Genomic DNA, 57385 nt, shown 5'->3' on the forward strand with positions numbered 1-57385 from the left:
GGCGCCGAAACCCTCGTCGCCCGGCCGCAGGCCCGCCTTCAACTGATCTTCCTGCGTATCGAGACCGTATTTCATATAGCTGCCGCGCGTGCCGTGGATGGTGAAGCGCGGCGCGACCAGTGCCGTCAACGCGCTGGCGTGCAGCACCACTTCGAACTCACCGTAGCCGAGCTGGATATGCACGTAGTCGGGTGCGCCGGCGTCGTCGCGATGCGTGCGCACGGTGGCCGACACGGTTTGCGGGGCGCCGAACAGGGCCAGCGTCTGGTCGATCAGATGTGGCCCGAGGTCCAGCAGCAAGCCGCCGCCGCGCGACGCTTCCTCGCGCCAACGCTGCCGCACCTCAGGCCGGAAACGGTCGAAATGCGATTCGTATTGCGTGATCCGTCCCAATTCGCCGCTCGCGAGCAGGTCGCGCACGGTCAGAAAATCGCCGTCCCAGCGACGGTTGTGAAACGGTATGAAGAGTTTGCTCCGGGCGAGCGCGATGTTGGCCAGCGTGTGGGCGTCGGCGGCGTTCAGCGTGACCGGTTTGTCGACCACCACGTGCTTGCCTGCTTCCAGCGTGCGGCGCGCCAGGTCGAAGTGCGTATCGTTCGGCGTGGCGATCACGATGCAGTCGATTTCTTCGAGCGCCAGCAGCGCGTCGAGGTCGGCCACCACCTTCGTGTGCGGATAGTCGGCGAGCGCGCGCTCGGGTTGGCTCGTGGCAATGGCCGCGACGCTCGCGCGGCCGCAGTGCTCGATCACCGGCGCATGGAAGGTCGCGCCGGCGAAACCGTAACCCATCAATCCAATCTTCAGCGATGCGGACATGCTTGTCTTCCTGCAAAATCGGCGCGCCGCTTTGCCACCGCGGCGACGGCGCGCAACACCGCAATTGTGGCATGTCCTGAAGGTGGACCGGCAGCGTCGTCGGCTCGGCGCATGTTGATTGGATATTGCTTTTATGAGGCGGGCATCTGGTGCATGCATCCGTGTTAACATCGCTCCTCTCGCGCGAACCGCAGCGGGCCGGAACACCCTCGCACCGCGCAGGGCGCCCGTTCCAGCCGCCGGGGCCGCGCAGCATGCCCCCGGGCCTTCGGCCGGCAGTCGCCACGCCGCTACGCCCTCAACCGCCGCTTTCAACCGCATCACCCATCCACAGACGATGTCCGCAGGCCTGAACCCCGCTCAAAATGAAGCGGTCCGTTATCTTGACGGTCCGTGTCTCGTGCTCGCCGGCGCAGGCAGCGGCAAGACGCGTGTGATCACGCAGAAGATCGCGCATCTGATCGAGGCCAAGGGCTTCGAGCCACGTCACATCGCCGCTGTCACGTTCACGAACAAGGCCGCATTGGAAATGCGCGAGCGCGTGGGCAAGCTGCTCGAAGGCAAGACGCTGACCACGCCCGGCAAGGAAGGCCGCAAAGTGCCCGTCAATCAGTTGACGGTCTGCACTTTCCACTCGCTCGGCGTGCAGATTCTGCGGCAGGAAGCGGAGCACGTCGGCCTGAAGCCGCAGTTCTCGATCATGGATTCGGACGACTGCTTCGGCATGATCCAGGAGCAGGTCGGCTCGACGGACAAGGGCTTTATCCGCAAGATCCAGTCGATCATCTCGCTGTGGAAGAACGGCATGATCATGCCCGAGCAGGCGATCGCGATCGCCGCGAACGAGGACGAACATCAGGCCGCGATCGTCTACCGCAATTACGTGGCGACGCTGCATGCGTATCAGGCGGTCGATTTCGACGACCTGATCCGTCTGCCCGCCGAACTCTTCGAAAAGAACGAGCAGGTGCGCGACCGCTGGCAGAACAAATTGCGCTATCTGCTGATCGACGAGTATCAGGACACCAATGCCTGCCAGTACGAACTGGTGAAACTGCTGGCCGGCAAGCGCGCGGCGTTCACGGCGGTTGGCGACGACGATCAGGCGATCTACGGCTGGCGCGGCGCGACGCTAGAGAATCTCGGCCAGCTCAGCAAGGATTTTCCGAAGCTGCATCTGATCAAGCTGGAGCAGAACTATCGCTCGACGGTGCGCATTCTGACCGCCGCGAACAACGTGATCGCAAACAATCCGAAGTTGTTCGAAAAGAAGCTGTGGTCCGAACACGGCATGGGCGACACGATCACCGTCACGCCGTGCAACGACGAAGAGCACGAGGCCGAGTCCGTGGTGTTTCGCCTGTCGGCACACAAGTTCGAGCGGCGCGCGAATTTCCGCGACTACGCGATCCTGTACCGCGGCAATTTCCAGGCGCGCATTTTCGAGCAGGTGTTGCGGCGCGAGCGGATTCCGTATGTGCTGTCCGGCGGGCAATCGTTCTTCGACAAAGCCGAGATCAAGGACATCTGCGCTTATCTGCGCTTGATCGCCAACGCGAACGACGACCCCGCGTTCATCCGCGCGATCACCACACCGCGGCGCGGCGTCGGCAATACGACGCTCGAGGCGCTCGGCTCGTTCGCGGGCCAGGCCAAGGTGTCGCTATTCGAGGCCGTGTACATGGGCGGCATCGAGGCGCGTCTGTCGCCACGGCAGATCGAACCCATGCGCGTGTTCTGCGACTTCATGCAGCGCCTCACCGATCGCGCCGAGAAGGATGCCGCCGGCACGCTACTCGACGAACTAATGGATGCGATCCACTACGAGGCCTATCTGTACGATGCGTTCGACGAACGCCAGGCGCAGGCCAAGTGGCAAAACGTGCTGGAGTTCATGGAGTGGCTCAAGCGCAAAGGCACCAAGGCTGAGCCCGCGGGCGCGGCGAATGACGAAGCCACCGGCTACGACACCGCCGACGGTCTCGGCGACACCGGCAAGAGTCTGCTCGGCCTGATCCAGACCGTGGCGCTGATGTCGATGCTCGAAGGCCGCGAGGAAGATCCCGACGCGGTGCGGCTCTCGACGGTGCATGCGTCGAAGGGTTTGGAGTATCCGCACGTGTTTCTGGTGGGCGTCGAGGAAGGCATCATGCCGCATCGCGGCGGTCCGGACGACGAGCCAATCGACGACGCGCGCATCGAAGAAGAACGCCGGCTGATGTACGTGGCGATCACGCGTGCGCAACGCAGCCTGCATCTGAACTGGTGCAAGAAGCGCAAGCGCGCGCGTGAAACGGTGGTGTGCGAGCCGTCGCGCTTCATCCCCGAAATGCTGCTCGACGATGCCCCGCCGCCGACGCCCGAAGAAGCGCCGATGTCGCCGAAAGACCGGCTCGCGAGTTTGAAGGCGCTGTTGCAGAAGCCTTGAGTGGGCGCTTCGAAACGTCGAGTGCGCAGCCGCTCGCGGACAGCGCCCAACCTGGCGCATAACGCGAATCTCGTAGGCCTGTCTGTTGGCCGAGATATAAAAAAATCCCTGCGCCGCGTCGCCACGGTGCAGGGATTTTTTGTCACGCGGCAAACGCCGCGAGCGGTGCGTCTTACTTCACCGCGCTGACCATGTAGTCGACGGCGGCCTTCACGTCCGCGTCGGAGGCAGTCGAGCCGCCCTTCGGAGGCATCGCGCCCTTGCCGTGCAGCGCGTAGTTATAGACCGTGTCCATTGGCTCTTTCAGACGCGGTGCCCAGGCGTCCTTGTCGCCGAACTTCGGTGCGTTCAGCACGCCAGCCGCGTGACAGGCCTGGCAAACCTGCTGATACAACGCCTTGCCGGCTTGCGACGCGTCCGCGCTTTGCGTGCCGCCCGCTGCCGGCGCGGCCGCTTGCGGCACGCTGGCCATGGCGGCCATCGCTGCGGCGGCCTGAGCCGCGCCCGCGTCGGAAGCGCCGGCCGGCGCCGCGGCCGCTGCACCGGACGCCGCAGCGGCGCCTGCTGCCGGCTGAGCCGGTTCAGGGAAGCTTCCGCCCGAATTGTTGGCCATATAGGCGACCGCGCGGGCGATCTCGAAATCGCTGTAGTCGTCCGGGCTGGTGCCGCCGCGCGGCGGCATCGCGCCTTTACCGGTGAGGGCAGTGTGCAGCAGCGTGTCGAAGCCTTGCGCGATGCGCGGCGCCCAGTCGGCGGCATTGGTAAATTTCGGCGCGCCTGCCGCACCCGACGCGTGACACGCGGAGCACACGGCCTTGTAGACTTCCTCGCCGCTCTTGTAGACGCGCGGCGCGTTGGCGTCGCGAATGTCGACCTGGGCGAACGGCTTGATGCGGGCGGTGACCTCGGCTTCGGAGAGAGAGTCGGTGCCGGCGCCGGTGCGCGTCGAATTGTCGACGTAGATCACTAGCAGAACGATGATGACGATCGGTACCGCAAAACTGGCAATGATCGCGGCGACGAGCTGTCCGGGGGTTTTGATCGGGGCTCCGTGTGGTGCTTCGCTCATGCTTGTCTCGTCTCCGTGGGTATGTGAGCGGTACAGCGTGACGGCAACTTCTTGTTCTTTAATCAGCCACGGACGATTATAGACGGAACATTTCGACGGCGGCGAGGGGCGCGGCGGGGTGTTCAGCAGGCGTTTACCCGCATCGCGAGGGTTGTCGGAAAGCCGCCGGACCCGGTGATTGGGGCCGTCCGGTGGACGGTGTGGCCGAAACCGGGTATCCTTTCGGTCTCGCTTTGGCGTCGCATCCGTTCTGGTTGCCGCGCTTTCGTGTTGAAGCGCCCGTAGCTCAATGGATAGAGTACTGCCCTCCGAAGGCAGGGGTTGCTGGTTCGATCCCAGCCGGGCGCACCATAGAGAGTCGATCTCGTTCAAGGGCTTACGCAGAATGCGCTAAGCCCTTTTGTTTTTTGCGGCCTCGTCGTGTCCCGACTTCCTTCATCCTTTGAAGGAGAGCGCGTCAACATACTTGGCCTGCGGGTCATGGCGCGTTCGACCGCGTCGGTTTGGCGAGACCATTGACGCACTGCCTCGTTCTGGTCGGACGGGCGGCGGTGCGTCATTGGTTTGTCATCTACGTCCGACCGCGGAGTTGCCCTGTGAAACATCGTCGTACCCTGCCAGTCTCCCCTTCCGCCCGTCCGCCGCGCCGCTGCTTCTGCGTGTATGCGGAGCGCCGCGCATGACCGGTCTCCTGTTCGAACTTGGCATCATGCTGGTCGTCATTCTGGTGGCGGCCGAGCTCTTCACCAATGCGCTCGAGCATCTGGGCGAACGCCTCAAGATTTCCGAAGGCGTAACGGGTTCGCTATTCGCCGCTGTCGGCACAGCGTTGCCCGAGACGCTAGTGCCGCTGCTCGCGATCGCCGGCGGCACGACGGATAGCGCGGTCAATCAGGAGATCGGCGTCGGCGCGATTCTCGGCGCGCCGCTGATGCTCTCCACCCTCTCCACCTTCCTCATGACGCTCGCGATTCTCGGTTCACGCGGCGCGCGCGGCTGGGTCGCGCCAGAGCGTACGGGTTTCACGCGCGACCTCAACTATTTCCTGTGCGCGTTCGTGCTGGCTGCCGCAGCGATGTACGTGCCGCACGAGCAGATGATGGTGCGCGCGTTCTTCAGCGTGGCGCTGGTCGGCGTGTACGTCACTTATGTGGTGATGACCTTCCGCGCATCGAATGATCTGGTCGATGCCGGTCACGGCACCGAAGCGCCGGGCAAGATGCTGATCGCGCGCCTTGGCGTGCCGACCAATCTCGCGACCATCGTGGTGCAACTGGCGCTGGCCGTCGCGCTGCTGGTGTGGGGCGCGGAAGGCTTCATCCATGGTGTGCGCGGCGTGTCGCAGGCGCTTGGGGTGTCGCCGCTGCTGCTCTCGCTGCTGATCATTCCGATCGCCACCGAGTTGCCCGAGAAGGTCAACAGCATTCTGTGGATTCGCCGCGGCAAGGACACGCTGGCGTTCGGCAACATCACCGGCGCGATGGTGTTCCAAGGCACCTTGCTGCCAGCGATCGGTATTCTGCTGACGCCGTGGGTGCCGCGCATCGAAGTGGTGACCGGCATCGTGATCACGCTCGCGTCGGCGGCGTGGCTGCGGCTCAACGTGCGCGAGCGCGGCGTGCCGGTGTGGGCGTTGCTGGTTTGCGGCGTGCTCTATGCCACATATCTGGCGATTACGCTGAGTCGCTAGACGCGGCGCTAAAGCCATACATTGCGCGACAACTCTAACAACCGCTGAAGGCCGCTTACGAGTGGCCTTCAGCGGTTCAGGCTCAGTTCGCCGGGGGCGTCGCCGGCGCCGCTGCCGTCGTCGCGCCTTCAGGCTTGAACACGGTCTTCCAATCATCTTTCATATCGACGACGAGCCAGCCTTTCGCGCCGGCCTCGTCCAGACCTTTGTCGAGCTTGCCGCTCTTCGCCGCGCGGTCGTACGCGTATTCGCGTTGCGCGTCTGTGTGATGCACGAGCGCCGCGAGGCGCGGGCCGTCGCCTGCCGAGGTCCATTCGAGCATCGGCGCGTCGCCGTCCGCGTTACCGAACGCGATCACCGGACGCCGGCCGATCACGCGATCGATGGCAAGCGGCTTGGCCGAGCCGTCGACCAGCGTGTCGACTTGCGCGAGGCGCGTCAGCGAGACCGCGCCGTTGCTCTGGCCGTAGCGATACTTCACGGTGCTGCCGATCACCTGCTCGGGCGGAATGCCGTACATGCGCTGAGCCACGTCGCGGACGAACTCGACGTCGCCGCCCGTCACCAGATAGGTCTTGAAGCCGTTCGCGCGCAGATAGGCGAGCAACTCGAGCATGGGCTGATACGCGAGATCGACGTAAGGCCGGTTGAAGCGCGGGTCGCTCGCGGCATCGAACCATTCGTGCACGAGTGCGGCGAACTGGTCGCCCGTCAGGCCGGCGTGGGCCGCCGCCAACACCCGCATCGAACCGGCGTCGCCGCTTGCCGCCACATTCTTGAGATTGCCTTTGAGGATCGAGCGGAACGGTTCCTGACGCTTCCATTCCGGATGCCGCGCGGCCACCGTCTTCACACGTTGCAGCGCGAACACCAGTTGCACCGAGGCCGGTTGCTCCGGCCACAGCGTGCCGTCGTTATCGAACACGGCAATCCGGTCGGCGCGCGGGATGAAGTCCTTGGACTCGGGCGTCGTCACCAGCGTGACGAAGTCGACGATAGAGCGTTTGGTCTTCGTGTCGTTCCATGACGCCAACCCGGCGGCCGTCGCTGCACCGGTCTGCGACATGGCGTCCTGGCGCGGCGTCACGGAGCAAGCGGAAAGCAGGACAACTGTGAAGGCAATGCAGTACCGGTGCAACGTGCGAATCATGAAAGCCTCATCGAAAGCGGTGGGTCGAATTCAAGCGAGCGCAAGTCTAATAGGCCAAAGCGGTTATTGCAGCCCTTGTGGGATTTTTTCGACATGACGGTTGAGCCTGTTCCGCCATAAAAAATGCCAATTGAATAAGCGGGGAAGTCGGACCCGATTGATCTGGCTTTCAGCCGTGTTACAAATTTATCTCTGTAATTTCCAGAATCGTTGCTAGTATTCCTAACCATGCCAGCGTGGTGAATCTTCTTCTTTCCGCATGCTTCGTTTGATGCGGCGTCTCTCGTTTCAAGGAGCGCTCATGCAAGCCGTGTATCCAGCTGCGCCGTCTTTCCAGATGTTCAAGCGACATAACGCGGGTTATTTGCGTGACATCGCGTCCGGCTGCGCATGGCTGCCCGGACGCGCGACCACGCGCGCGAGATGAATTCGATTTAAATCAGTCACCCGAACGCCATCCCTTTGAAATGATTTCGCGTCAGGCAAAGGCAGGTGCTCGCCTATAAGAAATGGCCAGAAAACGAGGCTCGATAATGGGTTACAGCTGCGTGTTTGGGGCGGGGGCATTATGCGCTGCCGCGTTCGTATCGTCGCCGGTCTTCGCTCAGGCATCCGCCGACGACGCCAATAAAAGCAATAACCCGCTCAATCTCGCCGCCTCATTCAACATCCAGAATTACTACACGCCGAGCGTATTCGGCGCGAGTGCGCACACCAACGACCTGCTGCTTCGCCCTACCGTGCCGGTCGGCACGAATAGCCTGATCGGCGTGCCGCAAATCTTCCGCGGCACGGTGCCGCTCAGTACGCGGCCCGATCCGAGCGTCGGCTACAACACCGGCCTCGGCGACCTCAATCTGTTCGACATCTTTCTGCTCTCGGAAGGCGACGTGCAGCTCGGCGTGGGCCCGCTCGTCACCATGCCGACCGCGACCGATCCGAGCCTCGGCACCGGCAAGTGGCAGGCGGGTCTTGCCGCTGTTGCCGTGAGCGCCACCCGGGCGCGGCTGATCGGCGGGCTCGTGCAGTGGCAGCACTCGTTCGCCGGACAAAGCAGCCGGCCCACCACGCAATCGCTGACCGCGCAGCCCTTTGGCATATTCAATCTGCCCGGCGGCTGGTACATCCGTTCGACCGGCATATGGACGTTCGATCTGCAGCACGGCAGCTACTACATCCCCGTCGGCCTCGGCGCGGGCAAGGCATGGAAGGGCGGTTCGACGATCTACAACGCGTTCATCGAACCGCAATACTCGATCGCGCATTCCGGTGCGGGCGTGCCGCAGTTCACGATTTTTGCTGGCCTGAACATGACGTTCGGCAAATAGACGAGAACTCGAGGGAGCTTAGCCATGACGTTTTTGAAGCGCCTGGGAGTCAGGGCATGCGTCGCCGGATTGGCATTCGCCGTGTTGCCGCAGGTGCCGGCGACGGCGCAAACGAGCGCCCCGGCCGCCGCGGTAACCGCTTCCCCGGACGAAGCGCGCGGCATCGCCCGCGATGCGTACCTGTACGCCTATCCGATGCTGTTCAACTATAAGACGCTCTATCAGCAGGCAGTCGATCCCACTTCGAAGTCGTACGTGGGCGGCTTCGGCAAATTCCGCAACTACTCGCGGCCGTACGGTCCCGAGAACAAGGAAATCGTCACGCCGAACAACGACACGCCGTACTCGTGGGCGTGGCTCGATCTGCGCCGCGAACCGTGGGTGCTGACGGTGCCGGCGGTGCCGAAAGAGCGCTACTACGTGTTCCAGTGGATCGACCTGTTTACCTATAACTTCGCGTACGTCGGTTCGCGCACCACGGGTAACGGCGCGGGCCACTATCTGTTCGCCGGACCCAACTGGCACGGCGACACGCCCAAGGGCATCGACAAGGTGTTCCGCTCGGAGACCGACCTGATTCTGACGCTCGGCCGCACGGCGCTCAACGGCGCGAGCGACGTCAAGAACGTGCAGGCGATCCAGAAGCAGTACAAGCTCACGCCGTTGTCCGCTTTCGAACACACGGCCGCACCACCGTCCGCCGCGAAACTGAGCTTTCCGAAATGGGACGAAGCGAAGGCGACCTCGGTCGACTTCATTGCCTACCTGAACTTCCTGTTGCAGTTCACGCAGCCGCCCGCGCCGTCGGAGCGCGAACTGATGGGACGCTTCGCGAAGATCGGCATTGCACCTGGCGCACCGTTCGATCCGGTCGCGTTGCCAGCCGACACACGCGCGGCGCTCGAAGCGGGCGTCGCCGACGGCAAAGCCGCATTGGCCGACGCGGAAAAGCGCACCACCAGTTCCTTCGACCTGTTCGGCAGCCGCGCCGATCTGAAAGACGATTACACGACGCGCGCCGTCGCCGCGGCGATGGGCATCTACGGCAACACGAAGGAGGAAGCGGTGTACGTCGGGACGCGCGTGAATGCCGAGCATCAGCAATTGATCGGTTCACAGCCCTACGTCCTGCACTTCGACAAAAAAGATCTGCCGCCGGCGAAGTTCTTCTGGTCGATGACGCTTTACGATTTGCCGGCGCGCCATCTGGTGGCGAATCCGATTCACCGTTACTCGGTCGGTGATCGTACTCAGGGACTGAAATACGGTGCGGACGGTTCGCTGGATATCTACGTGCAGAACACGCCGCCGGGCGCGAACGAAATGTCGAACTGGCTGCCCGCGCCCGTCGGTGCGTATGACCTCGTCATGCGAATCTACGGGCCGGACCAGACCGTGCTCGACGGCAGCTGGACGTTTCCGACGCTGCAGAAGCGCTGAGGCGCGCATGGACGACCCGGACATCGACACGCACAGGAAGGCGGCGACATGGGTGACGGCGGCCGTGCTGGCGTCGGTTGCCGCGCCGATCCTTGCGAAGACGCAGCAGCGTCCGTGGTCTGCCGCGACGGCCGGCGCGGCGGCCGTGCCCGGTCCGGTGGCGGGCGACACGATGTCGGAGGAGTACGCGCGGTTGGTGGCGCGCCAGACCTATTTCTGGGCGTGGCCGCTGGTGAATGTCTACCGCCGATTGCTGGCGATGGAGCAGGTGCCGCGGCCGGGGCTGAATGGTGGCGTCGCGCCGGTCGCTCCGCCCAACCGTCTTGCGATGCTGCGCGATTATGCTCAGCCGCAAACGCGGCACGTCGGCTGCCCAAATCGCGATCTGATCGACGGTTGCGCGATGCTCGATTTGCGCACTATGCCGGCGATCGTCCAGGTACCGGATTTCGGCAGACGCTTCTGGGTCTATCAGGCCGTCGATCTGCGCACTGATAGTTTCACGAGCCTCGGCAAGATGTATGGCTCGCGGCCGGGCTTCTATCTGTTGGCGGGCCCGGACTGGCATGGCCCGGCGCCGAAGGGCATCCGCCAGATGTTCCGCTCGCCCACCGCGATAGGCATGCTGATTCCGCGCGTGTTCATGGACGACACGCCGGAAGATCGCGCGCTGGTGCAGTCGCTGATCAGCAAAATCGGCGTGTATCCACTCGCGGACTACGACGGCCAGTTCAAGGAAACGGACTGGTCGGCACTGCCCGGTTTCGGCGCGGCCCGCAGTGGGACGCACGCAAGCGCGGAAGAGATCGAACGGGTCGATCCGAACCGTTTCTGGGACACACTGCCCGCCGTGCTCGACGAAGCGCCGCCGCAACATGGCGAAGAGGCGCTCTATGCGCAGGCACGTGCGCTGATCGCCGCCACGCGCCGGGACGGCGCACTCAGAAGCGCCATCATCGACGAAACGGCGAGAGCCGAAGCGGATCTGATCGCACCGCTCTCCAATTTCAATCTGTTCGGCAAGCGGCTTGCGGGAAACTGGAACACGTTTAGCAACGGTGCGGCCTTTGGTACGGATTACTACTCGAGAACGGCAATAACGGCGTCGCACGTCTTTATCAACAAGGCCAACGAGATAAAGTGTTTTTATTCGGATACCGATGCATCGGACCGATGTCTTGATGGCAGCGGGCGCTACACTGTGACCTTGCATAGAGACCGGTTGCCGCCTGTCAAAGGCTTCTGGTCGCTGACGCTATATGACTCGCACCATTTTCTTTCACCCAACCCGCAAAACCGCTACACACTCGGTACGAAGAACAAAGACCTGAAGTTCGACGCAGACGGCTCGCTCACGCTCCACGTACAACACGCGAGACCCAGCGACGACAAATTCGCCAATTGGCTGCCGGCGCCGGCCAACGAGGTGTTCTCCCTGTACTTGCGCGCCTACTGGCCGCAGCAAGCGCTGCTGGATGGCAACTGGACGCCGCCGCCAATCGTGCGCGAAGCCTGACGCCTGCGCGTACGCGCGCAGTGCGGCTTGCGGACGCAGCCCGCCCGGATGCGGTTCCGTAGGAGTGAGAATGCCGAACTTCCATTCGATGAGGACGATTATGAGTCAACCTAACTGTATTTTCGCAGCCAGGCGGCTCGTTGCCGGGTTGTGCAAGGGCGCGCTTCTGACCACCGTCGGCGTGAGTCTCTCCCAAACGGCGTCGGCGACGGAAGGCGGCATCGGCCGTCCGATCACGGGCCAGCAGGTGATGCCCTACGGCGGCGTCGTCCCGCCGACCAGCGACTGGATCGTGTCGGCCGCCACGATCTATTACGAAGGCTCGCTCGGCGCGAGCAAGTCGATTCCGATCGCCGGACAGGTGACGGCCGGCGTCGACGTGACGGCCGTCTACACCATTCTCAACGCGGTCAAGACGTGGGGCATTACGGTAGGCGGCTGGAATTTCGCGTCGTCGTTTGGCGTGCCGCTTCAGTACACCGACATCTCGTCGTTTCACGGCCGCTTACCGAACGACCACGGCACGCAGTTCGCCGATATCTTCTTCGCGCCGGTGGTCGCCGGCTATCACCTGACCAAGACCGACCACGTCGCGTTGAGCGTGCAGATTTACGCGCCAACTGGTGCGTACAACCCGAACCGGCTCGCCAACGCCGGACAGAACACGTGGACCTTCACGCCGACGATCGCCTATACGAAATTGCTGCCGCAGGAGAACATCGAGCTGTCGTTGAATTACGGCCTCGAGTTCTACACGCCCAATAACGACACCCACTATCACAACGCGCCGGTCAGCGTGCTCGATCTGCTTGCGCTCAAGCGCTTCAGCAGCGGCTGGGGCGTCGGCGTGGTGGGCGGCTATATCCAGCAGATCGGCAGCGACAGCGGCGGCATTGCGGACATTGTCGGCGGCGCTCAGGGCCATTCCGTAGGCCTCGGGCCGATGATCACCTGGTCGGGCAAGATCCAGAAAACGCCCATTTCAGCTGCGCTGCGCTGGGTTAACGAATTCAACACCAGCAACCGGCCGAAGGGCAACGTCGTGCAACTGTCGATCAATGCGACGTTTCAGTAACGCCGCGGCAGAAGGCGCAAGCACTGTGCGCTGCGCAGCGCGCAGCAAGCCCGCGATTACACCGCAGCGGCGGCGCGCTCTTTCTCATACTTGATGAGCTTCAACACACGCGAATTGACGAAGTAGCGAATGTAGTTGGTCGGGGAATAGAAAATATCCGTTTGCCATTCGCCGCACAGCAGATCCTTGCCGGTCGGATCGTCCGCGGGCTGCACGATGGTGTCGGCCATGATGCGGTTGATACCCGACACATTCGGGCCGGACTCGTGCCATAGCGCGCTGTTCATGATCACGAAGTCGCCCGGATTCAGTTCCGGCGTGACCTTCGGCCACTTGAACTCGAAGCTGTCGGGATTGATCTCACCGGCATCGCCGAGCACGCCCAGTTTGTGCGAGCCCGCGTAAAACGACATGCCGCCGTTGTCCGCGTTGACGATGCTGAGCGGCACGAACATGCTGCACTTGTTCAGATTGCCGAGGTGATAGCAACTATCCTGATGCAGGAACACTTTGTTCGAGCTGAATCTGTCCTTGATCACGAAGCGATGGTTGTACAGCGCGACGTGATCTCCGAAGATCTGCTTGAACGTCTCGGCAAAGACCGGCTCCTTGTACATGGAGGCCAGCTTCGGCGGCAGTTGCTCGGTGAGCGAAACCGGATTCGCCTTGTTGACGTCGCGGCTCTCGGCCAGCTGCGCGTCGTAAAACGCCTGCCACTCGGCTTGCCATTCCTGCACGACAGACTGCGGAATCGCGTTGCGCATCACGAATACGCCGGTCTCTTTGAAGACGTCCGGATTGAACGTTTCCGAGGCGATCTGATCGATGACCGCTTCAACGGATGCCAGGGTATTTTTCATGTCGAAGGCTAGATGAATCGGAACGTCAGTTCGTTGTCTTGGGTGTTCTTGAACTTATTGCACTTCGCGAGCACGTTGTATTTCAACGGGAACAGTTCGCGCTCCGGCGATTCCAGAATGTCGATCTCGACAATATCGAAGTCGCGCAGCAGCACGTTCCAGCCGTGCTCGGTGATGCGCCAGCAATCCGGCGAGGGTCCGTGAATGCGCCAGTTCAGTGGCGCGGAAATCATCAGGTGGCCTTCGTGCTTCAGAATGCGGCGAATTTCCTTGACCGTGTCGAACGGGTTCAGCGTGTGTTCGATCACGTCCATGCACACCACGACGTCGTACGCGCTTTCCGGAATCGCCGCGTTGACCTTGGTGATGTCGCCGACGATCGTCGGCTTATAGGTGTCGACTACATCGAACGTGTCGACGCTGAAGTTCGTGAAGCACTGGCGCACCAGAGACCGATCTTGCGGTCCGACTTCGAGCAGCTTGCCGGTGTGTTCCGCGAGTCGGTCGGCGGTGCGCCGCACGAACGCGTCCATGTGTTCCCGCGTGAGCGGGAAGGTGTCGTTATCGAATTTAGATGGCGTCGCCATGGTGAAATTCTCGCTGGGGTGTTGGCTTCAATCGACGGCGCCGGCCGCGTAGAGCGAAGCGGCTTCGTCGATCGATGTCTGGATCTGGTGCAGCACGGCCAGGCTCGTCTCGCCGACGGCGCGGCACGATTGCCTGAAATGGTCGATCTTCACTTCCGCATCCGACGGAAAACGGAGCGCATCCGTCGACCAGTTTTCTTTCGGAAGCAGCTTGCAGATGTCGTGGTCTTCGTCAAACACCTGCCGGTTCATTCGCACGGTGGATTCAAAAAACGAATCGAGCACGCGCGTGGCGTTCCCATTCAGCGTGTTCGACGCGTACAGGCGGCTAGTGAACCGCGTACGGCTTTCGCCGCGCGGGGCCGGGAAGAAGTTCTGCAGGGAATACGAGTAGCCGTACGTCGACGAAATCATCGTGAACGGGAAGATATAGAGACTCATATATCCCTCGTACTGATAGTCGATGTTGAACAGCTTGCGCAGGCGAGCCAACTGGTTGGCAAGACGTGCATTGCCGAGTGGCGCGTACCAGATCGAATTGGCGCCGTCGAACACGTTCTGACCGTCGCCGAGTTGCAAGGTGGCGAGCGTTTCCGTGTGGACCGCGGCGATGTGATACGGCTCGAGCGCGTTCTCGACGGCGAGCGGCCAATAGCACTCGTAGTCGTAACGGTTCAGATCGAGGCGCCGGTCCACATTGAACGAAATGTTCTCGAGGATATCCGCGCTCTTGCCCAATTGTTCGTACAAGCCCGTGCGCGGCTTGATCGCGAAAAACACGAAGTCGCCACACCAGTCGACCTGGAATGTATTGAAGTGCGCGCGGTCGATATCGCACGACTTGAAGCGTGCCTTCTCCGGCACGATGATCGTACCGTTCTTATAAGTCCAGCCGTGATAACCGCAGGTCGCCGGCCGGTTGCCGTGCTCGTCGGTATAAATGCGCGCGCCGCGGTGCGGACAGGTGTTGTCGAATGCAACGATCTCGCCGTTGTCGTTGAACAGGACGATTTCGCCCGACAAGCCATCGAATTTGATGAAGTCGCCGTCGTTGGCGAGCTCACGGCGATGGCAGGCGAGATGCCAGTACTGATCGAACAGAATCCGGTCGAGCGTCATCTCAGAGCTTCCTGGCGGGCGCGGTATAGATCACGGCGTCTTCGGCCACCGAGCGCATCACGATGGCGCCGGCGCCGATTTTCGCGCGTGCGCCGATCTTCAGCTTCGGCAGGATTTTCGCGCCGCTGCCGAAAAACACGCCCTCGCCGGTTTGCACGTAGCCGGTCAGATCGACGTGCGAGCTGAGCGTCGAATAGGCGCCGAGTTTGACGTCGTGGCCGACGCTCGACAGCACGTTGACCGCGACGAAGTCGCCGACATTGGCGTCGGCCGATACCACCGCTTGAGGGCACACCACGACGCCTTCGCCGAGCACGGCGGAGCGCGCGATGACGGCGCTCGGATGCACGAGGCTCGCGAACACCGCGCCGCGTTCACGCAGGCGCGCCACCACCGCGCGCTTGGCGGCGGGGTCGCCGATGGCGACGAGCACGGCTTCGCCATCCTGCGCACGGTAGTCGTCGATGTCGCCACGCCATTCGAGCTGGTACGGATAGCCTTCCAGCGCGGCCGGATTGGCGTCGAGAAAGGCGCTGATGCTTGCGCCCCGACCCGCGTCGGCCGCGTCTTGCGCCCAGTTGATCAGCTCGCGCGCGAAAGCGCCGCAGCCGGCCACAATCAGTCGCTTCACCATCATCGAACCTTATATCCGCCGTCGACGACGAGCGTGGTGCCGGTGATCCAGCGGCTTGCCTCGCTCAGCAGGAACAGCGCGGATTGCGCGACGTCGTCGGCCTCGCCGAAGCCGAGCAGGTGGCTCTTCTCGTAGGCCGCGAGCGCTTCGTCGGGGCTGCCGCCCGTCAGCCGCTCGTGCATGGCGGTGTGAACCGCGCCGGCCGCGATCGAGTTGACGCGAATCTTGCGCGGCGCCATTTCGCAGGCAAGCGAGCGGACCAGTCCGTCGATGGCGGCCTTGGCGGCGGAGTAAGCCGTCATGCCTGCCTGGCCCGTCGAACCGGCCACCGACGACATGAAGACAAGCGAACCTCCGTCCGCGATCACATTCTTCTTGCTGCCCGCGCGGGCAATCCCGAACGCTGCGTACAGACTGCTGCCGAACACTTGGTCCAGTTGTTCCTGTTTGGTTAGCTTCGCGGGGCGGATCAACTCGACGCCGGCCGCATGAAACACGCCGGCGAATGTGCCATGCGTTTCAGCGAGATGGCTGACCCATTCGGCGGTCTGGTCGGCGTCGGCGAGCGATGCGACGGCGGCGGCATGGCCGCTGCCGTGAAGCCCGGCGAGCGTCGCCTGAAGGCGAGCCTCGTCGCGTCCGGCGGCGATCACACGTCCACCAAGGCCGGCGATCAGTTTCGCACTCGCCTGGCCGATGCCCGACGACGCGCCGGTCACGAGATAGAGGCCGCCGGCGAGGCAGTTGTCGGCAAAGAGTGTCATGTCTCGATCGTGTCCACGATGGTGAGCGGCCCGACCGCAAGTGCCGCCGATGCCCACGAATACCCGACGCCGAAGCCGAACATGCCCAGTTGCAGCGTCTCTTCCTTCAGGCGGTGCTTCAGTTCGGTGGTCATCAGTAGCGGGATCGACGCGCAGCTCGTATTGCCGTACTCGCCGATATTGGTCGGCACGCGTTCGGCCGGCAGGCCGGCCTTCTTGGCCAGATGCTTGAGCATGAACAGGTTGGCCTGATGGAACAGGAAGGCGTCGTATGTGTCCTTGTCGCGGCCGGCGATGTCGAGCGTGCGCGAGATCAGCTTCGGCACCGCGTTCAGCGTGAAATTGAAAATCTCGCCACCGTCCATGAAGAGGCATTCCGGCGACTTGCCGGCCATGCGTTCGTCGGCCGAGGCGTCGTATGACTTGAATCCGCCCGACGGCACGATCAGATTGCGTACGCCTTTGCCGTCCGCGCCGATGATGAAGTGCGCGGCCGCATCGCTTGCCGAGGCTTCGAGCGCTGTCATCGTGCCCGCGTCGCCGAACAGCAGCGTGGTCGAGCGGTCGGTCGGGTCGATCATCTTGCTGATCGTGTCGCCCACCGCGAGCAGCACGCGCTTCGCGGCGCCTGTCTGAATCAGGTTCATGCCGAGCCAGAGCGCTTGCGGATAGCCGGAGCAGCCCAGATTGATGTCGAACGCGAGACACGAGGTCGGCAGGCCAAGGTCCGCCTGCAATACGAACGCCGTGCCGGGCAAGCGGTAGTCCGGCGTTTGCGAGACAAAGATCAGCGCGTCGATCGAGTCCGCCTGCCAGTCGAGTTCGGCGAGCAACTTCTCGCCGGCCTTGCGGCACAGATCGCCGGTGCTCGTCTGCGCGTCCGCCCAGCGGCGCCGGTTGACGCCGATCATCTTGACCACATCGCGGACGGCAGACGCGTCGAACCTCTCGACGAAGTAGTCGTTATCCACCTGTCTCGACGGCACGCACGACACCACGCCTGCGATGCGGGCGCCTTGCGTGCGTAACTCGCGTCCTGCGCTGAAGTCCGGCGAACTCATGCTCAACTCCTTAGGCTGCTTTTTTCGCCGTGCTGATCAACGCTTCGATGTCGGCGATGGTGTTGCAGTTGTTCAACGTCTGGCCGCTCAGCATTACGTTGAAGCAGTCGTCGACGAGAGCGATCGTCGACACGACGGCGAGCGAATCCCAGTTGTGCTCGTGCAAATCGAGTTCCGGCGTAATCAGGCTCGCGTCGATCTCGAAGATTTCGGCCATTCCTTCGTAAAAGTTTTCCATGTCCACTCCTGCTAGTAAGTCACGATGCAGCCGGCCCATGAGTAGCCGACACCAAAGCCCAACAACATCAATCGACTGCCGTGCTGAAGCAGGCAGTCGTCTTTCATCTGCTTCAATGCAAGCGGAACCGTCGAGGAAACGGTGTTGCCGCATTGCTCCATCAGGATCGGAAACTTCGCTTCCGGGACCTTCATCTTCTTGCGCAGCGCTTCGAGCATGAAACGGTTCGCCTGATGCAGCACGAAGAAGTCGATTTCCTCGCGGTCCATGCCGGCTTTTTCCAGCAGCGATGTCGCCGCTTTCGGCACTTCGGCAAGCGAGAACGCCATCACTTCGGCGCCGTTCATGTACAGGTGTTCGTCGGTGCGCACGTTGCCGGACGCATCCTGTTTTTCGACTGCGCTTTGCGCGCTCTTCGGCTCGCGAAACAGTCCCGCCTTGACCATCAGGTTTTGCGCGCCGCGACCGTCCGTGCCGAACACGAAGGGGCCGATCGACGCGTTGCCGTCCGTGGAAGCGGTGATCGCCGTCGCGCTGGCGCCGTCGCCGAACAAGGTGCGAACGCTCTTGTCGAGCGGGTGCACGTATTTCGAATAGGTGTCGGCGGTCAGCAACAGCACGCAGCGCGCGGAGCCGGTTTCCACCAGACCTTTGGCGAGCGAAAGTCCGTACACGTAGCCGGAGCAGCCGAGATTCACGTCGAGCGCGCCGGCGTGAGTCGCAATGCCAAGCCGGTCCTGCAACAGGCAGGCCGAAGTGGGCAGCACATAGTCGGGCGCCTGGGTGCACAGAATGACGAAGTCGACGTCTTGCGCGCTCACTACGCCTTGGGCGAAGAGATTGCGCGCCGCTTCGTAAGCGAGGTCCGTCGCGGTCTGTTCGGCCGACGCGATATGCCGCTGCTGAATGCCGGTCTTGGCCAGAATCTTGTCCGCTGGCCATTCCGGATAAAGCGCCGCGAGCTGCTCGTTCGTCAGCACCTGCTCGGGCAGGAAACCGGCGATATCGAGAATGCGCGCTTGTAGCCGCTCGGATCGAACAGAGGACGTCATGATCAGCAATCCGCGATGAGTCCGATGATGCGGTCGAGCATGCCGTCGGTCAGCGCCGGGAAAATCGGCAGGCACAGCACCTGTTGCGCGGCGGCGTGAGCGATCGGCAGATTTTCAGGGCGTGCGGACGGCAAACCGCGATAGATCGGGAAGTCGGAAATCAGCGGGTAGAAGTAGCGGCGCGTGTAGATATCGTGGTCGCGGAACTTCTGATACAGCGCGTCGCGGCTGATCGGGAATTCCGGACCGACCAGGATCGGAAAGTACGAGTGATTCGACACTTTCTCGCCGCCCTTCCGCATGCAGCGGATGCCGGGGATATCGCGCAGCCGCTCGCGATAGATCGCATCGATTCGCGCGCGCCGGACCAATGCTTCGTCGATGTGCTGCAGTTGCAACAGACCGAACGCGGCATTGATCTCGCTCATCTTGCCGTTGATGCCGGCTGCCACGACCGTCGTTTCATCGACGAAACCGAAGTTCTTCAGATGGTCGATGCGCTGCTTGGTCTTCGCGTCCTGGCAGATGATCGCACCGCCTTCGAAGGTGTTGAACACCTTGGTGGCGTGAAAGCTCAGCACGGCGAGATCGCCGTGTTCGAGCACGCTGCCGGTGTCGGACTGGACGCCGAACGCGTGGGCAGCGTCGTAGATCACCTTCAGGTTGTAGTTGTCGGCGATCTTCTGGATGGCGTCGACATCGCACGGTTTGCCGTAACAGTGCACCGGCATGATCGCGGTGGTCTGCGGCGTGATGGCCGCTTCGATCTTTGCGGGATCGAGATTGAGCGTGTCCGGATCGACGTCGACGAACACCGGTTTGATGCCGTTCCACACCAGCGAGTGCGCGGTCGCGACGAACGAATAGGGCGTGGTAATCACTTCGCCCGTCACGCGCAGCGCCTGCAACGCGGTGAGCAATGCCAGCGTGCCGTTGGTGAACAACGCAAGGTGCTTGACACCGAGATACTTGCACAGCGCCGCTTCGAACTGCTGGTGAAAAGGACCGCCGTTGGTCAGCACCTTGCTGTCCCAGATCTGCTGGAGGTAGGGGATGAACTCTTCAAGCGGCGCGAGATGTGGCTGGGTAACGTAGATACGCTCGTCGATCGGTGACTCGATAGCGCGAAGCGGCAAAGCTGCGTTCACTTGGATTCCCCTTTATCGGACAGCACGGGCGCTTCGCTGGCGGCGCCGGTTATGTCTTCCATCGAAACTTCGAAGGCGGCGGCCGGTTCGCCGGCGCACCAGCGTTGCCACATGATCCGCAGTGCGCGTGAGACGCCTGCCGCGACCACGTCGGGACGGAACGCTGCCGAGGCCGCGCAGCGTTCGCGCAGGCTTGTGCGAATCTCGGCGAGCGCGGGAATGTCGGAGGCCAGCGCCACGCCGCGCGCAACGAATTCTTCCTTGTTCGCGACCACGAAATCTTCGAGCCCGACATGCGACATCCAGGTCGTACCCGCGCGGCTCGCCAGCGTGTCGCCGGCGATGGTCAGCGTGGGCACGCCCATCCACAACGAGTTCAGCACCGTGGTCGAACCCGTGTACGGGAACGTGTCCAGGCAGATATCGACGTGGAAATGCTGCTGCAGGTAGACCGGAATGCTTGAACGGCGGCGGAACATCAAGCGTTCGCGCTCGATGCCTTCTCCGGCAAACCAGTCGATCAGCAACTGTTCGTCTTCGTCGGTGGCGATTGCGCCGAGCAACATCTTTGCGGTCGGCTGTGCGTGCAGTAATTCGGCCCACAGGGCGATCACGTCGCGGCGCAGTTTGTTCAGGCGGTTGAAACTGCCGAACGTGACATAGCCGTTATGCATGGCCGGCAGAATATTGACCGGCGGCGCGCTCTGCTCCGGCAGGAACGTCGCGCTCGACGGCAGATGGACGATCTTTTCGGAGAACAGGTTTTCCGCCGGCCCGAACGGCACGCCGTACTTGTCCGCCAGGTAATAGTCCATCGCGCTCAGGCCGGTGGTGCCCGGATAACCCATCCAGGTCACCTGAATCGGCGCGGGCTTGCGCGCGAACGTCAACAGGCGGTTGCGGCCCGTGTGGCCGGACAGATCGAACAGAATGTCGATGCGTTCGTCGCGGATCTTGTTGGCGAGCTGCGCGTCCGGCATGCCGGTGATCTGCTGCCATTCATCGGCGCAATTGCGCAGCAACTGCGTGTAGTCGTCTTCGGCGATGTGGTTGTTGTACACATGCAAGGACAGATTCGGGTCCTTGGCCAGATGCTCCATGATCGGCAGCAAATACGACGCGACGGCGTGGCGGAACAGGTCGCCTGAAACGAGGCCGATCTTCAGCTTGCGATCCGGCGAGCGTTTGTTCACGTGACGCGGCCACTGCGCGCGCACCGGATCCTCATGCTGACGCGCGAAGTTGGTGTGCTCGGCGAACAGCGTGTCGTGATCGACCTCGGGGTTGTGCGACAGCGTGAACAGGAAGTTGTTGGCCGCGATGTAGTCTTTCGGATCCTTCTCTAGCGCGGCGCGGAATTCTTTTTCCGCCTCGCCCACGAAGCCGAGATCGAGCAGCAACACTCCAAGCGTGCTGTACACGGAGGAATTGTTCGGCGCGAGTTCGATCGCGCGCCGTGCGGCGGCCAGGCCCTCGGCTACGCGCCCCTGATGAACCAGCGACATGCCGAAGATCCGCTGCGCTTCGGCGTAGTTCGGATTGATCGCCAGAATCGCGCGGCACTCCTGCTCCGTTTCCGCCTGTAAGCCTTTCAGGCGTAGCGTATCGGCCAGTACAGTGCGGCTTTCGAGTTCCTCGGGAATCAGTTCAGCGGCTTTGCGCAGCGGGGCAAGTGCTTCGTCATAGCGGCCCAGACGGTGCAGCGCGATGCCGAGCCAGCGCCACGAATTGCCGTCGGCGGGGAAGCGTTGCGTCAGGGAGCGGGCGAGTTTCACCGCCTCGACGACATTGCCTTTGTTGTAGAGCGCCGTGTAGCGGTTGGTTTCCTGCTGGCTGACCCGGCGGCCCGATGCGATGGTGGTGCGCGTGCTTTCCGCAGCCGGCGGCGTGTCTGTTGCAGCGGCCGGCTGAGCTTGCGGCTTCTGCGCCGCGACCGGCATGGTATGGATGACTTTGCCGGGGTTGGCCATGCGCACGATCAAGCCGTCCACCGCCGGTCCCTTCAAGCCCTGCTTCTGACCCATCTCGAGCGCCAGCCATGCCGCGGCGGTTTCGCCGGCGTCGATCAGCGCGCTGATATAGGCGGCCCAGTACTGGCCGTTGTGAGGATGCAGTCCCAGGCACTGCTCGAAAAGCGGCAGCGCTTCCGCCGTACGGGCGGTCTGGCCGAGCAGCACGCCGAGGTTGTACAGCACGTCGGCGTGTTTCGGATTCGCGTCGAGAATGGCCCGATACAGCGCTTGCGCGTCGTCGAATTCGCCCTTGTGGTGATGGTCGAGCGCCGTTTGCAACACGAGCGCAATGTCCTGCTCGAGTTGTTGTTCGGGCGTCAGGGGTTCAGCAGGCGGCTGCTCGTACAGGAGAGTCATGGTCTCGGCGCAAAATGTTCTATGGAGGAAATTGTGCGACGAGGCCGGTCTTTCCGATGCGCGGAGATGACGGTAAAAAAGCCGCCTGTTTAGCGTATGGAGGAGGGTGGCGGAAAGCCGGAAGGCAAGAAAAAAGCCCGCACGAGGCGGGCTGAGGGAACGAGCGTGCCTCACTTCGGCACGTAGTTCTTATTATTCGGTCGGCCGGCTGAACCGGCTTTGGGGGAGCGGATGTCGCCTTGCGCGGCTCCGCTCCGGGTGATTTTTACAGGCGGGCCATCCGCTGGTATTCGCCGGCGGCCTTGGTGCGCCCCATCGCCGCTTCGAACTCGATATGCAGTTCGTTCTGGGTGACTGCCGCGTCCGCAAGCAGCGCCGCGTCGATCGCCTGGATCTGACGGATCATGTCCAGCGCGCCCGGTTCCTGATCCGCGCTGAGCGACATCAGCAGCGGCGAGCGCGTTTCGGTCAGGCGGGCGGCTTCCGGCCAATCCGCCAGCGAGGCCGCCTGCTCGATTTCGCGCGTGATGGAGAGCACGCGCTCGACCAATTCCGTCTGGTTCATGTTGTGCGCGTCCATGGCTTAGCTCTTGTTCGTGGCCAGCGCGCCCGCGCTGTTGGTGCCGCCGAACAGAGCGGTCAGGTATTGCGAATTGTTGTTCATGGTCGCCATCAGCGTGTTCAGGGCGGTGAACTGCGCCTGATACTGGTTCGTCAGTTGTGTCGTGTAGTCGGCGAGCGCGGTTTGTTGCGTGGTGATGCTCTTCAGGTCGGCGTTCAGCGCGGTGTTGCGCGTGTCGATGATGCCGCCGGTTTGCGTGAACGTGGTGATGCTGGCGTTCAACTGCTCGGCAATGCCGTTGGTCGAGTTGAAGAGCGACGCGACCGTGGCCGGGCTGCTCGTCAGCGCAGTGTTCAGCGCGTTGTTGTCGACCACCATCGTGCCGTCGGCCGGATCGTCCTTCAGCGTGATGCCGATCGCCGCCAGCGTGGTGCCGGTGCTGCCCGAGCCGACCGAGCCTCCGACTATGTTGGCCAGCGTGTTCTTGATCGTCTGCAGCGTGGAGTCGCCCAACAGCGGCCCTTGCGACGTCGAGCCGGAGCTGAACGACGTGAGCGTGGACATCGTCGTCACGACGGTGTTGTACAGGCTCACGAAATTGTTGATCGCGGTGTTCTGCGCGGTGGTGTCCTGCGCAATGGTCAGCATCTGCGGGGTGCCCGCGGGCGTGCCCACGGCCGCCGCCGTCAGGTTGATCGTCACGCCCGAAATAGCGCCGGTCACCGCGTTGCTGGAACTGCTGCCCGCGATTCCGCCGATCGTGTACTCCGCGTCCTGTGCGAAGCCGCTCTGCGTCCAGGCGCTGCCCGAATTGGCCGACGTAATGGTCGACTGGCCGCCCGTGGTGCTGGCGGTCGACGTCACGCCGAGGCTCGACAGGCCGGTGTCGCTGGTGATGTTGCTGGTCGAGACGTTGATGACGTTGGCCGCCCCGGTGTTCGCCGCGCGCAGCACAAGGTGAGCGCCGTCCGTGCCGGTCACGATCGTTGCCGTGACGCCGGGGTTGCTGCTGCTCGCATTGATCGCCGACGCGATGCCCGACAGCGTGTTGTTGGTGCTGTCGACGTTGATATCCATCGACTTGCCGTTCATCGAGATCGACAGCGTGCCGGTGCCCAGTTGCGTCGTGGAGCCGAAGGCTGCCGACGACAGGGCTTGCGAGCTGGCGATCTGGGTCACGGCGATCGAATAGCTGCCGGCCACGGCGCCGACGCCCGCTGTCGCGGTCAGCCCGGTGCCGCTTGCGGTCGCCGCGAACGTCGCCAGCGTGTTGCCGTTGGCGAGATTCGTGATGCCCGACTGCAATGCGCTGAGCGCGGAACTCAGTGCGCCATACGCCGACAGCGTGGTGCTGTCGCTGGTTTGCTGTGCCGCCAGAGCCGAGGCTTGCCCGGCGACCTTTGCGTTCACGAGTGCCGTGACGAGCGTCGACACGTCCATCGACGAATTGCCCGTCGAGCCGCTGATGATCGATTGAGCAGCCGACTGCAGCGCGGCGTTGGCGCTAGCTGTAGAAGACGAAGTTGAGATCGAGGACATGCAGAGGCTCCGGGCGTCTGGAAATCTGTATTGGGTGGTGCGCGATGCTACATCACTAAGTGACGGAAATGCACAGCGGGAGGCATGCCTCCCGTTGCTTGAAACCCGGCGATGCGCCCCGCATGCGCGCGGCGCATCGCCGTTACCGCGTCAGCTCTTACTGCAGGAGCTTCAGAACTTGCTGCGGGTTCGAGTTAGCTTGCGCCAACACCGAGATACCAGCTTGTTGCAGCACTTGCGCCTTGCTCAGGTTCGCCGTTTCTTGTGCGAAGTTGGCGTCCGTGATTTGCGATTGTGCCGACGACAGGTCGGTCGATTCAGCTTGCTGCGACGTCGAGATTGCGGTGAAGCGGTTTTGCGCGGCGCCCAGTGCAGCTTGCAGCGTATTCACGGTCTGCAGTGCGTTGTCGATCGAGACCATCGCTTCGTTCGCGCCCGTGACCGTGCTGATGTCGAGGCCCGAAACCGTCGGCGGGTTGTTGATCGCGTTGATCTGAGCCACTGCTGCGACGGCTGCCGCGGAACCTGCGCCTGCCGTCGTCACTGCCGATGCGCTCAGCGTCAGGTTGGTCACGGCGGTGCCCGTGCCAGCGGCCGTGCCTGCGGTGAAAATCGCGCTGGAGACGCCCGACGTGATCGCCGTGTTGTTCTGGTCGGTGAAGGTGTAGCCGCCCTTGCCGTCCGACAGCACGTTGATCGACGTGATCGTCGCGCCGGTGCTCGTGTATGCGCCCGATGCATTCAGGCTGACGGCGATCGTGCCGACCGTTTGACCCGTTTGCACCAGGCCGCCACCGATCTTCGCTGCCGACATCGATTGGCTCAGGTCCAGGCTGATCGTCTGACCGACGTTCGCGCCGACCTGGAACGTCACGCTGCCTGCCGAGCCGTCCAGAATGTTCGTGCCGTTGTACGTCGTTTGCGATGCGATACGGTTCACTTCAGCGATCTGCGCCGAAACTTCCTTCTGCAGCGCTGCCTGGTCGCTCGACGACAGCGAGCCGGTCGATGCTTGCACAGCCAGCTGACGGATACGTTGCAGGCTGGAGGTCAGCGAGGACAGTGCGCTCGATGCGGTTTGAATCATCGACACGCCGTCATTCGCATTCGACACGCCCTGGTTCAGGCCGTTGATCTGCGTTTGCATACGCGTCGAGATTGCCAGACCTGCTGCATCGTCAGCCGCGCTGTTGATGCGCTTGCCCGACGACAGGCGGGTGATGGCTTGCGAAAGGGCGCTTTGCGAGCCATTAAGGTTTTGCTGTGCAACCAGCGAGTTGATGTTGCTATTGATTCCGAGCATGGAAAATCTCCTAAATAAGCCTTGAGCCCAATACGCCACGTTGGCATCGGCGGAAGCACTCGTTCATTGCTGGCCGCCTCAGTGAAGGTTGACGGCGTCCCTTAAAAAAACTTGAGGAACTTTGTGCAATGGCAAGCCAAACGTTTTCCATGCTGGTTTATTGCAATGCCGCTGAAAGCCGCTTGCAGCCTTGATCGGCGGACGCACTGCAGGTATTGAAAAGACGGCGTATTCTCTTTTTCTCTTGTGACAAACCCTGGAGAAATCATGCAAAAGCGCAGGATTGGGCGTTCGGAATTACAGGTCGCGCCGCTTATGTTCGGCGGCAATGTTTTCGGCTGGACCGCCGATGAAGCCACCTCGTTTTCGATTCTGGATGCGTTTGTCGATGCCGGTCTCGACTTTATCGATACCGCCGATGTCTATTCCGCGTGGGTGCCCGGCAACCAGGGCGGCGAATCGGAAACCATCATCGGTAAGTGGTTCCGTCGGAGCGGCAAGCGCGACAAGATCGTGCTCGCCACCAAGGTTTCGAAGCATCCGCTGCGCAAGGGACTGTCGGCGCCCAACATTCAGGCAGCGGTCGAGGATTCGCTGCGGCGCTTGCAAACCGATTACATCGACGTCTACTTTTCTCACGACGACGACACCGAAACGCCGCTCGCCGAAACACTTGGCGCATATCAGAAGCTGATCGAGGCGGGCAAGGTACGCGTGATCGGTGCATCGAACTACAGCGGCGCGCGGGTCGAGGAGGCGCTCGCCGTGTCGCGCCAGCATGGCCTGCCCGAATATCAGCTGCTGCAGCCGGAGTACAACCTGTATGACCGCGCGGAATACGAGCGCGACATCGAACCGGTGGCGCTCGCCAATCAGCTCGGCGTGGTGGTGTACTACAGCCTGGCGAGCGGCTTTCTGTCCGGCAAGTACCGCTCGCAGGCCGATCTGGCCAATAAGGCGCGCGGCAGCCGGGTCGAAAAATATCTGAACGAACGCGGTTTGCGGATTCTCGACGCGCTAGACCGGGTTGCCGACGCGCATGGCAGCACGCCGGCCACCGTCGCGCTGGCATGGTTGATCGCGCGGCCCAGCGTTACGGCCCCTATTGCCAGCGCGACGTCGATCGATCAGCTCAAGAGCCTCGCGGCGGCGGTTCATCTGATGCTGACGGGCGCCGATGTCCGCGAACTCGACGAAGCGAGCGCCTGAGCGCGCGAAAGGTGACCTGGCGCAATCCCTAAACCCCTGGTAGGATGGAGAGTTTCCTGATATCATCGGGAGTGAATTGAGATCTTTGCCTGTTTCGTCAATGTTTCTTTGTTGATGAAAGGTTGGCGAAACGGCAGCAGACGCGGCTTTTGCATTATGTCTGTCCGCGTTCCGCGGTGAACTCCCCACCTCTCTTTTCCGGCCTCCGTGGCCGCTTTGCCTCTCGTTTCATTCGTGGTTTGGCCGGGTTCTGCCCGCGTTTGCCTGTTACTGGCCATGAACTGAGACGACCGGAGGGCCGGCGCGTGAGCGGTATGCCGCCACGCAATTTACCCCTATCAAGTGATTGAGTTAGGAATTAAATGACGACGATTCTTCTGAAAGAAAACGAGCCGTTCGAAGTGGCGATTCGCCGCTTTCGTCGCGCAATCGAAAAGAATGGCCTGATCGCTGAACTGCGTGAGCGCCAATCGTACGAAAAGCCGACCACGGCACGTAAGCGCAAGAAGGCTGCTGCTGTGAAGCGCCTGCACAAGCGCCTGCGCAGCCAGATGCTGCCGAAGAAGCTGCACTAAGCACGCTTTTTCCGCACGGCCGAACGGCGGTGTGAGCTTCGAAAGAAGCCACATCGCCGTTTTGCTTTTTGGGCGTCAGGTGGATCGCTCAGGTCAATGCGGGCTGCGCGACCTGGGGTGTGCTGCGCGGAGGATTGACGGTGGGCGCTGCGACGCCGTAGAGCGGCACCGCAGCTGTCTCCGGCTTACGCCGCGCTCTTCAGCCGATCAGCGGACAGGCCGAACTGGCGGGCAATCGAGCCCAGACGCTCGAGCCATTCCCAAGTGCCGAATACGTCGTGCACGTTTTGCAGGCAACTGAGCAGATCGACGGTCGCCGGGTCGTACACGTTGATGCGGGAACGCAGCAGCGCCTTCTTCAGCGCCGACACGCCGACGTCCATATATGCGGGCATCTCAGCCGGCGTTTTGCCGATGAAGCGCACCGGAATACCTTCCATCGCGGTCATGTAGTCGCGCGGCTTGATGAAGCTGCCGACCGGGCAGCCGCCGCAATAGCCTCGATAAGCCCCGCCGCCGCGCGGTAGCAGCGCGGCGCGCTTCTGGCCCAGCAAGTGCCCCACGGCCTGATCGAAAATCTCCTGATGCGTCACAAAGTTAAGAGTTTTCATGGTTGGTCTCCCACGCGTTACGCAGCGGTTATTCGTTGTTTGAGCGCACGACTAGCAGTATCGGGCGTGCTCCATTCGGCGAAGCCCGGACTAGCAAGGCGAAAAGCCGTCAATTCCCGAATTTGGCTTGTTTTTCGCAATGCTCCCCATGTCGCAGGGCCCGTCGACTGCCGCAGCCGCAACTCATAACCGTATAACGACCGAGATGCCCCAGAAGCGCAGCAGGGCTTTACCGAATGGGTGCATGGCGAGGAATCCGGCGTCGTGTTCTCGTCCTCCAGGCCTTGCGTAGCGAGGTAATGACCGGACACCCGCTGCGTCGCTTGGGACTTTCCCTGAGCCGCCGTCCTTTGTTAGAACAGCGGCACTAAGCGCTGGTGAACCCGGGTCGCCTCAGCCCGCTTTGCGATTACGTCCTTTCTTGCCAAGCGCCGCGCATCGCGCGCGGCACATGCAACTCGCCTCGTGGTCGTTCACCATGCCGACCGCCTGCATGAACGCATAACAGATCGTCGAGCCGACGAACTTGCAGCCATAGCGCTTTAGCCCCTTGCTCAGCGCATCCGAAATGTCGGTCGATGCAGGTGCCTGCTTGTACGAAGCCCAGTCGTTCTGGATCGGCGTCTGATCGACGAACGACCAGACGAAGTTGGCCAGTGATCCGTGCTCGGCCTGAATCTGCTGGACGGCTCGGGCGTTGGTAATGGCCGCTTCGATCTTGCCGCGATGGCGTACGATACTTTCGTCCTTCACCAGCGCCTCGACGTGCTTCGGCGTAAAGCGCGCAACCTTGGCGATGTCGAAGTCCGCAAAAGCGCGGCGATAGCCGGCCCGTTTGTTAAGAATCGTCGACCACGACAAGCCGGCCTGAGCGCCTTCCAGCACGAGCATCTCGAACAGATGCTGGTCGTCGCGCGAGGGTACGCCCCATTCGGCGTCGTGATACTGTGCGAGCGCTTCGCTCGATACCCAGTTGCATCGCTGTGTCACTGTCGCGCTCCTGCGTTGTGATGTCGCCCGCCAGCATAGCCGAAGCCGTGCGCACTGCAAGCTGGCCATTCGGCTAATTGCCGGATTGAAACCGACCTGCCACGCTATGCGCTATTCATCCACGGAACTCACTCGATTCCATGAACAAAGACTTCTTTCTGATCGGCATTGACGGCGGCGGTAGCGGCACGCGGGTCGTGCTCGGCGACGCGCAAGGCCGCGAACTGGCGCAGGCGGCAAGCGGGCCGTCGGGTTTGGGACTTGGCGTCGAACGTGCATGGCAGGCCATCGCGGCCGGCTGCAGCGAAGCATTTGCAAGTGCGGGCATGACGCTGGACTGGTCGCGCTGCGTCCTCGGCTGCGGATTGGCGGGCGTCAACAATCGCGACTGGTTGGCCGCGTTTCGCGCGCAAGCGCCCGCGCTAGCGGGACTCGCCGTGGAAAGCGACGCCTATACCACTTTGCTGGGCGCGCACGGCGGCGCGCATGGTGTGATTGTCGCGCTCGGCACCGGCAGCGTCGCGGCCGTGCTGGATGGCGAGGGCGAATGCCGCCAGGTGAGTGGCTACGGATTCCCATCGGGCGACGAAGCGAGCGGCGCGTGGCTCGGACTGCGGGCCATCGTGCACGCACAGCAAGCGCTCGACGGTCGTGGCACTCACGACGATCTGGCCGAGGCGCTGGTCGCCCACACCGGCGCGCACGACCGCGACAGTCTCGTCGTCTGGCTCTGCGAAGCGAATCAGACAGCTTATGCGAGGCTCGCGCCGATCGTCATCGCCCACCGCACGCATCCGTTCGCGGCGCGCTTGCTCGGCGAGGCAGGCGTCGAAGTGGGCAAGATGATCGCCGCACTGGACCCGTCGGCGAGCCTGCCGGTCGCGTTGTGCGGCGGCCTTGGCGCACCGTTGCGCGAGTACGTGCCGCAGATCTATCAGGCGCGCTTACGCGAGCCGCTGGCAGACTCCGCGCACGGCGGCTTGCAATTGGCGCAGCGTGAAGCGCTCCGAGTCGGCGGCTGAAAACGGCGAGTCGCGGCGTGTGCGAATCGTGTGATTACGGCTGAAAAATCGCCGGTATGACCGGCGCGTTCCGGCGAACGCGGCCGGCAACGGTAAAATACGCAGCTTCGACGCTGCCCGCCTGCTCAAACTATGTACAAAGTCATCGCCACGGATCTCGACGGCACGCTGCTCAACGCGGATCACCAGGTGGACCCGTTCACGGTCGCCACCGTGCGCAAACTTGAAAGCGACGGGCTGCGGTTCGTGATTGCAACGGGTCGCCATTATTGCGATGTCGCCGGTATTCGCGACGTGCTGGGCATCAGTCCGTATCTGATTACATCGAATGGCGCGCGCATCCACGCGCCGGACAACACGGTGATCCACGCGGACGACCTGCCTCCGGCCATTGTGCAAAAACTGGTGCTGCCGGAAATCGCTGGCGCGCATGGTCGCGTGATCGTCAACCTGTTCGCCGATCAGGCGTGGCTGATCGACCGCGACGCGCCGGATCTGCTGAAGTTTCACCAGGATTCGGGCTTCACCTACGAAGTGACCGATTTGCCGAAACACGACGGCGTCGACATCGCGAAGGCCCTCTATATCGGCGAGCCCGCTGATCTCGCGCAGGTCTCGACGAATCTCGCACGCGAATTCGGCGACGCACTGTACGTGACCTATTCGCTGCCGGACTGTCTGGAAGTGATGACGGCAAACGTATCGAAGGGCCGCGCGTTGCAGATCGTGCTCGAGCGCCTCGGCGTCGATGCCTCGCAATGCGTCGCTTTCGGCGACAACATGAACGACATCGATCTGCTGGAGACGGCCGGCCATCCGTTCATGATGAACAACGCCAATCCCGACCTCATGACGCGCCTGCCAAACGTGCCGCGCATTGGCAACAACTTTGAAGCGGGCGTCGCACACCATTTGCGCAAGCTCTTCTCGCTCGACGACGAACTGATGTCCTGAGTGGAAATGGAAACGGCCTGCGTCGATTTTCATGGACGCGGGCCGTTTCTTTGAGCGGCACGTCTGGTGGCTCAGGCTGCTGTCGACGGCGTTGCGCCGCCGAGGTCTATCAAGGCCGGCAAGCCGCCTCATTTGCCGCCGTCAGTCGCACCAGGAAAATTACCCGTGCCATCCGCCACGGCGGTCGCCATGGTCGCCCCGGTTATCGTGGCCCCAGCCGCGGTCATTGTGATTCCAGTTGCGATCATATCGATGGTCGCCGCGATAATAGTCACCGCGATCGTAGCGGTGGTCCCAGCCGCCGTTGCGGTAGTAGACCGGCTGCGGCGCCACGTAGACCGGGGCCGGACGCGTATAAACCGGTGCGCCGAGCGACAGGCCGATGTTCAGATCCGTATGCGCTTGCGCGACACCGCATGCGCCCGCCGCGAGTCCTGCAGCAACCAGCAAGTGAGTGACGATGCGTTTCATGTTTGTTCTCCTGTGAGGCGACGTATGTTTGTCGCACAGGATCAATCTACGCATTCCCGTCGATGGGTACTGCGACCAGATGTTACGGACTGCAAGCATCGTCGCAGGCTTTGAAAGCTGTGAGCAGGCGTACGTGAGTACGTCGCGCGCCGCACGCCGTTCGGTCAAAGCACTGGTGCATAAGGATTCGCGGCGCTTTGCGCCGTGGCGAAGCGCGCCCGGCACCACGCTTTACCCAAATCTGATGGCCGCCTGCGTAATTGCGGCTTACATCTGTATTACCCGTTTAATTTGCCGCACTCGAGGAAGCCGGGGATCCGGTCGCCGCCGACGCGCCCGGCAGTGCCGCGCAAGGGCAGTCGGTCGCGCGTCCATCCAGCCCCTGACGATCATGTTTGAAGCTGGCGTGCGCTGTGCCGCTTTGCCAGTCGAGGCGAACAACATAGATACTGTCGAAGTCGTCGCTCTTCCAGTTCGGAACATCGGCGGCATTGCCGCCATGCGCGCTCAGCATCTGGCGCAATAGCTTCACGATCAGCTTGTGTTCCCACGCCACGACAATCAGCTTGTTGCGATTGGCCGGATTGACGAGCGCGGTGCCGAGCTGGTCGATCTGAGCGAAACCATAGGGCGTTTGCACCGGCATCTGGAACTGGATGGCGGTCGGCTCGATCGTCGCAAGCGGCCGGATGTAGTAGTAGGGCTTGCCGCCGTCGTCTTTTTGCTGGCCGGGATCGGGTGCGTAGATCGCATCCGGTTTGCCGAACTTGGCCGCGATCACCGCCGGTAAGGCCAGCGCGCGGTTGAGTCCCTGACAGTTGAGTTGTCCGTAGCCCTGGGCAGGCTTCTCACCGTGTCGCACGAACACGAGCGTTTCCGTCTGGCGGTCGGCCGCATGCGCGGTGGGTAGCGCCAGCACACCCGCGCACAAGCCGCCGATGGAGAGTGCGACGCCATGCAGAAATCCGCGGAAACGCTTCATAGGTGGCACCTGTACGAGCTTGGGAAGTCGCACGATTCTACTGCGGGCACGAATAAGCCATCGGCGCGATATCGAGGTGCTTACGCTTCCGCCACAAAACAAAGCGGGCGCCGTAGCGCCCGCTTTGTTTGCCCGAATGACCGCGCGCGAGAATCAGTCGAGCGCCAGCTTCTGCGAACTGCCGCTGCGGCTTTCAGCGATGACCGGGTACAACACGCCTGCAATCACTGCGCCGAGGATCGGCGCAACCCAGAACAGCCACAACTGATCCATCGCCGCACCGCCGACGAAGAGCGCCGGGCCGGTCGAACGCGCCGGGTTCACCGACGTGTTGGTCACCGGGATCGAGATCAGGTGAATCAGCGTGAGGCACAGGCCAATGGCGATCGGTGCGAAGCCGGCGGGCGCGCGCTTGTCGGTCGCGCCTAGAATGACGAAGAGGAAGAAGCCGGTCATCGCCACTTCGCAAATGAATGCCGCGGCGAGCGAGTAGTGGCCGGGCGAGCGCTCGCCATAGCCGTTGCTGGCGAAGCCGCTGGCGACGAGATCGAACCCGGGTTTGCCCGATGCGATGAGCGACAGCACCAGCGCACCCAGCACCGCGCCGATCACTTGCGCGACGATGTACGGCAGCAGATCGCGCGCCGGAAAGCGGCCGGCGATGGTCAGGCCGACGCTCACCGCCGGATTCAGATGGCAGCCGGAAATGTGGCCAATTGCAAAAGCCATGGTCAGCACGGTCAGGCCGAACGCGAGCGACACGCCCACGAAGCCGATGCCCAGACCATGAACCGGGCCGGCGAAGTTAGCGGCGAGGACAGCGCTGCCGCAGCCCCCGAGCACGAGCCAGAAGGTGCCGAACAACTCGGCAGCGAGGCGCTTTGACAACTGCATGGTTGGTAATCCTAAAAAGATGGAGGCTTCCGCTAGCACGCGCGGCTATGTCCGTCTGCATGCCTTGAACGCGCAATTTTAGGGAAAGGCGGGCAAATCAGGTGTCAAGAATTGTCAATGTGGTGTCGCCTTTACCTTTTTATTGCGAGATAAAGATACCGTTTTACAATTCACCGGTCTTAATAATTATCAGAGGATATCTTGCTAAATCGGTATTCTTGTCCATTGCGAATTTTTATAATTGCAGTTAGTCTGCGAGCCAATGAGTTCTAGAAAAGGGGAGAACCGGAATGTCTCAATATGCAGACCTCAAGGCGCAGATCGCCAAATTGCAGGCACAAGCAGAAGAAGCGCGCCGTACTGAAATCGACAATGTGGTCGCCGACATCCGCCAAAAGATCGCTGAATACGGTCTGACGGCTCAGGACCTCGGTTTTGCCGTCGCCGCCAAGCGCGGCCGCCCGCCCAAGAAGGCGCCGCTGCCGGCGAAATATCAGGATCCGAAGTCGGGCAATACGTGGAGCGGGCGCGGCAAACCGCCCAAATGGATCGTCGGTAAGAATCGCGAGCGCTTTCTGATTGGTGCTGCATGAGCCGATTGCCGGTCGCGACGAAAGCCAACTGAAGGTTTATTGGTACTCGGTCTTTATTCGCTGAGCGCTAATCGGCGATGGAAGCGCATCCATGCCCGTATTAAAAAAGCCGCCCTTGAGGGGCGGCTTTTCTGGACAAAGAAGCGGGATAACCTGAAATTACCGCTCGCGCAAACGATTCACACGACGAATTGACTCACTATTGACCTACAAATCGGAAACGTCGTACGCGGCGGATTTCGTTACTCAAGCGGCTGAGCGAAAGTGCCCAGCCGCTTAGCTCGGCGTTTAGCCCACTGCGACTTGACGCAACACCGGGCGGCGCGTGGCTTCGATCAGTGCCGAATAGCCATCCACGTAATTCTGAGCCATCGTCTTCGAGCTGAAGCGGCGTTCGAACTGGGCCCGGATTTCGGTGCGCGACAGTTCGTCCAGGCGTTGCAGCGCCGCGACCGCGCCCTGCACGTCCTCAACGATGTAACCCGTCACGCCGTGGTCGATCACTTCCGGCACCGAACCGCGGTTGAACGCGATCACCGGCGTACCGCACGCCATCGACTCGATCATCACGAGGCCGAACGGCTCCGACCAGTCGATCGGGAACAGCAACGCCTTGGCGCCGGAAAGAAACTCGGGCTTCTGCGCTTCATTGATCTCGCCGACGAACTCCACATGCGCCTGCGACAGCAGCGGCTCGATTTCACGCTTGAAGTATTCCTGGTCGACCTTGTCCACCTTAGCGGCGATCTTCAGCGGCAAACCGCTTTGTGCAGCGATCTTGATAGCTGTATCGACGCGCTTCTCGGGACAAATACGGCCGAGGAACGCCAGGTATTCCGGCTTCTTATGCGTTTGCGGCGTGAGCAGCTGCTCCGGCAAACCGTGGTAAACCGTGTTGAGCCAATTCGCTTGCGGTAGCGGCGCGCGTTGCGAATCGGAAATCGAGACCACCGGCACGTTGGAGAAAGCATCGAACACCGGTTGCAGTTCCGGCAAGTCGAGGCGGCCGTGCAGCGTCGTCACGAACGGCGTGTCCATCGTGGTGAAGAGCGGGAACGGCATGTAGTCGAGGTGAAAGTGCAGCACGTCGAACTCATGCGCCACCTTGCGCACCTTTTCCATCATCAGGACGTGCGGAGCGAGCGCGTCGCGGATCGTCGGATCGAGACGCAGCGCACGAGGCCAGCAGGCGTCGAGGTTGGCCGAAGTAACCGAGTCGCCGCTCGCAAACAGCGTGACGTCATGGCCGAGGTCGACCAGTGCCTCGGTCAGATACGACACGACGCGTTCGGTGCCACCATAAAGTTTCGGCGGGACAGCTTCATACAACGGCGCAATTTGTGCGATTCGCATGCGTTTTCTCCTAATCAGAACGGCATCGCACAGCGGCGCTCGAGTCGAGCGAGGAGCGAATGCCTGACGGACGGTTGGGCGCGGTAAGCCGCCGCCCGGGGGTGCTCCGAACCTGCATCGGGTAATCCCTTAGCTTCATTATCGGGATCGGCCGCGCTAATTCGAGTTATTTTTCAAACGCTTAATGTTGTTACAGCGCGAAACATGACCCGTTACAGGTCGTCGGAACGGCCATCCCGATAATCGGGAGAAATCGCCGGTCGTATATTCGGACGCTGCAAAGCCATCAGCAAGGCGCGGGCCCGGGCGGTGGAGATCGGCCCCTACACGCGGCGTGTTGCAGAGAAGTGAAAACGTCTTATAATTCTTCCTCACCGCTGCACGGTGCGGACCGTGAGTCAATCAGACTCACCATTTAGTTCACATCATTGCCAGCAACCTCATCGATGCGCACGGAAAGTTTCTAAATTGCGCCTATGGGGTTCCATCAAGCCCTCTCCGACCCGCCTTTGTAGGAAAAATTCCTACACGAATGACGGATTAATCCGTCAATAAGGCTGGGTGTCTGTCCGATTTTCGTCCGCTCCCCCTTTCGCCACAATGCTCGCAAGACCAGAAACGAGCCGATTCGTGCGGTTTCAGTGCGCGCGTTCGAGCAAACGTTTCCGTAACGGCCTGACCAGCCAGATACACCCCGGGGGAATCATGAGCGCGACAAGCGATATGCTCAATGAGATCAGAGAAGTTAACCTGTCTTATCTCCTGCTCGCCCAGCGACTGCTGCGCGAAGACAAGCCGATGGGCATGTTTCGCATGGGGATTTCGGACCAGTTAGCCGATGTGCTCGCCAATCTGTCGTTGGCGCAGACCGTCAAGCTGGCGGCGTCCAATCAGGTGTTGTGCCGTTTCCGTTTCGACGACCATGCCGTGCTGTCCGCTCTGGCGGACAAAGGCAAATCCAGCGCCGTGGCTCAGGCGCATTCCGCGATCCTGATGGCAAGCCAGCCAGTCGAGCAACTCGGCTGATGGCACGTTGCATTCCAAACAAAGCGATCAGGACGGGGAAAACGCAAACGGATGGCCTATAAAAGTGTTGTGCTCGAAGTCAGGGAAATTACCCTGGCGATCGAACTGATCGAGCTTGGCGCGCGTTTGCAATTGCTGGAAGCGGAAACCAGCCTGTCGCGCGACCGGCTCATCAAGCTATATAAAGAACTGAAAGGGGTCTCGCCGCCCAAGGGTATGTTGCCCTTTTCGACCGACTGGTTCATGACCTGGCAGCCGAACTTTCACTCATCGCTGTTCTACAACATTTACCGGTTCATGGCCGATCATGGCGGCTGCCTGACGATCCAGTCGATCGTGAAGAGCTACCGGCTGTACCTGGAACACGTCCAGTTGCACGACGACGAGCCCGTGCTCAGTCTCACGCGCGCCTGGACGCTGGTGCGCTTTTTCGACTCCGGGATGCTGCAAATGACCGCCTGCTGCCGCTGCGGCGGACATTTTGTCGCGCATGCGCACGATCCGCAGCACGCATTCGTCTGCGGCCTGTGCCAGCCGCCCTCGCGCGCCGGTAAGACAAAGAAATTTGCCGACGCCCGGGCCCGCGAGAGCCTCGCCGCCCTCGAAGCTTGACCCGGAACGCGGCCGCCGGTGCGCGGTGCGCCTTCCATCTCCCCTGCGGCGGGCCTTCCAGCCCGCCCGCGCGACGCCCGGTCCAGCCGGACCGGCCGCATCCGCCTCTGGTTTACACCGGAGCGACGAGCCGCTTTTCCGCCAAAGTTTTCCGCTTCGTTGCCGTAAACCAGATTAACGACGGTCACCGTCGCTTCTTTGTGAGGGCTCGGCAGTGCTGATTTTCGTGGGAACACTCGTGACGCTTTTGTCCGTTTTCGGCGGTTACGCGCTGGAAGGCGGCCATCTCGGCGCGCTGCTGCAGCCCGTTGAAGTGCTGATGATCGTCGGCGCCGGCGTCGGCGCATTCATTCTGGGTAACGGAATGAAGACGATCAAGGCCACGCTGCGCGTCATTCCAACCCTGTTCAAGGGCGCGAAGTACAACAAGGACGTTTATATGGAGCTGATGGCGCTCCTCTACGTCCTGCTGGCCAAGGCGCGCAAGGAAGGCACGCTGACGCTGGAAGCGGACATCGACGATCCGTCGAAGAGTCCGATCTTCACCCAATACCCGAAGATTCTCGCCGACCATCACATCATCGAATTCCTGACCGACTACCTGCGTCTGATGGTGGGCGGCAACATGAACGCGTTCGAGATCGAAAGCCTGATGGACGAGGAGATCGAGACGCATCACCAGGAAGGCGAAGCGCCCGCTCACGCGCTGACCAAGGTCGGCGACGCGATGCCGGCGTTCGGGATCGTGGCCGCGGTGATGGGCGTGGTGCACACCATGGCCTCGGCCGACAAGCCGCCCGCCGTGCTCGGCGAGATGATCGCCCAGGCGCTGGTCGGCACCTTCCTCGGGATTCTGCTTTCGTACGGGCTGATCGGGCCGCTCGCGAGCGTCGCCGAACAGCGCGTGACCGAGTCGACCAAGATGTTCCAGTGCATCAAGGTGACGATTCTGGCCAGCCTGAACGGTTACGCGCCGGCGATTGCCGTCGAGTTCGGCCGCAAGGTGCTCTTCTCGACCGAACGCCCGTCGTTCGCCGAGCTGGAAGAGCACGTGCGCCGCGTCAAGGCCAAGTAAAGGGCGCCGGGAACCGAACCGATGAGCAAGGACAAAGACCGCGCCATTGTCGTCAAGCGCTCCGCGCCGGCCAAGAAAGGTCACCACGGCGGCGCCTGGAAGCTCGCGTATGCGGACTTCATGACCGCGATGATGGCGTTCTTCCTGCTGATGTGGCTGCTGAGCTCGGCCTCCACGGTGCAGTTGAAGGGCATTGCCGATTACTTCAACCAGCCGTTGAAGATCACGTTGTGGGGCGGCGACCGCAGCGCCGAGGACTCGAGCATTCTGAAGGGCGGCGGCCGCGATATCTCGACCGACGCGCAAGGCGTGACGCGCTCCACCGACGGTTCGAACAACCGCTCCGAGCGCAGCGTCTCGCACAACAACGAAGATTCGATGAAGCAGTTGCAGGGCGAGCTGGAACGTCGCGAGCAGGTCCGCCTGCACGATCTGCAGGTCAAGCTGATGGCCGCGATCGAAGCGAATCCGGTGCTGCGCCAGTTCAAGCAGCAGATCCGCATCGACTCCACGCTGACCGGCTTGCGCATCGAAATCGTCGACTCGCAGAAGCGGCCCATGTTCGCGACTGCGAAAGACCAGGTCGAGCCATATATGCGCGACATTCTGCGCGAAATCGGCCACACGCTGAACGACGTGCCGAACCGCATCATCGTGCAGGGCCACACCGACGCCGCGCAGTACGCCGGCGGCGAGAAGGGCTACAGCAACTGGGAACTGTCCGCGGACCGCGCCAACGCGTCGCGCCGCGAGCTGATCGCCGGCGGCATGGACGAAGCGAAGGTCATGCGCGTGCTCGGCCTCGCGTCGACGCAAAACCTGAACAAGGCGGACCCGATGGATCCGGAGAACCGCCGCATCAGCATCATCGTGCTGAACAAGAAGTCGGAGGAGGCGCTGAACCATGACGACTCCACCACGACCACCTTGTCGGACGACGCAGCCGGCTCCAAGCCGTTGCTGCAAAAGCTTGCGCAGCCGGTAACGGTTGCACCGAAGTTGCCGGCGGCAGCGCCGGCGGCCCAGTAACAGACAGCGATCGCCTCGCCCGTTCATGCGCCCTGCCGGCGCGGACGGAAGGGCGATCCATAGCGTACGTGCAGCGAGGTTTTCATGATCAGGCACATCCTGGCAATCGACGATTCGGCATCGATGCGGCAGATTCTCGCCGCCACGCTGACGACGGCAGGCTACGAGGTGACGCTCGCGGCGGACGGCGACGAAGGGCTCGAAAACGCGCTCGCCATGTCGTTCGATCTCGTGCTGACCGACCAGTACATGCCAGGCAAGACCGGCCTCGATCTGATCGCCGCGCTGCGCAACAACCCGGCTTACCAGGCCACGCCCATCCTCGTCCTCACGACGGAATCGGGCGAGCCGTTCAAGGAAGCGGCGCGGGCTGCGGGCGCGACCGGCTGGATCGAAAAGCCGCTCGACCCGGACATGCTGACCGAACTGGTGGCGGCGCTAGCCGAGCCAGATCACGCGTAAGCACTACCCATAGACCCAGTTATAGAAGCTCTCGACGCGGCGGCACGGCAGCCCAAGCCAAGACAGGAACTCTCGCGGTGACCCAGGCATGACACTCGACATCACTCAGTTCTATCAGACGTTCTTTGACGAAGCGGACGAACTGCTCGCGCAGATGGAGCAGTTGCTGCTCAATCTGGATATCGCCCACCCGGACCCTGAAGACCTCGCGGCAATTTTCCGCGCGGCGCACTCGATCAAGGGCGGCGCGGCAACGTTCGGTTTTACCGCGCTGACGGAAACGACCCACATTCTCGAATCGCTGCTCGACCGCGCGCGCAATAACGAACTCGTGCTGCGCAAGGACATGATCGACACGTTCCTCGAAACCAAGGACGTGTTGTCCGGCCAGCTCGCCGATTACCGCGCGAGCGCCGAGCCGGACGCGGCGACCGCGAAGGCAATCTGCGCGAAGCTCGAACGCCTGAACGCGGAGAGCCGCGACGGCGCGGCGCCGGCTGCGGCGGCCGTTGTCGCGAGCGCGGCACCGGTTGCAACACAGGCAGTACAAGGCGGGACCCCGCCGGAGCACGTCGTCGAACAGGCGGTGCAGGCGGCGGGTGAATGGATTGACGGCGAACCGGCACAGACCGGGCAAGCCACGGGAGCCGGCGAAGAATCCGGCCCACATCTGAAAATTACGCTACGGGGCGTTGGTGAGAAGGACCAGGAACTGCTGGCCGAAGAGCTCGGCAACCTGGGCAACATCGTCGGGCAGGTCAAGAGCGGCGGCGATCTGACGCTGTGGCTCGCGACCGATGTGACCTCCGACGACATCATCGCCGTGTGCTGTTTCGTGATCGACGAAAGTCAGATCGTGATCGGCCGCGGCACCGCACCGGCGGACGACGCGCAGCAAGGCGAACCTGGAACGCCCGACGCTGCCGATTCGTCCCCGGCGCAAGCAGTACAGGCAACTCACGCGGGCCACGCAGCATCGTCGGCACCGGCGGCCGACACCGCTGCACCCGCATCAACCGCCGCGCACGGCCTGTTCGACGCACCGGCCGCGCCGGCGCATGCCGCGGCTCAACCCGCGGCGGCGCCGAGCGCGCCGGCTCAGGCCAGCGCGGCGAGCGCAGCCGCGCCCGCCGAGCAGGACCGCAAGGCGGCACGTCCGGCTGCGGCAGCGGGCGGCGCGGAAGGCAGCTCGATTCGCGTCGGCGTCGAAAAGGTCGATCAGCTGATCAACCTGGTCGGCGAACTGGTGATCACGCAAGCCATGCTCGCGGAAACCACCAGCACGTTCGACCCGGCGCTGCACGACCGCCTGTTCAACGGCATGGCGCAGCTCGAGCGCAACGCGCGCGATCTGCAGGAAGCGGTGATGTCGATCCGCATGATGCCGATGGATTACGTGTTCAGCCGCTTCCCGCGTCTGGTGCGCGATCTGGCGGCGAAACTCGGCAAGGAAGTGGAACTCGTCACCTTCGGTCAGGCGACCGAACTCGACAAGAGCCTCATCGAACGGATCATCGATCCGCTGACTCACCTCGTGCGCAACAGTCTCGACCACGGCATCGAAACCGTGGAAGCGCGGCGCGCGGCGGGCAAGGATTCGACCGGCCAGCTGGTGCTGTCGGCGGCGCATCACGGCGGCAACATCGTCATTGAAGTGAGCGACGACGGCGCGGGCCTGCGCCGCGACAAGATTCTCGCGAAGGCGGCCAAGCAGGGCATGCAGGTCAGCGAAACCATGACCGACGAAGAAGTCTGGAACCTGATCTTCCTGCCGGGCTTCTCGACGGCGGAGCAGGTCACGGACGTGTCGGGCCGTGGCGTCGGCATGGACGTGGTGAAGCGGAACATCCAGTCGATGGGTGGTCACGTGGAAATCACTTCGCACGCCGGCAAGGGCAGCACCACGCGCATCGTGCTGCCGCTCACGCTGGCGATTCTCGACGGCATGTCCGTCAAGGTCGGCAACGAGATCTTCATTCTGCCGCTGAACTTCGTGATGGAGTCGCTGCAGCCGCGAGCCGAGGACATCTACACGGTGGCCAACGGCGAGCGCGTGGTGCGGGTGCGCGGTGAATATCTGCCGCTCGTGGCGTTGCACGAAGTGTTCAACGTCGAAGGGGCGAAGCAGGAACCGACGCAAGGCATCGTCACCATCATGCAAACGGAAGGGCGCCGCTTTGCAATGCTGATCGACGAACTGGTGGGCCAGCAGCAGGTGGTCGTGAAGAACCTGGAAACGAACTACCGCAAGGTGCACGGCATTTCCGCCGCGACCATTCTCGGCGACGGCAGCGTCGCGCTGATCGTCGACGTGGCGGCGCTGAACCGCGAAACGCGCCACGCGCATGGCGCGATGAGTCTCGCATGATGTCCGTCACACTCGTCGTAACACTTACTCAACTCAATTCATCCCAACCGTTTGGGGGCTAACGTGGCAGAAGTCCAATCCATCAATTCGAGCGTCGCAAACGCGAGCGGTACGAATGGCCGCCGCGACGCGCAGCAGGCAGACGCCGGCGGTCAGGAGTTCCTCGTCTTCACGCTCGGCGCCGAAGAGTACGGCATCGACATTCTCAAGGTGCAGGAAATCCGCGGCTACGACAACGTGACGCGGATCGCCAATGCGCCTGAATTCATCAAGGGCGTGATCAATCTGCGCGGCATCATCGTGCCGATCGTCGACATGCGCATCAAGTTCCATCTGGGCCGTGTCGAGTACGACCACCAGACGGTGGTGATCATCCTGAACGTCGCGCATCGCGTGGTCGGGATGGTGGTGGACGGCGTCTCGGACGTACTCACGCTCGCCACCGACCAGATCATGCCGGCGCCGGAATTCGGCGCCACGCTGACGACCGAGTACCTCACGGGTCTGGGCACCGTCGACGGCCGCATGCTGATCCTGATGGACATCGAGAAGCTCATGACCAGCCGCGAAATGGCGCTGATCGAAACGCTCGGCGTCTAACGCGGCAGCCTTCACGAAACGATTGGGACAGGGAGCATTGAAATGCTGAGCAGGTGGTCGATTCGCACGTCGTTGACGATGGTGGGGATCATTCTGGTCGCGCTGACCGTGGCGGTCGGCGTGCTTGGGCTGACCGCGCTGAATCGCGCGAGCCAGTCGCTCGACCGCATTGCGCGCGGCGATCTGGCCGCCATCCATGCACTCGACGATGCTTCGTCGTACCTGCTGCGCTCGCGCGTGTCGCTGGATCGCTTCAACGCGTTGAGCGCGTCGGGCGACACGGAGCAGGCGAAGAAGGTGCTCGATCGTGCGCAGGAGTTGTACGGTAAGGGCAATCAGAGCTGGCAGGCGTATCTCGACGCGCCCAAGAACGGCGTCGAGCAAGCGCAGCTGGACGAACTGCTGGCGCGTCGCACGGCGCTGATGCGTGACGGCCTGGAGCCGGAGTTCGCCGCGCTGCGCGCGAACGATCTGGCCGCCTATCACGCGATCGCGGATACGAAGATCAGCCCGTGGTTCGTGTCTTACGACAACGCCGCATCCGCTGTCGTCAAGAGCTTGCAACAGCACGCGGTGGATCAGCAGGCGAGCGCGCAATCGAACATCTCGCTGATGACGACGCTGATCATCGCCGTCACCGTGCTCGCGCTGCTGGTGGTGGTGGGCATCCGCTTCGCGCTGCGCGGCCTGATCGTGCAGCCGCTCGCCGACGCGACGGCGTGCTTCGAGCGCATCGCCTCGGGCGATCTGTCCGAATCGATCAACGTCTTCAGCCGCAATGAAATCGGGCGGCTGTTCGCCGGCATCAAGCGCATGCAGGACAGCATGTCGACGATGGTGAGGGCGGTTCACAGCAGCACGGAATCGATCGACACCGGTGCGCGCGAAATCGCAATGGGCAACACCGACCTGTCGCAGCGCACCGAACAACAGGCCGCCTCGTTGCAGGAAACCGCGTCGAGCATGGAGCAGTTGACCGGCACGGTACGGCAGAACGCCGAGAACGCGCGTCAGGCGAGCCAGCTGGCCGTCAATGCCTCCGACATCGCCACGCGCGGCGGCGACGTGGTGAGCCAGGTCGTCACGACCATGCAGGACATCGCGAGCAGTTCGAACAAGGTCGTCGACATCATCGGCGTAATCGAGGGCATTGCCTTCCAGACCAATATTCTCGCGCTGAACGCGGCGGTCGAAGCCGCGCGCGCCGGCGAACAGGGCCGCGGCTTCGCGGTGGTGGCGGGCGAAGTGCGCAGCCTCGCGCAGCGCAGCGCGAGTGCCGCGAAGGAAATCAAGGAACTGATCGGCGACTCCGTCGACAAGGTGCAAAGCGGCTCGGCACTGGTCGGCCGCGCCGGTACGACGATGGACGAGATCGTGCAGGCCGTGCGCCGCGTGACCGACATCATGGGCGAAATCAGCGCGGCGTCCGAAGAGCAGTCGGGCGGCATCGAACAGGTAAATCGCGCGGTCGTGCAGATGGACGAAGTCACCCAGCAGAACGCCGCGCTGGTCGAACAGGCGGCGGCCGCGGCGGCCTCGCTCGAAGATCAGACGCGTCAGTTGCAGGCCGTGGTGAACGGCTGGAAAGTGGCCGGCGGCGCGGTGAATAAGAGCGCGGCGGCAACGCGTTCGCAATCGGGGGCGTCCCGTGTGACCGGCAGCAAGAGCAAGCCGGCGGGCAAAGCCGCACCGCATGCGTCCGCGAACGGCGGCGCAGCGCATCCGGCAGCTAGCACGGCGCATCCGGCGGCAAACACAGCATCGGCTTCGGGCAGTCACGATGCCGGCGCCGCACGCGTCGAACCGGCGCTGAAGCCGAAGACGGCCCGTGCGGGATCCGAATCCGCAGCACGTCCGGTCGCGGCAAGCGCGGCCTCGGCGGGCTCGGACGCGGACTGGGAAACATTCTAGGAAGTGGCACAAAGACATGCGGTCATTCGGCATCTCGCTCCATGAGGAGCGAATCATCGAAGCACGCTTTATCAGCGTGTCGCGGGCCGACTGCGTGTTGGAGAAACTCGCGGGCGGGCGCGACCCCGCGAACACAATCCCTTCTTTTCGAGGCGATGCCTTGGCAGGAGAGCGGGATGGCTCGTATCGCAGGCAGGAACTTTCATGATGGCAACGCGCGCACAGCAACGTCCCGTTGGGGCAGAGCCGGTTAGATCCGGTGAGCAGGCACGGGACTTCGAATTCACGTCGGCGGACTTCGCTCGCATTCGCGAACTGATTCACCGCAGCGCGGGCATTTCGCTGTCGGATCACAAGCGCGACATGGCGTACAGTCGTCTGGCGCGCCGTCTGCGTGCCCGCGGGCTCGACACCTTCAAGCAGTATCTCGATCTGCTCGAAGCGGAAAACGATCCGGCCGAGTGGGAAGCCTTCACCAATGCGCTGACCACCAACCTGACGGCGTTTTTCCGCGAGGCGCATCACTTTCCGATCCTCGCCGAATTCGTGCCGCGCCGTCCGCAGCCGGTTTCGGTATGGTGCTCGGCGGCTTCGACCGGTGAAGAGCCGTACTCGATTGCGATGACGCTGATCGAAGCGCTCGGCGACAGCGGCGCGCGCCAGGCTTCGGTGCTCGCCACCGACATCGACACCCAGGTGCTGGCCAAGGCCGAAGCCGGCACGTACCAGTTCGATCAGGTGAAGCATCTCTCGCCGGAGCGGCTGAAACGCTTCTTCCTGAAGGGCACCGGCGCGCATGCCGGCATGGTCAAGGTGCGCCCGGAAGTGCGCGCGCTGGTGCGCTTCGAGCAACTGAACCTCACCGATCGCGATTACCAGTTGCGCTCGCAGTTCGACGCGATCTTCTGCCGCAACGTGATGATCTATTTCGACAAGCCGACCCAAGCGCAAGTGCTCGCGCGCTTCGAGCCGCTGATGAAGCCGGGCGGCCTGCTGTTCGCTGGCCACTCGGAAAACTTCACGTACGTCACGCAGGCGTTCAAGCTGCGCGGCCAGACCGTCTACGAGCTGACGCGTGACGCGACCGGCGTGCGCACGCCGGCGCGCGCGACGGCAACGGCGGCGCATCACACGACGAACGGGGTGACCGTATGAGCAGCGCCCTGCCGATCGCCACCAATCTGTATTTCGACAACCACTTCCAGCGCCCCGGCGTGAAGTTGTTGCCGAACGAGTTTTACACCACGCATGAAGACATGGTGCTGGTCACCGTGTTGGGCTCGTGCGTCGCGGCCTGCATCCAGGACCGCACGGCCGGTATCGGCGGCATGAATCACTTCATGTTGCCCGACGACGGCGCGGACGTCGCGCAGGCCGCATCGGATTCGATGCGCTACGGCGCCTACGCGATGGAAGTGCTGATCAACGAATTGATCAAGGCCGGCGGCCGGCGCGAGCGCTTCGAAGCCAAGGTATTCGGCGGCGGCGCGGTGCTAGCCGGCATGACGACGATGAACATTGGCGACCGCAACTCGGAGTTCGTGCGCCGCTATCTGGCGCTGGAAAAAATCCGCATTGTCGCCGAGGACTTGCAGGGCTCGCATCCGCGCAAGGTGGCGTTCATGCCGCGCACGGGCCAGGTGATGGTGAAGAAGTTGCGCCTGCAGCAGGAAGCGGGCGTGGCCGAGCGCGAACAGGCGCTGATGCGGCAAAGCGCCGAAGCGCGCGTCGAGCGGCTCGCCGCGGCGCGCAAGCGGGTGGAACTGTTCTCGACGTCGGCCGCGTCGAGAGCCAAGGTCGAACTGTTTTCGACGCCCGCCACCGCCCGCCCGAAGATCGAGCTGTTCGGCTCGTCTGCGGGCGCGGCAGCGGGAACAGCGGCTACCGCAGCGGGCAGTCCGGGCGCAGCGAAGCCGCGCATCGAACTGTTCGGCGCAGGCCCGCGCCCGCTTAATTCAAACAACGCCAGAACTACAGAGGAGGCGTGAGCGCTGTGCAAAAGATCAAAGTACTGTGCGTCGACGATTCGGCGCTGATCCGCAGCCTGATGACGGAAATCATCAACGGCCAGCCGGATATGACGGTGGTGGCGACCGCACCCGACCCGCTGGTCGCGCGCGAACTCATCAAGCAGCACAATCCGGACGTGCTGACGCTCGACGTCGAAATGCCGCGCATGGATGGCCTCGACTTCCTCGAGAAGCTGATGCGTCTGCGGCCGATGCCGGTCGTGATGGTCTCGTCGCTGACCGAGCGCGGCAACGAAATCACGCTGCGCGCGCTGGAACTCGGCGCGGTCGACTTCGTCACCAAGCCGAAGGTTGGCATTCGCGACGGCATGCTCGATTACTCGGAAAAGCTCGCCGACAAGATTCGCGCGGCCGCTCGCGCACGCGTGCGCCAGGCCGCGCCGGCGCAGCACGCGGCGGCGCAGGCCGCGCAGGCGCCGGTCGGCGCCGCGCCGCTCTTCAACAATCCGCTGCTCAGTACCGAGAAGCTGATCATCGTCGGCGCGTCGACGGGCGGCACGGAAGCGATCCGCGAAGTGCTGGTGCCGCTGCCGCCGGACGCACCCGCGGTGCTGATCGCGCAGCATATGCCGCCGGGCTTCACAAAATCTTTTGCACAACGCCTCAATGGTTTGTGCCGGATTACCGTTAAAGAGGCAGAGCACGGCGAACGCGTGCTGCCCGGACATGCGTATATCGCGCCTGGGCACGCTCATCTGTTGCTTGCCCGTAGTGGCGCGAACTATATTGCTCACCTGTCGGACGAGCCGCCGGTGAACCGGCATCGTCCGTCGGTGGACGTGCTGTTCCGTTCGGCCGCGCAGCATGCGGGCAAGAACGCGGTCGGTGTGATTCTGACCGGGATGGGGCGCGACGGCGCCGCCGGACTGCTGGACATGAAAAAAGCAGGGGCGTACACCCTTGCGCAGGACGAAGCGAGCTGTATCGTGTTCGGCATGCCGCGTGAAGCGATTGCGCTCGGCGCGGCGGACGAGATCGCAGCGTTGCCGGAAATGAGCCGGCGCGTGATGGCGCGTCTCTCGGCAATGGGCGACCGCGTTCAACGGGTATGATGCGCGCCGGTAGGATTTGAGGCGTTAGTTTGAGGCGGACAGGCGCCGCACCATGGATCAAGCAAAGGGAATGAAATGGATAAGGGAATGAAGATTCTGGTTGTTGACGACTTTCCGACGATGCGCCGGATCGTTCGCAACCTTCTCAAAGAGCTCGGCTACTCGAACGTCGACGAGGCGGAAGACGGTCAGGCCGGTCTCGCGCGTTTGCGCGGAGGTACGTATGACTTCGTGATCTCCGACTGGAACATGCCGAACCTCGACGGTCTGGCCATGCTCAAGGAAATTCGCGCCGACGCCAACCTCACGCACCTGCCGGTGCTGATGGTGACGGCTGAATCGAAGAAGGAAAACATCATCGCGGCGGCGCAGGCCGGCGCGAGCGGTTATGTCGTCAAGCCGTTCACGGCCGCGACGCTCGACGAGAAGCTCAACAAGATTCTCGAGAAGATGGCCAAGACCGGGAGCTGATGTGAATCTGCCGACCAACGCGCAAGGCGCCGACGCGGTCAACGAGAGCGGCGACTTCGCGTCCGACCGCATCCTCGCCCGCATTGGACAACTGACGCGCACGCTGCGTGACTCGATGCGCGAGCTCGGGCTCGACAAGCATGTCGAGCGTGCGGCCGAAGCCGTGCCCGATGCCCGCGACCGTCTGAAATACATCGCGAATATGACGGAGCAGGCCGCCGAGCGCGTCCTGTCCGCAATCGACGTCGCCAAGCCGATCCAGGAGCAGCTGCGGAAAGACGCGGGCGAACTCGACGCGCGTTGGGAGCAGTGGTATGCGGCGCCGATCGAGCGCGAGGAAGTGCGCGCGCTGATGAACGACACGCGGACCTTCCTGCGCGGTGTGCCCGACGCGACCAGCGCGACCAACTCGCAGCTGATGGAGATCATGCTGGCGCAGGACTTCCAGGATCTGACCGGCCAGGTCATCAAAAAGATCACGGATGTCGTGTACCTGATCGAGCAGCAGTTGCTCGGTGTGCTGGTCGAGAACATCGCGCTCGAACGGCGCGAGCAGTTCGCGGCGAACGCGGCGGCGCTGGCGGCCGAAGTCTCACCGACCGGCAGCCCCGAACATCTGCTGAACGGTCCGCAGATCAATCCGGAAGGCAAAACGGATGTGGTGCAGGACCAGTCGCAAGTCGACGATCTGCTGGCAAGCCTCGGCTTCTGATCTGCCGGGGTCATAGCACGTCGCGGCGGCCCGCCAAGGGCGCGCCAGATCGAACCAGTACGCATAGCAAGCCGCGCGCCCGCGCCGGCTTGCTGTCTACCGACACAAACCACAGGCATACTACGAGCTCAAGCAGCGGCACGGCGCTCCGGTGAGGACACACACCGGTCGGTAGCACGATGGGGAAAAACCCTCCGCAGTGCAACCGCAGCGGTGCCGTATGATCTGCATACATGCAGCCGGTTTGCACGACGTGCGAATCGAGCAGCAGCTCGGGAGGAGCCTCGTCATGTGGAGTCGTGTACGCCGCGCCGGGATCGTTACGGCGCTTGCCTTACCATGTTCGCTCATCGCCGTGCAGTCCGCTCATGCGGGACTGGGCGGCGCCCCCATGACGCCGCCCACGGGCTCGTCAGTTTCAACTCGTACCATCCAGCCCGGCAGCAGCGCCGCCAATGCGGCGCAGGGCGTGATGCGTTCAGCATCGAACGCTGCGTCTTCCACTTCCACTTCCGCGTCCTACACCGTGCGTGAGACGGCGCTCGGCAACGGCACCGTGGTCCGCGAATATCTCGCCGCGAACGGCTCCGTCTTCGGCATTGCATGGCGCGGCCCGCAAATGCCGGATCTGAACGATCTGCTCGGCAGCTATTTCCCGCAGTACGTGGCCGGCGTGAAGGCGGTGCGCGCGGCGCGCGGCGGCGGCCGCGGCCCTGTCTCGGTCGACCAGAGCGGCCTCGTGGTGCGCTCCGGGGGCCATATGGGCTCGTTCAACGGCCAGGCGTGGCTGCCCCCGGCGCTGCCCGCCGGCGTCAGCGGTTCAGACATCCAGTAATAGCGAGGACGAAACATGCGAACCAAGCATATTGCTGTGAAGCTCAAGGGCTGGATGCAGGCCGTCGCGGCCTTGGCGTTGGTGTCGGCGCTCGCCGCATGCGGCGGCGGTGGCGATTCCAATAACAATTCGTCGAACGCGCTGAACGGCGGCTCGCTGCCGCCGAGCCCAACCCAGCAGCCAATCGCCGCGAACGCGGCGAACACCGTGCCCATCACGGTCGGCCGGGGCGTGACCGGCATCGTCAATATTCCGACGGTCAGCGTGACGGTTTGCGCGCCCGGCTCGACCTCGAATTGTCAGACTATTAACAATATCCAGGTCGATACGGGTTCGTACGGACTGCGCGTGGTCAGTTCGGCTTTCAACGGCTCGCTGCTCAGTGCGTTGCCGGTCAGCACCGTCGGCGGCGCGCAGCTTGCCGAGTGCGCGACGTTCGCGGATGGCTTCACGTGGGGCACGGTGCGCACCGCGACCATCGCGATCGGCGGCGAGAGAACGACGGCGGCGATTCCGATGCAGATCATCGGCGACAAGGACTCGAGCACGGTGCCCACGAGCAGTTGCGGCAACGGCTCAGACGAAAACACCGCCAGCGATCTCGGCGCGAACGGCATTCTCGGCATTGGGACGTCGCCGACCGATTGCGGTGTGACCTGCGTGGATGCCGGGACGGCGGCCAACTTCAGCAATTACTTCGCCTGTCCGAACGGCGCGTCTTGCGCCCGCACGGCGGTGCCGCTCGCGCAGCAGGTGGCCAATCCGGTCCCGTTCTTCCCGGTCGACAAGAACGGCGTGATCGTGCAGATGCCGCCGGTGTCGAATACCGGCGCGCCGTCGGCAACCGGCACACTGGTGTTCGGTGTCGGCACGCAGTCGAACAATGCGCTCACCGGGGTCCAGGTCTTTACCACCGACGCTTTCGGCGACCTGGACAACAGCGTGTTCAACGGCACGACGGTGCAAGCCTTCCTCGATTCGGGCTCGAACGCCTACTTCTTCGGCGATAGCTCCCTCGCGCAGTGCGGCAGCAACTTCGCGGGCTTTTACTGCCCGTCGTCGGCGCAAACGCGGACGCTGACGCTGGTCGGGCTGAACAACACGCAGGCGAGCGCCAGCATCGGCATCCTGAGTGCGTCGACGCTGTTCGGCAACGGCAGCAACTACGCGTTCAACGACCTGGCAGGGCAGATCGGCGGCAACAGCAGCTTCGATCTGGGCTTGCCGTTCTTCTACGGCCGCCACGTGTACTACGGCATCGATCAAACCGCGAACGGCGGTCAGGCGCCTTTCGTGGCGTTCTGATCGAAGCGCCGCACTGAAGGCTGAGGCGGGACCGACGCTCGCGCGAGACCCGCGCGAGCGTCCGGTTCGGCCGCGAGCGGTGGCTTTGCGCGGATCGATCACTAATCGGCCGCGAAAACCTGCCCGCGCCGGCGCGCTTACACTGAGCGCGCCGCGCCGTCCCGGCACGCTCGCGTCGACCACACAGTCGCGGCGCAGCCAGCAAGCCCGACCGGCCGGCTTCCCGGCTGTTCCATCCCTCGAAATACCCCCCTTTCTCCGCCCTTATCCGCCGATCGGTGCTTGCGTCGAGCGGGAATAATCGCTCTCACTGGAAAGAGGCGCCGTGCCTCAGCCGACTGGAGAGCTTTTGTGGCAGAGGATAGCGACCTCGAAAAAACTGAATCAGCCACTCCCCGGCGCCTGCAGAAGGCGCGCGAGGAAGGGCAGATCGTGCGTTCGCGGGAGCTGTCCACGTTTGCCCTGCTGGCGGCGGGCTTCTTCGGCGTGTGGGGGATGTCCGGCAGCATCGGCGAACATTTGCAGAGCATGCTGCGCGCGGCCTTCACGTTCGATCACGCCAGCGCGTTCGAAACCCGCCGCATGATGATCGGCGCGGGCGTGGCGAGCCGCGAAGGGCTCTACGCGCTGTTGCCGATTCTCGGTTTCACCGGCGCGGCCGCCTTGTTCGCGCCGATGGCGCTGGGCGGCTGGCAGTTGTCGGCGAAAGGCCTCGAACCGAAGTTCAACCGCCTCAATCCGATCGCCGGCCTCGGCAAGATATTTTCGATCAACGGACCGATCCAACTCGGCATGTCGCTCGCGAAGACGCTGGTGGTGGGCGTGATCGGCGGCACCGCGGTCTGGAATCGCCGCGAGGAGATTCTCGCGCTGGCCACCCAGCCGCTGCATCTCGCGCTTGCCAACACCGTGCATCTGATCGCTGTGTGCTGCGGCATGACGGTGGCGGGCATGTTCGTCGTCGCCGCGATGGATGTGCCGTATCAACTGTGGCAATTCCACAAGAAGCTGCGCATGACGAAGGAAGAAGTGAAGCGCGAACACCGCGAAAGCGAAGGCGATCCGCACGTCAAAGGCCGGATTCGCCAGCAGCAGCGCGCGATTGCCCGTCGCCGCATGATGACCAACGTGCCGAAGGCCGACGTGGTGGTGACCAACCCGACGCACTTCGCCGTGGCGCTGCAATACACCGACGGCGAGATGCGCGCGCCGAAGGTGGTCGCCAAAGGCGTGAACCTCGTGGCGGCGCGAATTCGCGAAATCGCCGCCGAAAACAACGTGCCGTTGCTGGAAGCGCCGCCGCTCGCGCGGGCGCTGTATCACAACGTCGAACTGAACCGCGAGATTCCGGGCCCGCTGTATGGCGCGGTCGCCGAAGTGCTCGCGTGGGTGTACCAGTTGCGGCGCTTCAAGACCGAAGGCGGCGACGTGCCGCTCGCACCGACCGAACTCGACGTGCCCGCGGAACTCGACAAGGGCGGCGTATCGGACGACGAAGCCGAGCAGGAAGCCGCCGACACGCTCAACCCCGCTGTCAACCCAGATAACGACGACGCTTCAGGAGCCTCCGCATGAACGCTCGCGCCGGTTTCCTCGCTCGACGGCCGGATGCCTTGAGCAGCACCAATTTACGCGCCCTCGCCGGGCCGGTGCTGATCTGCATGATCCTCGGCATGATGATTTTGCCGTTGCCGCCGTTCCTGCTGGATCTGCTGTTCACCTTCAACATCGCGCTGTCCGTGATGGTGCTGCTCGTCAGCATGTACACGATGAAGCCGCTCGACTTCGCCGCGTTCCCGAGCGTGCTGCTGTTCTCGACCTTGCTGCGCCTCTCGCTGAACGTGGCGTCCACGCGGGTCGTGCTGCTCGAAGGCCACACCGGTCCCGACGCGGCCGGCCAGGTGATCGAGTCGTTCGGCCACTTCCTCGTGGGCGGCAACTTCGCGGTCGGTATCGTCGTCTTTATCATTTTGATGGTGATCAACTTCATGGTGATCACCAAGGGCGCGGGGCGGATCGCGGAAGTGTCCGCGCGCTTCACGCTCGATGCGATGCCCGGCAAGCAGATGGCGATCGACGCCGACCTGAACGCCGGCCTCATCAACGAAGAACAGGCCAGGAAGCGCCGCGCCGAAGTCTCGCAGGAAGCCGAGTTCTACGGCTCGATGGACGGCGCGAGCAAGTTCGTGCGCGGCGATGCGATCGCCGGTTTACTGATCATGGTGATCAACATCGTCGGCGGCTTGATCGTCGGGATGGTCCAGCACGGCATGGACTTCGCGTCCGCGGGCAAGAACTACACGCTGCTGACGATCGGTGACGGCCTCGTCGCGCAAATTCCGTCGCTGGTGATTTCGACGGCGGCCGGTGTGATCGTCTCGCGCGTCGCGACCAACGAGGACATCGGCACGCAGCTTACCGGCCAGTTGTTCACGAATCCGCGCGTGCTGGTGATCACCGGCTGCATTCTCGTGCTGATGGGCCTGATTCCGGGCATGCCGCACTTCGCGTTTCTGATTCTCGGCGGCGGTCTGATCCAGCTCGGCCGCACGATGAAAAAGCGCGCCGACGATCGCAAGAACACCACGGCACTCGTCGATGTCGCGCCGGCCGCGATGGCGCCGGTCGAAAACACCGAAGCGAGCTGGGACGACGTGACGATGATCGACACGCTCGGCCTCGAAGTCGGCTACCGGCTGATTCCGCTCGTCGACAAGAACTCGGACGGCGAACTGCTCAAGCGGATCAAGAGCATCCGCAAGAAGTTCGCGCAGGAAATCGGCTTTCTGCCGCCGGTCATTCATATCCGCGACAACCTGGAGTTGCGGCCGAACGGCTATCGCATCGCGCTCAAGGGCGTCGAAGTGGGTGTCGGTGAAGCGTATCCGGGCCAGTGGCTGGCGATCAATCCAGGCCAGGTCTCCGCCGCGCTGCCGGGCACGCCGACGCAGGATCCCGCCTTCGGCTTGCCGGCCATCTGGATCGATACGAACCTGCGCGAACAGGCGCAGGTGTACGGCTACACGGTCGTCGATTCGAGCACCGTGGTGGCGACGCACCTGAATCACCTCGTGGTCACGCACGCGTCGGAACTGCTCGGCCGCCGGGAAGTGCAGGCGCTGCTCGAGCGGATGCAGAAGGACACGCCGTCGCTGGTCGACGATCTGGTGCCGAAGTCGCTGCCGCTCACCACGCTGCAAAAGGTGCTGCAAAACCTGCTGGAAGAAGGCGTGCCGATTCGCGACATGCGCACGATCCTCGAAGCGCTGTCCGAACACACGCCGAAGATCACCGACGCGCACGACCTCACCGCCGCCGTGCGCCTCGCGCTGGGTCGCGCGATCACGCAGCAGTGGTTCCCGGGCATCGGCGACATGCAGGTGATGGGCCTCGATTCGAATCTCGAGCGGGTGCTCTCGCAGGCGCTCTCGACCGGCTCCAATCCGGGTCTCGAGCCGGGCCTCGCGCACACGCTGCTGAACGAAACCCAGAAGGCGATGACGCGTCAACAGAACCTCGGGCTCGCACCCGTGCTGCTCGTGCAGCATGCGTTGCGGCCGATGCTCGCGCGTTTCCTGCGCCGCAGCCTGCCGCAGCTGAAGGTGCTGTCGTATGCGGAAGTGCCCGACACGCGCAATATCAAGGTGGTGAATCTGATCGGCGCGCACGGCTGACTCGGCCAGCTCACCGCGGCCTGCTTCCGGCCGATGTCTCTTGCCGGCGCTCATCGAGCGCCGGTTTTCATTTCGGCGCCTGACTTTTCATGCCGCGAGCGGACGGCGGAGTCCATGCCGCGTTCGAGAAAGCGCCGCGGCGCGCGCGGGAAAGGCATGTTTAAAACCGCCGTGCGCATGACTTGCGGCGCGTTTCCATCGCCCGAATTGCCCACGTTTAACGGTCTTTATCCATCGATCGTGACTCGACGGGTTTCGCAATAATGATCTCAATGGGAAGCGGTATGTTGCCGGTCCGTTAGTCCGTTTACCTCATCGGGGGTCCAGCTTGAACATTCGTAAATTTGTCGGTGCTACCAGTCGTGATGCGCTGCGTCTCGTGCGCGAAGCGTTGGGCGCGGATGCCGTCGTACTGTCCAATCGCACGATGGACGACGGCAGCGTCGAGATCGTCGCACTGGCCGACAGCGACCTCGCCGCCATCACGCCGAAGGTTCCGCGCGCAGGCGCCGGCGCAACGCAGGCTGGATCGATGAATGTCATGGCTGGACAACCGGCGCTCGCCGCACCGCGTGCCATGCCGGCAACATCGGCGATGCAGGCGAATCCGTATGCGAGCGGCATGCCCGATGTGTTCTCGTCGGTGTTCGGCGCAAGCCCGGAAGCGGGCGCGGAGAATGCGGGCAACAGTTCGGTCCACGCCAATTCCATGCACGCCGATGAAGACGCGAACGACGCACCGGCCGCCATCATGAAGCCGGCCGCGAATGCGCCGAAGGCCGCATCGGCGGGCACGCCCAAAGCGCTGCCAGCCGCGCCGGTGAAGGCAGCGGCACCGGTCAAGCCAGCAGCGGCGTTGCCGTCGCAACCGATCGCCCTCGAACAACCGAGCGCCCGCGCCGCGGCGTCGCGTCTCACCGAAGACATCCGCGCCGATCTGCTCAAAGCGGCCGGCGTATCGGCTGCGCCGAGCGCGCCGAGCACCGACGCGCAAACGCCGCGCACGATGGCCGAATCGAATCCATGGTTGATCGACCACGCGCGCCGCATCGCCGCCGAACAGCAGCCGCAAGGCGCATACAGCGCGCGCCCCGCGGCGATGACGCCGGCCGCCGCGATGGCCAAGGGCCTCGGCGCCGCCGTCGAGCCGGGCAAGACCCCCGCACCGCAAGCCGTCGACACGCCCGACTGGGCGCGCGAAGGCGCGCAAGCCGCCGCGCGCCGCGCCGCGCAAAAAAACGCACCCGCGCCGTCCTCGAGCGATGACGCCCGCACGCCCGCTTCGGTCGCCGAAGCGATCAAGGCGCGCATGGAGCAGGTCGTCAACGACACCGTGATGAGCGAACTGTCGTCGATGCGCGGAATGATGGAAGAACACTTCGCCGGCTTGCTGTGGGGCGAGCGCCAGCGCCGCAATCCGGTGCGCGCCTCGCTCACCAAGCATCTGTTCGCCGCCGGTTTCTCCGCGCAGCTCGTGCAGATGATGGTCGACAACCTGCCGGACGACGTCGAGAACATGGAAGGCGGCATGGACTGGGTCCGCTCGGTGCTCGATTCGAACCTGCCGGTGATGGAAGACGAAGACGCGCTGATGGAGCGCGGCGGTGTGTTCGCGCTAATGGGCCCGACGGGCGTCGGCAAGACGACGACCACCGCCAAGCTTGCCGCGCGCTGCGTGATGCGCTTCGGCGCCAGCAAGGTCGCGTTGCTCACCACCGACAGCTACCGGATCGGCGGCCACGAACAACTGCGCATCTTCGGCAAGATTCTCGGCGTTTCGGTGCACGCGGTGAAGGACGGTGCCGACCTGCAACTCGCGCTCTCCGAACTGCGCAACAAACACATCGTGCTGATCGACACGATCGGCATGAGCCAGCGCGACCGCCTCGTCTCCGACCAGATCGCAATGCTGTGCCACGCTGGTCAGCCGGTGCAGCGCCTGTTGCTGCTCAACGCAACGAGTCACGGCGACACGCTCAACGAAGTCGTGCAGGCCTATCAGCGCGCGCCCGATCAACAGCCGCTCGCCGGCTGCATTCTGACCAAGCTCGACGAAGCCACCAATCTAGGCGGCGTGCTCGATACGGTGATCCGCTACAAGCTGCCGGTGCACTACGTGTCGACCGGTCAGAAGGTGCCGGAGAACCTGTACGTCGCGACGAGGAAATTCCTGATCAAGAGCGCCTTCTGCATACCGCGCGACAACTCGCCATTCGTGCCACACGACGACGACATTCCGGCTTTGCTGTCCGCTTTGTCCGCGCGTTCCACGTCCGAGTTGCACGAGGTCCGCTTTGGATAAGCTCATCTCCGATCAGGCAGAAGGACTGCGGCGGATGTTGGCTCGCAGCGGCTCGCGCGTGATTGCGGTGACGAGCGGCTCGGCCGGTGTCGGCTCGACGACGACGGTGGTGAACCTCGCCGCCGCGCTGGCGCAGCAAGGTAAAGACGTGCTGGTAATCGACGAATGCCTCGGCGAGAAGTCGGTGAGCGCGATGCTCGGCGGCGTGCGCGGCGCAGGCAATTTCGCCGCCGTGATGCGTGGCGAGATGACGCTCGACGACGCCGCCGCGCGGCACGCGCTCGGCTTCTCGGTGCTGGCCGCCTCGCGTCCTAACCGGGAAGGCCATACGGCTGCGGAGTTCGGTGTGGTGTTGCGGGGCTCCGCCGATGTCGTGCTGATCGACGCGCAACTCGATCCGCAAGGCCACCTGTCGGCGCTCGCGATGCAGGCGCACGACGTGATGATCGTCACGCGCATGGCCGCGCAGGCGATCACCGACGCGTACGCATGCATGAAGCGCCTGCACTACGGGCACGC

The 57385-nt window shown here is 63.1% G+C and carries 52 protein-coding genes, 1 tRNA gene and 1 riboswitch (2 of these 54 running past the window's edge); of the genes, 31 read left to right on the forward strand and 22 right to left on the reverse strand.

What is annotated here, in order from left to right; translation table 11 throughout:
- Nucleotides 1-816, reverse strand: the 5' portion of a protein-coding gene (locus ACQKRQ_RS11465) for an oxidoreductase (protein WP_132376551.1). 234 nt of this gene lie to the left of the window's left edge; 816 of the gene's 1050 nt are visible here — the first part of the coding sequence; it begins with the start codon at nt 814-816; its stop codon lies beyond the left edge, outside the window.
- 337 nt (nt 817-1153) lie between these two features.
- Here ACQKRQ_RS11465 and ACQKRQ_RS11470 point away from each other — a divergent pair, with 337 nt between their 5' ends.
- The gene (locus ACQKRQ_RS11470; RefSeq protein WP_408176378.1) at nt 1154-3244 is read left to right on the forward strand and encodes a UvrD-helicase domain-containing protein; all 2091 of its coding nucleotides are present in this window, start codon (nt 1154-1156) and stop codon (nt 3242-3244) included.
- A gap of 172 nt (nt 3245-3416) precedes the next feature.
- Here ACQKRQ_RS11470 and ACQKRQ_RS11475 read toward each other — a convergent pair whose 3' ends face one another.
- Nucleotides 3417-4313 (reverse strand): c-type cytochrome, encoded by an 897-nt coding sequence (locus tag ACQKRQ_RS11475; protein ID WP_132376553.1) that lies wholly within the window; start codon nt 4311-4313, stop codon nt 3417-3419.
- A 275-nt stretch (nt 4314-4588) separates the two neighbouring features.
- Between ACQKRQ_RS11475 and ACQKRQ_RS11480 the strand changes: the two genes are divergently transcribed.
- A tRNA-Arg gene (locus ACQKRQ_RS11480) sits at nt 4589-4664 on the forward strand.
- 73 nt (nt 4665-4737) lie between these two features.
- Nucleotides 4738-4901: riboswitch (yybP-ykoY riboswitch) on the forward strand.
- 91 nt (nt 4902-4992) lie between these two features.
- Entirely contained in the window at nt 4993-6003 is a 1011-nt protein-coding gene (locus ACQKRQ_RS11485) for a sodium:calcium antiporter (RefSeq protein ID WP_427476981.1), read from the forward strand.
- Between the two features lie 82 nt (nt 6004-6085).
- Here the strand turns inward: ACQKRQ_RS11485 and ACQKRQ_RS11490 are convergent, their stop codons facing one another.
- Entirely contained in the window at nt 6086-7153 is a 1068-nt protein-coding gene (locus ACQKRQ_RS11490) for an HAD family hydrolase (protein ID WP_427476983.1), read from the reverse strand.
- Nucleotides 7154-7686: 533 nt separating this feature from the next.
- Between ACQKRQ_RS11490 and ACQKRQ_RS11495 the strand changes: the two genes are divergently transcribed.
- The 4 genes from ACQKRQ_RS11495 (at nt 7687) to ACQKRQ_RS11510 (ending at nt 12512) form a co-directional block, all read left to right on the forward strand.
- Entirely contained in the window at nt 7687-8481 is a 795-nt protein-coding gene (locus ACQKRQ_RS11495; protein WP_427476985.1) for a hypothetical protein, read from the forward strand.
- A 24-nt stretch (nt 8482-8505) separates the two neighbouring features.
- Entirely contained in the window at nt 8506-9921 is a 1416-nt protein-coding gene (locus ACQKRQ_RS11500; protein ID WP_427476986.1) for a DUF1254 domain-containing protein, read from the forward strand.
- 7 nt (nt 9922-9928) lie between these two features.
- The gene (locus ACQKRQ_RS11505) at nt 9929-11437 is read left to right on the forward strand and encodes a DUF1254 domain-containing protein (RefSeq protein WP_427476988.1); all 1509 of its coding nucleotides are present in this window, start codon (nt 9929-9931) and stop codon (nt 11435-11437) included.
- A gap of 100 nt (nt 11438-11537) precedes the next feature.
- Nucleotides 11538-12512 (forward strand): SphA family protein, encoded by a 975-nt coding sequence (locus ACQKRQ_RS11510; protein ID WP_427476989.1) that lies wholly within the window; start codon nt 11538-11540, stop codon nt 12510-12512.
- A 56-nt stretch (nt 12513-12568) separates the two neighbouring features.
- Here the strand turns inward: ACQKRQ_RS11510 and ACQKRQ_RS11515 are convergent, their stop codons facing one another.
- From ACQKRQ_RS11515 to ACQKRQ_RS11575, 13 genes are all read right to left on the reverse strand, one after another.
- The gene (locus ACQKRQ_RS11515) at nt 12569-13372 is read right to left on the reverse strand and encodes a phytanoyl-CoA dioxygenase family protein (RefSeq protein WP_427476991.1); all 804 of its coding nucleotides are present in this window, start codon (nt 13370-13372) and stop codon (nt 12569-12571) included.
- Between the two features lie 8 nt (nt 13373-13380).
- On the reverse strand, nt 13381-13959 hold the full coding sequence (locus ACQKRQ_RS11520; RefSeq protein WP_106303222.1) for a class I SAM-dependent methyltransferase: 579 nt from the start codon (nt 13957-13959) through the stop codon (nt 13381-13383).
- A gap of 27 nt (nt 13960-13986) precedes the next feature.
- Nucleotides 13987-15078: an aromatic ring-hydroxylating oxygenase subunit alpha gene (locus ACQKRQ_RS11525; protein WP_427476993.1), complete on the reverse strand. Its 1092-nt coding sequence runs from the start codon at nt 15076-15078 to the stop codon at nt 13987-13989.
- Nucleotide 15079: 1 nt separating this feature from the next.
- Nucleotides 15080-15712 (reverse strand): acetyltransferase, encoded by a 633-nt coding sequence (locus ACQKRQ_RS11530; protein ID WP_427477173.1) that lies wholly within the window; start codon nt 15710-15712, stop codon nt 15080-15082.
- On the reverse strand, nt 15712-16476 hold the full coding sequence (locus ACQKRQ_RS11535) for an SDR family NAD(P)-dependent oxidoreductase (RefSeq protein ID WP_427476995.1): 765 nt from the start codon (nt 16474-16476) through the stop codon (nt 15712-15714). The genes ACQKRQ_RS11530 and ACQKRQ_RS11535 overlap by 1 nt, the downstream gene beginning before the upstream one ends.
- Nucleotides 16473-17537, reverse strand: coding sequence for a ketoacyl-ACP synthase III (locus ACQKRQ_RS11540; protein ID WP_427476997.1), 1065 nt, complete (start codon nt 17535-17537; stop codon nt 16473-16475). The genes ACQKRQ_RS11535 and ACQKRQ_RS11540 overlap by 4 nt, the downstream gene beginning before the upstream one ends.
- A gap of 10 nt (nt 17538-17547) precedes the next feature.
- Entirely contained in the window at nt 17548-17775 is a 228-nt protein-coding gene (locus ACQKRQ_RS11545) for an acyl carrier protein (protein ID WP_106303234.1), read from the reverse strand.
- Between the two features lie 11 nt (nt 17776-17786).
- Nucleotides 17787-18827 (reverse strand): ketoacyl-ACP synthase III, encoded by a 1041-nt coding sequence (locus tag ACQKRQ_RS11550; protein ID WP_427476999.1) that lies wholly within the window; start codon nt 18825-18827, stop codon nt 17787-17789.
- A 2-nt stretch (nt 18828-18829) separates the two neighbouring features.
- A complete protein-coding gene (vioA, locus tag ACQKRQ_RS11555) occupies nt 18830-19975 on the reverse strand; it encodes a dTDP-4-amino-4,6-dideoxy-D-glucose aminotransferase VioA (protein WP_427477001.1) in 1146 nt (381 codons plus the stop codon).
- Entirely contained in the window at nt 19972-22344 is a 2373-nt protein-coding gene (locus ACQKRQ_RS11560; protein ID WP_427477003.1) for a tetratricopeptide repeat protein, read from the reverse strand. Before ACQKRQ_RS11560 ends, vioA begins: the two co-directional genes overlap by 4 nt.
- 265 nt (nt 22345-22609) lie before the next feature.
- On the reverse strand, nt 22610-22924 hold the full coding sequence (locus tag ACQKRQ_RS11565) for a flagellar protein FliT (RefSeq protein ID WP_427477005.1): 315 nt from the start codon (nt 22922-22924) through the stop codon (nt 22610-22612).
- Between the two features lie 3 nt (nt 22925-22927).
- Nucleotides 22928-24445: a flagellar filament capping protein FliD gene (gene fliD, locus ACQKRQ_RS11570; RefSeq protein WP_427477007.1), complete on the reverse strand. Its 1518-nt coding sequence runs from the start codon at nt 24443-24445 to the stop codon at nt 22928-22930.
- Between the two features lie 157 nt (nt 24446-24602).
- Nucleotides 24603-25748, reverse strand: coding sequence for a flagellin (locus tag ACQKRQ_RS11575; RefSeq protein ID WP_427477009.1), 1146 nt, complete (start codon nt 25746-25748; stop codon nt 24603-24605).
- Nucleotides 25749-26015: 267 nt separating this feature from the next.
- On the opposite strand from ACQKRQ_RS11575, the gene ACQKRQ_RS11580 reads away from it, so the two are divergent.
- Both ACQKRQ_RS11580 and rpsU read left to right on the forward strand, forming a co-directional pair.
- Nucleotides 26016-26957 carry an aldo/keto reductase gene (locus tag ACQKRQ_RS11580; RefSeq protein ID WP_427477011.1) on the forward strand — a complete coding sequence of 314 codons (942 nt, stop codon included), beginning with the start codon at nt 26016-26018 and terminating at the stop codon, nt 26955-26957.
- Nucleotides 26958-27319: 362 nt separating this feature from the next.
- Nucleotides 27320-27532: a 30S ribosomal protein S21 gene (rpsU, locus tag ACQKRQ_RS11585; protein ID WP_006050883.1), complete on the forward strand. Its 213-nt coding sequence runs from the start codon at nt 27320-27322 to the stop codon at nt 27530-27532.
- A gap of 185 nt (nt 27533-27717) precedes the next feature.
- On the opposite strand, the gene ACQKRQ_RS11590 is transcribed toward rpsU, so the two are convergent.
- Together ACQKRQ_RS11590 and ACQKRQ_RS11595 are read right to left on the reverse strand one after the other, a co-directional pair.
- On the reverse strand, nt 27718-28143 hold the full coding sequence (locus ACQKRQ_RS11590) for a hypothetical protein (protein WP_132376571.1): 426 nt from the start codon (nt 28141-28143) through the stop codon (nt 27718-27720).
- Nucleotides 28144-28536: 393 nt separating this feature from the next.
- On the reverse strand, nt 28537-29133 hold the full coding sequence (locus ACQKRQ_RS11595) for a DNA-3-methyladenine glycosylase I (RefSeq protein WP_427477014.1): 597 nt from the start codon (nt 29131-29133) through the stop codon (nt 28537-28539).
- 140 nt (nt 29134-29273) lie between these two features.
- Between ACQKRQ_RS11595 and ACQKRQ_RS11600 the strand changes: the two genes are divergently transcribed.
- Together ACQKRQ_RS11600 and ACQKRQ_RS11605 are read left to right on the forward strand one after the other, a co-directional pair.
- Nucleotides 29274-30155, forward strand: coding sequence for a BadF/BadG/BcrA/BcrD ATPase family protein (locus ACQKRQ_RS11600; RefSeq protein WP_427477016.1), 882 nt, complete (start codon nt 29274-29276; stop codon nt 30153-30155).
- Between the two features lie 132 nt (nt 30156-30287).
- A complete protein-coding gene (locus tag ACQKRQ_RS11605; protein WP_427477018.1) occupies nt 30288-31109 on the forward strand; it encodes a Cof-type HAD-IIB family hydrolase in 822 nt (273 codons plus the stop codon).
- Nucleotides 31110-31268: 159 nt separating this feature from the next.
- On the opposite strand, the gene ACQKRQ_RS11610 is transcribed toward ACQKRQ_RS11605, so the two are convergent.
- The 3 genes from ACQKRQ_RS11610 to aqpZ form a co-directional block, all read right to left on the reverse strand.
- Nucleotides 31269-31580, reverse strand: coding sequence for a PXPV repeat protein (locus ACQKRQ_RS11610; RefSeq protein ID WP_132376575.1), 312 nt, complete (start codon nt 31578-31580; stop codon nt 31269-31271).
- A gap of 286 nt (nt 31581-31866) precedes the next feature.
- The gene (locus ACQKRQ_RS11615; RefSeq protein ID WP_427477020.1) at nt 31867-32562 is read right to left on the reverse strand and encodes a histidine phosphatase family protein; all 696 of its coding nucleotides are present in this window, start codon (nt 32560-32562) and stop codon (nt 31867-31869) included.
- 153 nt (nt 32563-32715) lie between these two features.
- Nucleotides 32716-33456, reverse strand: coding sequence for an aquaporin Z (gene aqpZ, locus ACQKRQ_RS11620; RefSeq protein WP_427477022.1), 741 nt, complete (start codon nt 33454-33456; stop codon nt 32716-32718).
- A 290-nt stretch (nt 33457-33746) separates the two neighbouring features.
- Here aqpZ and ACQKRQ_RS11625 point away from each other — a divergent pair, with 290 nt between their 5' ends.
- Nucleotides 33747-34049, forward strand: coding sequence for an H-NS family nucleoid-associated regulatory protein (locus tag ACQKRQ_RS11625; protein WP_007179981.1), 303 nt, complete (start codon nt 33747-33749; stop codon nt 34047-34049).
- Between the two features lie 288 nt (nt 34050-34337).
- Here the strand turns inward: ACQKRQ_RS11625 and ACQKRQ_RS11630 are convergent, their stop codons facing one another.
- Complete coding sequence (locus tag ACQKRQ_RS11630; protein ID WP_132376578.1) at nt 34338-35402, reverse strand: glycosyltransferase family 4 protein; 1065 nt, start codon at nt 35400-35402, stop codon at nt 34338-34340.
- 705 nt (nt 35403-36107) lie between these two features.
- On the opposite strand from ACQKRQ_RS11630, the gene flhD reads away from it, so the two are divergent.
- The 19 genes from flhD to ACQKRQ_RS11725 all read left to right on the forward strand — a co-directional run.
- Nucleotides 36108-36428, forward strand: a complete 321-nt coding sequence (flhD, locus tag ACQKRQ_RS11635) for a flagellar transcriptional regulator FlhD (RefSeq protein WP_013589958.1) — start codon at nt 36108-36110, stop codon at nt 36426-36428.
- Nucleotides 36429-36479: 51 nt separating this feature from the next.
- Nucleotides 36480-37040 carry a flagellar transcriptional regulator FlhC gene (flhC, locus tag ACQKRQ_RS11640; protein ID WP_132376579.1) on the forward strand — a complete coding sequence of 187 codons (561 nt, stop codon included), beginning with the start codon at nt 36480-36482 and terminating at the stop codon, nt 37038-37040.
- A gap of 214 nt (nt 37041-37254) precedes the next feature.
- Nucleotides 37255-38115, forward strand: a complete 861-nt coding sequence (gene motA / locus ACQKRQ_RS11645) for a flagellar motor stator protein MotA (protein ID WP_013340867.1) — start codon at nt 37255-37257, stop codon at nt 38113-38115.
- Nucleotides 38116-38136: 21 nt separating this feature from the next.
- Nucleotides 38137-39144, forward strand: coding sequence for a flagellar motor protein MotB (motB, locus tag ACQKRQ_RS11650; RefSeq protein ID WP_132376580.1), 1008 nt, complete (start codon nt 38137-38139; stop codon nt 39142-39144).
- 84 nt (nt 39145-39228) lie between these two features.
- Nucleotides 39229-39606, forward strand: a complete 378-nt coding sequence (locus ACQKRQ_RS11655; protein ID WP_132376581.1) for a response regulator — start codon at nt 39229-39231, stop codon at nt 39604-39606.
- 88 nt (nt 39607-39694) lie between these two features.
- Nucleotides 39695-41974 carry a chemotaxis protein CheA gene (cheA, locus tag ACQKRQ_RS11660; protein WP_427477026.1) on the forward strand — a complete coding sequence of 760 codons (2280 nt, stop codon included), beginning with the start codon at nt 39695-39697 and terminating at the stop codon, nt 41972-41974.
- A 63-nt stretch (nt 41975-42037) separates the two neighbouring features.
- Nucleotides 42038-42574, forward strand: a complete 537-nt coding sequence (locus ACQKRQ_RS11665) for a chemotaxis protein CheW (protein WP_074762485.1) — start codon at nt 42038-42040, stop codon at nt 42572-42574.
- A gap of 42 nt (nt 42575-42616) precedes the next feature.
- Nucleotides 42617-44485, forward strand: coding sequence for a methyl-accepting chemotaxis protein (locus tag ACQKRQ_RS11670; RefSeq protein ID WP_132376583.1), 1869 nt, complete (start codon nt 42617-42619; stop codon nt 44483-44485).
- 204 nt (nt 44486-44689) lie between these two features.
- Complete coding sequence (locus ACQKRQ_RS11675; RefSeq protein WP_427477029.1) at nt 44690-45640, forward strand: CheR family methyltransferase; 951 nt, start codon at nt 44690-44692, stop codon at nt 45638-45640.
- Entirely contained in the window at nt 45637-46473 is an 837-nt protein-coding gene (cheD, locus tag ACQKRQ_RS11680; RefSeq protein WP_427477031.1) for a chemoreceptor glutamine deamidase CheD, read from the forward strand. Before ACQKRQ_RS11675 ends, cheD begins: the two co-directional genes overlap by 4 nt.
- Nucleotides 46474-46478: 5 nt before the next feature.
- Nucleotides 46479-47567, forward strand: coding sequence for a protein-glutamate methylesterase/protein-glutamine glutaminase (locus ACQKRQ_RS11685; RefSeq protein ID WP_165923885.1), 1089 nt, complete (start codon nt 46479-46481; stop codon nt 47565-47567).
- A 75-nt stretch (nt 47568-47642) separates the two neighbouring features.
- Nucleotides 47643-48038 carry a chemotaxis response regulator CheY gene (cheY, locus tag ACQKRQ_RS11690; RefSeq protein ID WP_095417937.1) on the forward strand — a complete coding sequence of 132 codons (396 nt, stop codon included), beginning with the start codon at nt 47643-47645 and terminating at the stop codon, nt 48036-48038.
- A gap of 1 nt (nt 48039) precedes the next feature.
- Nucleotides 48040-48750: a protein phosphatase CheZ gene (cheZ, locus tag ACQKRQ_RS11695; RefSeq protein ID WP_408176414.1), complete on the forward strand. Its 711-nt coding sequence runs from the start codon at nt 48040-48042 to the stop codon at nt 48748-48750.
- A 289-nt stretch (nt 48751-49039) separates the two neighbouring features.
- Nucleotides 49040-49585, forward strand: coding sequence for a DUF2844 domain-containing protein (locus ACQKRQ_RS11700; RefSeq protein ID WP_408176416.1), 546 nt, complete (start codon nt 49040-49042; stop codon nt 49583-49585).
- Between the two features lie 15 nt (nt 49586-49600).
- Nucleotides 49601-50890, forward strand: a complete 1290-nt coding sequence (locus ACQKRQ_RS11705; RefSeq protein ID WP_427477034.1) for a DUF3443 domain-containing protein — start codon at nt 49601-49603, stop codon at nt 50888-50890.
- A 351-nt stretch (nt 50891-51241) separates the two neighbouring features.
- Nucleotides 51242-52465, forward strand: a complete 1224-nt coding sequence (gene flhB, locus ACQKRQ_RS11710; RefSeq protein ID WP_132376589.1) for a flagellar biosynthesis protein FlhB — start codon at nt 51242-51244, stop codon at nt 52463-52465.
- Nucleotides 52462-54564: a flagellar biosynthesis protein FlhA gene (gene flhA / locus ACQKRQ_RS11715; RefSeq protein WP_132376590.1), complete on the forward strand. Its 2103-nt coding sequence runs from the start codon at nt 52462-52464 to the stop codon at nt 54562-54564. The genes flhB and flhA overlap by 4 nt, the downstream gene beginning before the upstream one ends.
- Before the next feature lie 328 nt (nt 54565-54892).
- Nucleotides 54893-56866: a flagellar biosynthesis protein FlhF gene (gene flhF / locus ACQKRQ_RS11720; protein WP_427477037.1), complete on the forward strand. Its 1974-nt coding sequence runs from the start codon at nt 54893-54895 to the stop codon at nt 56864-56866.
- Nucleotides 56859-57385, forward strand: the 5' portion of a protein-coding gene (locus ACQKRQ_RS11725; protein ID WP_408176420.1) for an AAA family ATPase. Its footprint extends 343 nt past the window's final position; the window shows 527 of its 870 coding nt (coding positions 1-527); it begins with the start codon at nt 56859-56861; its stop codon lies beyond the right edge, outside the window. Before flhF ends, ACQKRQ_RS11725 begins: the two co-directional genes overlap by 8 nt.

Origin of the sequence: Paraburkholderia sp. NPDC080076, from assembly GCF_050281145.1 — a bacterium.
In the GTDB taxonomy this organism is placed as follows: Bacteria; Pseudomonadota; Gammaproteobacteria; order Burkholderiales; family Burkholderiaceae; genus Paraburkholderia.

Excerpts from the sequence above, each read along its gene's own strand:
- ACQKRQ_RS11490 (WP_427476983.1), bottom strand. The coding sequence starts at position 7,153 with ATGATTCGCACGTTGCACCGGTACTGCATTGCCTTCACAGTTGTCCTG.
- flhC (WP_132376579.1), top strand. The coding sequence starts at position 36,480 with ATGGCCTATAAAAGTGTTGTGCTCGAAGTCAGGGAAATTACCCTGGCG.
- ACQKRQ_RS11670 (WP_132376583.1), top strand. The coding sequence starts at position 42,617 with ATGCTGAGCAGGTGGTCGATTCGCACGTCGTTGACGATGGTGGGGATC.
- ACQKRQ_RS11655 (WP_132376581.1), top strand. The coding sequence starts at position 39,229 with ATGATCAGGCACATCCTGGCAATCGACGATTCGGCATCGATGCGGCAG.
- ACQKRQ_RS11495 (WP_427476985.1), top strand. The coding sequence starts at position 7,687 with ATGGGTTACAGCTGCGTGTTTGGGGCGGGGGCATTATGCGCTGCCGCG.
- ACQKRQ_RS11540 (WP_427476997.1), bottom strand. The coding sequence starts at position 17,537 with ATGAGTTCGCCGGACTTCAGCGCAGGACGCGAGTTACGCACGCAAGGC.
- ACQKRQ_RS11510 (WP_427476989.1), top strand. The coding sequence starts at position 11,538 with ATGAGTCAACCTAACTGTATTTTCGCAGCCAGGCGGCTCGTTGCCGGG.
- flhD (WP_013589958.1), top strand. The coding sequence starts at position 36,108 with ATGAGCGCGACAAGCGATATGCTCAATGAGATCAGAGAAGTTAACCTG.
- ACQKRQ_RS11605 (WP_427477018.1), top strand. The coding sequence starts at position 30,288 with ATGTACAAAGTCATCGCCACGGATCTCGACGGCACGCTGCTCAACGCG.
- ACQKRQ_RS11705 (WP_427477034.1), top strand. The coding sequence starts at position 49,601 with ATGCGAACCAAGCATATTGCTGTGAAGCTCAAGGGCTGGATGCAGGCC.
- ACQKRQ_RS11610 (WP_132376575.1), bottom strand. The coding sequence starts at position 31,580 with ATGAAACGCATCGTCACTCACTTGCTGGTTGCTGCAGGACTCGCGGCG.
- ACQKRQ_RS11470 (WP_408176378.1), top strand. The coding sequence starts at position 1,154 with ATGTCCGCAGGCCTGAACCCCGCTCAAAATGAAGCGGTCCGTTATCTT.
- ACQKRQ_RS11560 (WP_427477003.1), bottom strand. The coding sequence starts at position 22,344 with ATGACTCTCCTGTACGAGCAGCCGCCTGCTGAACCCCTGACGCCCGAA.
- ACQKRQ_RS11590 (WP_132376571.1), bottom strand. The coding sequence starts at position 28,143 with ATGAAAACTCTTAACTTTGTGACGCATCAGGAGATTTTCGATCAGGCC.
- ACQKRQ_RS11615 (WP_427477020.1), bottom strand. The coding sequence starts at position 32,562 with ATGAAGCGTTTCCGCGGATTTCTGCATGGCGTCGCACTCTCCATCGGC.
- ACQKRQ_RS11550 (WP_427476999.1), bottom strand. The coding sequence starts at position 18,827 with ATGACGTCCTCTGTTCGATCCGAGCGGCTACAAGCGCGCATTCTCGAT.
- ACQKRQ_RS11500 (WP_427476986.1), top strand. The coding sequence starts at position 8,506 with ATGACGTTTTTGAAGCGCCTGGGAGTCAGGGCATGCGTCGCCGGATTG.
- ACQKRQ_RS11700 (WP_408176416.1), top strand. The coding sequence starts at position 49,040 with ATGTGGAGTCGTGTACGCCGCGCCGGGATCGTTACGGCGCTTGCCTTA.
- flhA (WP_132376590.1), top strand. The coding sequence starts at position 52,462 with ATGAACGCTCGCGCCGGTTTCCTCGCTCGACGGCCGGATGCCTTGAGC.
- ACQKRQ_RS11630 (WP_132376578.1), bottom strand. The coding sequence starts at position 35,402 with ATGCGAATCGCACAAATTGCGCCGTTGTATGAAGCTGTCCCGCCGAAA.
- ACQKRQ_RS11525 (WP_427476993.1), bottom strand. The coding sequence starts at position 15,078 with ATGACGCTCGACCGGATTCTGTTCGATCAGTACTGGCATCTCGCCTGC.
- cheA (WP_427477026.1), top strand. The coding sequence starts at position 39,695 with ATGACACTCGACATCACTCAGTTCTATCAGACGTTCTTTGACGAAGCG.
- ACQKRQ_RS11535 (WP_427476995.1), bottom strand. The coding sequence starts at position 16,476 with ATGACACTCTTTGCCGACAACTGCCTCGCCGGCGGCCTCTATCTCGTG.
- ACQKRQ_RS11475 (WP_132376553.1), bottom strand. The coding sequence starts at position 4,313 with ATGAGCGAAGCACCACACGGAGCCCCGATCAAAACCCCCGGACAGCTC.
- ACQKRQ_RS11625 (WP_007179981.1), top strand. The coding sequence starts at position 33,747 with ATGTCTCAATATGCAGACCTCAAGGCGCAGATCGCCAAATTGCAGGCA.
- motB (WP_132376580.1), top strand. The coding sequence starts at position 38,137 with ATGAGCAAGGACAAAGACCGCGCCATTGTCGTCAAGCGCTCCGCGCCG.
- cheD (WP_427477031.1), top strand. The coding sequence starts at position 45,637 with ATGAGCAGCGCCCTGCCGATCGCCACCAATCTGTATTTCGACAACCAC.
- aqpZ (WP_427477022.1), bottom strand. The coding sequence starts at position 33,456 with ATGCAGTTGTCAAAGCGCCTCGCTGCCGAGTTGTTCGGCACCTTCTGG.
- ACQKRQ_RS11485 (WP_427476981.1), top strand. The coding sequence starts at position 4,993 with ATGACCGGTCTCCTGTTCGAACTTGGCATCATGCTGGTCGTCATTCTG.
- ACQKRQ_RS11575 (WP_427477009.1), bottom strand. The coding sequence starts at position 25,748 with ATGCTCGGAATCAATAGCAACATCAACTCGCTGGTTGCACAGCAAAAC.
- ACQKRQ_RS11530 (WP_427477173.1), bottom strand. The coding sequence starts at position 15,712 with ATGGTGAAGCGACTGATTGTGGCCGGCTGCGGCGCTTTCGCGCGCGAG.
- ACQKRQ_RS11675 (WP_427477029.1), top strand. The coding sequence starts at position 44,690 with ATGATGGCAACGCGCGCACAGCAACGTCCCGTTGGGGCAGAGCCGGTT.
- ACQKRQ_RS11515 (WP_427476991.1), bottom strand. The coding sequence starts at position 13,372 with ATGAAAAATACCCTGGCATCCGTTGAAGCGGTCATCGATCAGATCGCC.
- ACQKRQ_RS11600 (WP_427477016.1), top strand. The coding sequence starts at position 29,274 with ATGAACAAAGACTTCTTTCTGATCGGCATTGACGGCGGCGGTAGCGGC.
- rpsU (WP_006050883.1), top strand. The coding sequence starts at position 27,320 with ATGACGACGATTCTTCTGAAAGAAAACGAGCCGTTCGAAGTGGCGATT.
- ACQKRQ_RS11545 (WP_106303234.1), bottom strand. The coding sequence starts at position 17,775 with ATGGAAAACTTTTACGAAGGAATGGCCGAAATCTTCGAGATCGACGCG.
- ACQKRQ_RS11520 (WP_106303222.1), bottom strand. The coding sequence starts at position 13,959 with ATGGCGACGCCATCTAAATTCGATAACGACACCTTCCCGCTCACGCGG.
- ACQKRQ_RS11505 (WP_427476988.1), top strand. The coding sequence starts at position 9,929 with ATGGACGACCCGGACATCGACACGCACAGGAAGGCGGCGACATGGGTG.
- cheY (WP_095417937.1), top strand. The coding sequence starts at position 47,643 with ATGGATAAGGGAATGAAGATTCTGGTTGTTGACGACTTTCCGACGATG.
- ACQKRQ_RS11565 (WP_427477005.1), bottom strand. The coding sequence starts at position 22,924 with ATGGACGCGCACAACATGAACCAGACGGAATTGGTCGAGCGCGTGCTC.
- fliD (WP_427477007.1), bottom strand. The coding sequence starts at position 24,445 with ATGTCCTCGATCTCAACTTCGTCTTCTACAGCTAGCGCCAACGCCGCG.
- ACQKRQ_RS11580 (WP_427477011.1), top strand. The coding sequence starts at position 26,016 with ATGCAAAAGCGCAGGATTGGGCGTTCGGAATTACAGGTCGCGCCGCTT.